Source organism: Sphingopyxis sp. 113P3 (assembly GCF_001278035.1).
Lineage (GTDB): Bacteria > Pseudomonadota > Alphaproteobacteria > Sphingomonadales > Sphingomonadaceae > Sphingopyxis.
The window spans coordinates 2,066,644-2,122,491 of sequence record NZ_CP009452.1; the positions used below are offsets into that span (position 1 = coordinate 2,066,644).

Annotated in this window: 55 protein-coding genes, 1 tRNA gene and 1 pseudogene (2 of these 57 cut by a window edge); 40 read left to right on the forward strand and 17 right to left on the reverse strand. The window is 64.2% G+C overall.

All coding sequences use genetic code 11. From position 1 onward, the window contains the following. From LH20_RS10025 to folP, 5 genes are all read left to right on the forward strand, one after another. Positions 1-57, forward strand: partial view of a ribonuclease HII gene (locus LH20_RS10025; protein WP_144423685.1) — the 3' portion only. Its footprint begins 498 nt before the window's first position; 57 of the gene's 555 nt are visible here — the last part of the coding sequence; the start codon falls outside the window, past its left edge; it ends in the stop codon at positions 55-57. 22 nt (positions 58-79) lie between these two features. Further along, on the forward strand, positions 80-976 hold the full coding sequence (locus LH20_RS10030; RefSeq protein ID WP_053554072.1) for an oxidoreductase: 897 nt from the start codon (positions 80-82) through the stop codon (positions 974-976). 37 nt (positions 977-1,013) lie between these two features. Beyond that, positions 1,014-2,021 carry a DUF2804 domain-containing protein gene (locus LH20_RS10035; protein WP_083455579.1) on the forward strand — a complete coding sequence of 336 codons (1,008 nt, stop codon included), beginning with the start codon at positions 1,014-1,016 and terminating at the stop codon, positions 2,019-2,021. Between the two features lie 217 nt (positions 2,022-2,238). Next, on the forward strand, positions 2,239-3,378 hold the full coding sequence (locus LH20_RS10040) for a site-specific DNA-methyltransferase (protein WP_053554074.1): 1,140 nt from the start codon (positions 2,239-2,241) through the stop codon (positions 3,376-3,378). Positions 3,379-3,492: 114 nt separating this feature from the next. After that, positions 3,493-4,623: a dihydropteroate synthase gene (gene folP / locus LH20_RS10045; protein WP_053554075.1), complete on the forward strand. Its 1,131-nt coding sequence runs from the start codon at positions 3,493-3,495 to the stop codon at positions 4,621-4,623. A 665-nt stretch (positions 4,624-5,288) separates the two neighbouring features. Here folP and LH20_RS10050 read toward each other — a convergent pair. Both LH20_RS10050 and LH20_RS10055 read right to left on the reverse strand, forming a co-directional pair. Then, positions 5,289-5,930 carry a hypothetical protein gene (locus LH20_RS10050; RefSeq protein ID WP_053554076.1) on the reverse strand — a complete coding sequence of 214 codons (642 nt, stop codon included), beginning with the start codon at positions 5,928-5,930 and terminating at the stop codon, positions 5,289-5,291. A 371-nt stretch (positions 5,931-6,301) separates the two neighbouring features. Beyond that, the gene (locus LH20_RS10055) at positions 6,302-7,735 is read right to left on the reverse strand and encodes a sigma-54-dependent transcriptional regulator (protein ID WP_053554077.1); all 1,434 of its coding nucleotides are present in this window, start codon (positions 7,733-7,735) and stop codon (positions 6,302-6,304) included. 214 nt (positions 7,736-7,949) lie between these two features. On the opposite strand from LH20_RS10055, the gene LH20_RS10060 reads away from it, so the two are divergent. The 13 genes from LH20_RS10060 (at position 7,950) to LH20_RS10120 (ending at position 19,523) form a co-directional block, all read left to right on the forward strand. Continuing rightward, a complete protein-coding gene (locus LH20_RS10060) occupies positions 7,950-8,075 on the forward strand; it encodes an aa3-type cytochrome c oxidase subunit IV (RefSeq protein WP_053554078.1) in 126 nt (41 codons plus the stop codon). 10 nt (positions 8,076-8,085) lie between these two features. Beyond that, the gene (locus LH20_RS10065; protein ID WP_053554079.1) at positions 8,086-9,207 is read left to right on the forward strand and encodes an NAD(P) transhydrogenase subunit alpha; all 1,122 of its coding nucleotides are present in this window, start codon (positions 8,086-8,088) and stop codon (positions 9,205-9,207) included. A gap of 21 nt (positions 9,208-9,228) precedes the next feature. After that, a complete protein-coding gene (locus tag LH20_RS10070) occupies positions 9,229-9,510 on the forward strand; it encodes an NAD(P) transhydrogenase subunit alpha (protein WP_053554080.1) in 282 nt (93 codons plus the stop codon). A gap of 64 nt (positions 9,511-9,574) precedes the next feature. Next, a complete protein-coding gene (locus LH20_RS10075) occupies positions 9,575-10,999 on the forward strand; it encodes an NAD(P)(+) transhydrogenase (Re/Si-specific) subunit beta (RefSeq protein ID WP_053554081.1) in 1,425 nt (474 codons plus the stop codon). A gap of 111 nt (positions 11,000-11,110) precedes the next feature. After that, positions 11,111-11,809 (forward strand): aspartate/glutamate racemase family protein, encoded by a 699-nt coding sequence (locus LH20_RS10080; RefSeq protein ID WP_053554082.1) that lies wholly within the window; start codon positions 11,111-11,113, stop codon positions 11,807-11,809. A 110-nt stretch (positions 11,810-11,919) separates the two neighbouring features. Next, a complete protein-coding gene (locus LH20_RS10085; protein WP_053554083.1) occupies positions 11,920-13,122 on the forward strand; it encodes a parallel beta-helix domain-containing protein in 1,203 nt (400 codons plus the stop codon). Further along, a complete protein-coding gene (locus LH20_RS10090; RefSeq protein ID WP_053554084.1) occupies positions 13,119-14,144 on the forward strand; it encodes an SO2930 family diheme c-type cytochrome in 1,026 nt (341 codons plus the stop codon). Before LH20_RS10085 ends, LH20_RS10090 begins: the two co-directional genes overlap by 4 nt. Before the next feature lie 7 nt (positions 14,145-14,151). Continuing rightward, positions 14,152-14,784, forward strand: coding sequence for a maleylacetoacetate isomerase (maiA, locus tag LH20_RS10095; RefSeq protein ID WP_083455374.1), 633 nt, complete (start codon positions 14,152-14,154; stop codon positions 14,782-14,784). Next, a complete protein-coding gene (locus LH20_RS10100) occupies positions 14,781-16,862 on the forward strand; it encodes a TonB-dependent receptor (RefSeq protein ID WP_235527175.1) in 2,082 nt (693 codons plus the stop codon). The genes maiA and LH20_RS10100 overlap by 4 nt, the downstream gene beginning before the upstream one ends. A gap of 58 nt (positions 16,863-16,920) precedes the next feature. Continuing rightward, positions 16,921-17,367 carry a MarR family winged helix-turn-helix transcriptional regulator gene (locus LH20_RS10105; RefSeq protein WP_053554085.1) on the forward strand — a complete coding sequence of 149 codons (447 nt, stop codon included), beginning with the start codon at positions 16,921-16,923 and terminating at the stop codon, positions 17,365-17,367. Then, complete coding sequence (locus LH20_RS10110) at positions 17,360-17,641, forward strand: HPr-rel-A system PqqD family peptide chaperone (RefSeq protein ID WP_053554086.1); 282 nt, start codon at positions 17,360-17,362, stop codon at positions 17,639-17,641. Before LH20_RS10105 ends, LH20_RS10110 begins: the two co-directional genes overlap by 8 nt. After that, complete coding sequence (locus LH20_RS10115; RefSeq protein WP_053554087.1) at positions 17,638-18,504, forward strand: HprK-related kinase A; 867 nt, start codon at positions 17,638-17,640, stop codon at positions 18,502-18,504. The genes LH20_RS10110 and LH20_RS10115 overlap by 4 nt, the downstream gene beginning before the upstream one ends. Further along, positions 18,501-19,523, forward strand: a complete 1,023-nt coding sequence (locus LH20_RS10120) for a nucleotidyltransferase domain-containing protein (protein WP_053554088.1) — start codon at positions 18,501-18,503, stop codon at positions 19,521-19,523. Before LH20_RS10115 ends, LH20_RS10120 begins: the two co-directional genes overlap by 4 nt. A 27-nt stretch (positions 19,524-19,550) precedes the next feature. Here LH20_RS10120 and LH20_RS10125 read toward each other — a convergent pair whose 3' ends face one another. The 4 genes from LH20_RS10125 to LH20_RS10140 are packed head-to-tail and all read right to left on the reverse strand — an operon-like array spanning position 19,551 to position 22,292. Beyond that, positions 19,551-20,447 carry a TraB/GumN family protein gene (locus tag LH20_RS10125; RefSeq protein ID WP_053554089.1) on the reverse strand — a complete coding sequence of 299 codons (897 nt, stop codon included), beginning with the start codon at positions 20,445-20,447 and terminating at the stop codon, positions 19,551-19,553. Continuing rightward, positions 20,444-21,403 (reverse strand): TraB/GumN family protein, encoded by a 960-nt coding sequence (locus LH20_RS10130; RefSeq protein ID WP_053554090.1) that lies wholly within the window; start codon positions 21,401-21,403, stop codon positions 20,444-20,446. Before LH20_RS10130 ends, LH20_RS10125 begins: the two co-directional genes overlap by 4 nt. A gap of 57 nt (positions 21,404-21,460) precedes the next feature. Next, entirely contained in the window at positions 21,461-22,087 is a 627-nt protein-coding gene (locus LH20_RS10135; RefSeq protein WP_053554091.1) for a hypothetical protein, read from the reverse strand. Continuing rightward, positions 22,077-22,292 carry a helix-turn-helix transcriptional regulator gene (locus LH20_RS10140; RefSeq protein WP_053554092.1) on the reverse strand — a complete coding sequence of 72 codons (216 nt, stop codon included), beginning with the start codon at positions 22,290-22,292 and terminating at the stop codon, positions 22,077-22,079. Before LH20_RS10140 ends, LH20_RS10135 begins: the two co-directional genes overlap by 11 nt. A gap of 252 nt (positions 22,293-22,544) precedes the next feature. On the opposite strand from LH20_RS10140, the gene LH20_RS10145 reads away from it, so the two are divergent. From LH20_RS10145 to LH20_RS10160, 4 genes are all read left to right on the forward strand, one after another. Beyond that, positions 22,545-23,426, forward strand: a complete 882-nt coding sequence (locus tag LH20_RS10145; RefSeq protein WP_053556224.1) for a glycine--tRNA ligase subunit alpha — start codon at positions 22,545-22,547, stop codon at positions 23,424-23,426. Further along, positions 23,423-25,471 carry a glycine--tRNA ligase subunit beta gene (glyS, locus tag LH20_RS10150; RefSeq protein WP_053556225.1) on the forward strand — a complete coding sequence of 683 codons (2,049 nt, stop codon included), beginning with the start codon at positions 23,423-23,425 and terminating at the stop codon, positions 25,469-25,471. Before LH20_RS10145 ends, glyS begins: the two co-directional genes overlap by 4 nt. 110 nt (positions 25,472-25,581) lie before the next feature. Then, entirely contained in the window at positions 25,582-28,242 is a 2,661-nt protein-coding gene (gene ppdK, locus LH20_RS10155) for a pyruvate, phosphate dikinase (protein ID WP_053556226.1), read from the forward strand. A gap of 53 nt (positions 28,243-28,295) precedes the next feature. Beyond that, a tRNA-Arg gene (locus LH20_RS10160) sits at positions 28,296-28,372 on the forward strand. Positions 28,373-28,603: 231 nt separating this feature from the next. Here LH20_RS10160 and LH20_RS10165 read toward each other — a convergent pair. From LH20_RS10165 to groES, 4 genes are all read right to left on the reverse strand, one after another. After that, positions 28,604-30,814 carry an amylo-alpha-1,6-glucosidase gene (locus tag LH20_RS10165; RefSeq protein WP_053554093.1) on the reverse strand — a complete coding sequence of 737 codons (2,211 nt, stop codon included), beginning with the start codon at positions 30,812-30,814 and terminating at the stop codon, positions 28,604-28,606. A gap of 15 nt (positions 30,815-30,829) precedes the next feature. Continuing rightward, positions 30,830-31,924 (reverse strand): glycosyltransferase family 4 protein, encoded by a 1,095-nt coding sequence (locus LH20_RS10170; protein WP_053554094.1) that lies wholly within the window; start codon positions 31,922-31,924, stop codon positions 30,830-30,832. A gap of 112 nt (positions 31,925-32,036) precedes the next feature. Further along, entirely contained in the window at positions 32,037-33,659 is a 1,623-nt protein-coding gene (groL, locus tag LH20_RS10175; RefSeq protein WP_053554095.1) for a chaperonin GroEL, read from the reverse strand. Positions 33,660-33,714: 55 nt separating this feature from the next. Continuing rightward, the gene (gene groES, locus LH20_RS10180; protein WP_053554096.1) at positions 33,715-34,029 is read right to left on the reverse strand and encodes a co-chaperone GroES; all 315 of its coding nucleotides are present in this window, start codon (positions 34,027-34,029) and stop codon (positions 33,715-33,717) included. A 264-nt stretch (positions 34,030-34,293) separates the two neighbouring features. Here groES and LH20_RS23965 point away from each other — a divergent pair. Next, a pseudogene (locus LH20_RS23965) lies at positions 34,294-34,526 on the forward strand (hypothetical protein). Next, entirely contained in the window at positions 34,523-34,792 is a 270-nt protein-coding gene (locus LH20_RS10190; RefSeq protein ID WP_053554097.1) for an usg protein, read from the forward strand. Before LH20_RS23965 ends, LH20_RS10190 begins: the two are co-directional and overlap by 4 nt. Before the next feature lie 641 nt (positions 34,793-35,433). Here the strand turns inward: LH20_RS10190 and LH20_RS10195 are convergent. The 3 genes from LH20_RS10195 to LH20_RS10205 all read right to left on the reverse strand — a co-directional run bounded on the left by LH20_RS10195 (position 35,434) and on the right by LH20_RS10205 (position 38,442). Beyond that, positions 35,434-35,934: an Hsp20/alpha crystallin family protein gene (locus LH20_RS10195; protein ID WP_053554098.1), complete on the reverse strand. Its 501-nt coding sequence runs from the start codon at positions 35,932-35,934 to the stop codon at positions 35,434-35,436. A gap of 52 nt (positions 35,935-35,986) precedes the next feature. Beyond that, positions 35,987-36,463: an Hsp20 family protein gene (locus LH20_RS10200; RefSeq protein ID WP_200905463.1), complete on the reverse strand. Its 477-nt coding sequence runs from the start codon at positions 36,461-36,463 to the stop codon at positions 35,987-35,989. 623 nt (positions 36,464-37,086) lie between these two features. After that, positions 37,087-38,442 carry an MFS transporter gene (locus LH20_RS10205; protein ID WP_053554099.1) on the reverse strand — a complete coding sequence of 452 codons (1,356 nt, stop codon included), beginning with the start codon at positions 38,440-38,442 and terminating at the stop codon, positions 37,087-37,089. A gap of 170 nt (positions 38,443-38,612) precedes the next feature. Between LH20_RS10205 and LH20_RS10210 the strand changes: the two genes are divergently transcribed. The 3 genes from LH20_RS10210 to LH20_RS10220 all read left to right on the forward strand — a co-directional run bounded on the left by LH20_RS10210 (position 38,613) and on the right by LH20_RS10220 (position 41,967). Then, positions 38,613-39,584 carry a glucokinase gene (locus LH20_RS10210; RefSeq protein WP_053554100.1) on the forward strand — a complete coding sequence of 324 codons (972 nt, stop codon included), beginning with the start codon at positions 38,613-38,615 and terminating at the stop codon, positions 39,582-39,584. A gap of 107 nt (positions 39,585-39,691) precedes the next feature. Continuing rightward, positions 39,692-40,627, forward strand: a complete 936-nt coding sequence (locus tag LH20_RS10215; protein ID WP_053554101.1) for a DUF808 domain-containing protein — start codon at positions 39,692-39,694, stop codon at positions 40,625-40,627. A gap of 23 nt (positions 40,628-40,650) precedes the next feature. Further along, a complete protein-coding gene (locus tag LH20_RS10220) occupies positions 40,651-41,967 on the forward strand; it encodes an aspartate aminotransferase family protein (protein WP_053554102.1) in 1,317 nt (438 codons plus the stop codon). A 9-nt stretch (positions 41,968-41,976) separates the two neighbouring features. Here LH20_RS10220 and LH20_RS10225 read toward each other — a convergent pair whose 3' ends face one another. Further along, positions 41,977-42,645 carry an HAD-IA family hydrolase gene (locus LH20_RS10225; RefSeq protein ID WP_053554103.1) on the reverse strand — a complete coding sequence of 223 codons (669 nt, stop codon included), beginning with the start codon at positions 42,643-42,645 and terminating at the stop codon, positions 41,977-41,979. A 59-nt stretch (positions 42,646-42,704) separates the two neighbouring features. Here LH20_RS10225 and glmU point away from each other — a divergent pair, with 59 nt between their 5' ends. Then, positions 42,705-44,066, forward strand: coding sequence for a bifunctional UDP-N-acetylglucosamine diphosphorylase/glucosamine-1-phosphate N-acetyltransferase GlmU (glmU, locus tag LH20_RS10230; protein WP_235527176.1), 1,362 nt, complete (start codon positions 42,705-42,707; stop codon positions 44,064-44,066). Between the two features lie 48 nt (positions 44,067-44,114). Here glmU and LH20_RS10235 read toward each other — a convergent pair whose 3' ends face one another. Next, the gene (locus LH20_RS10235; protein WP_158501122.1) at positions 44,115-44,816 is read right to left on the reverse strand and encodes a hypothetical protein; all 702 of its coding nucleotides are present in this window, start codon (positions 44,814-44,816) and stop codon (positions 44,115-44,117) included. Positions 44,817-44,985: 169 nt separating this feature from the next. Here LH20_RS10235 and LH20_RS10240 point away from each other — a divergent pair, with 169 nt between their 5' ends. From LH20_RS10240 to LH20_RS10275, 8 genes are all read left to right on the forward strand, one after another. After that, the gene (locus tag LH20_RS10240) at positions 44,986-45,300 is read left to right on the forward strand and encodes a hypothetical protein (RefSeq protein ID WP_053556228.1); all 315 of its coding nucleotides are present in this window, start codon (positions 44,986-44,988) and stop codon (positions 45,298-45,300) included. 44 nt (positions 45,301-45,344) lie between these two features. Continuing rightward, complete coding sequence (locus LH20_RS10245; RefSeq protein WP_235527177.1) at positions 45,345-45,569, forward strand: ribbon-helix-helix protein, CopG family; 225 nt, start codon at positions 45,345-45,347, stop codon at positions 45,567-45,569. Next, the gene (locus tag LH20_RS10250; RefSeq protein ID WP_053554107.1) at positions 45,566-45,934 is read left to right on the forward strand and encodes a PIN domain-containing protein; all 369 of its coding nucleotides are present in this window, start codon (positions 45,566-45,568) and stop codon (positions 45,932-45,934) included. Before LH20_RS10245 ends, LH20_RS10250 begins: the two co-directional genes overlap by 4 nt. A gap of 17 nt (positions 45,935-45,951) precedes the next feature. After that, positions 45,952-47,775, forward strand: coding sequence for a glutamine--fructose-6-phosphate transaminase (isomerizing) (glmS, locus tag LH20_RS10255; RefSeq protein ID WP_053554108.1), 1,824 nt, complete (start codon positions 45,952-45,954; stop codon positions 47,773-47,775). Continuing rightward, positions 47,772-48,185: a GFA family protein gene (locus LH20_RS10260; RefSeq protein ID WP_053554109.1), complete on the forward strand. Its 414-nt coding sequence runs from the start codon at positions 47,772-47,774 to the stop codon at positions 48,183-48,185. Before glmS ends, LH20_RS10260 begins: the two co-directional genes overlap by 4 nt. Before the next feature lie 4 nt (positions 48,186-48,189). Continuing rightward, positions 48,190-48,852, forward strand: coding sequence for an HAD family hydrolase (locus tag LH20_RS10265; protein ID WP_053554110.1), 663 nt, complete (start codon positions 48,190-48,192; stop codon positions 48,850-48,852). 213 nt (positions 48,853-49,065) lie between these two features. Further along, positions 49,066-49,935, forward strand: a complete 870-nt coding sequence (locus LH20_RS10270; RefSeq protein ID WP_053554111.1) for a dienelactone hydrolase family protein — start codon at positions 49,066-49,068, stop codon at positions 49,933-49,935. A gap of 20 nt (positions 49,936-49,955) precedes the next feature. Next, positions 49,956-50,528 carry a hypothetical protein gene (locus tag LH20_RS10275; protein ID WP_053554112.1) on the forward strand — a complete coding sequence of 191 codons (573 nt, stop codon included), beginning with the start codon at positions 49,956-49,958 and terminating at the stop codon, positions 50,526-50,528. 1 nt (position 50,529) lies between these two features. Here LH20_RS10275 and LH20_RS10280 read toward each other — a convergent pair whose 3' ends face one another. Together LH20_RS10280 and LH20_RS10285 are read right to left on the reverse strand one after the other, a co-directional pair. Next, positions 50,530-51,546, reverse strand: a complete 1,017-nt coding sequence (locus LH20_RS10280) for an aldo/keto reductase (RefSeq protein WP_053554113.1) — start codon at positions 51,544-51,546, stop codon at positions 50,530-50,532. Between the two features lie 66 nt (positions 51,547-51,612). Then, the gene (locus LH20_RS10285) at positions 51,613-52,203 is read right to left on the reverse strand and encodes a LysE family translocator (RefSeq protein WP_053554114.1); all 591 of its coding nucleotides are present in this window, start codon (positions 52,201-52,203) and stop codon (positions 51,613-51,615) included. 73 nt (positions 52,204-52,276) lie between these two features. Between LH20_RS10285 and LH20_RS10290 the strand changes: the two genes are divergently transcribed. The 4 genes from LH20_RS10290 to argF form a co-directional block, all read left to right on the forward strand. Then, positions 52,277-52,729 (forward strand): Lrp/AsnC family transcriptional regulator, encoded by a 453-nt coding sequence (locus LH20_RS10290; protein WP_053554115.1) that lies wholly within the window; start codon positions 52,277-52,279, stop codon positions 52,727-52,729. Between the two features lie 84 nt (positions 52,730-52,813). Further along, complete coding sequence (locus LH20_RS10295; protein ID WP_053554116.1) at positions 52,814-53,800, forward strand: LLM class flavin-dependent oxidoreductase; 987 nt, start codon at positions 52,814-52,816, stop codon at positions 53,798-53,800. Between the two features lie 107 nt (positions 53,801-53,907). Continuing rightward, a complete protein-coding gene (locus LH20_RS10300; RefSeq protein WP_053554117.1) occupies positions 53,908-55,095 on the forward strand; it encodes an aspartate aminotransferase family protein in 1,188 nt (395 codons plus the stop codon). Next, a protein-coding gene (gene argF, locus LH20_RS10305) for an ornithine carbamoyltransferase (protein ID WP_053556229.1) crosses the window boundary here: on the forward strand, positions 55,092-55,848 show its 5' portion. 170 nt of this gene lie beyond the right edge of the window; the window shows 757 of its 927 coding nt (coding positions 1-757); the start codon lies at positions 55,092-55,094; its stop codon lies off the right edge, out of view. The genes LH20_RS10300 and argF overlap by 4 nt, the downstream gene beginning before the upstream one ends.

The window sequence follows — 55,848 nt, forward strand, 5'->3', positions numbered from 1 at the left end:
CCGACGCCGCTCCACCGGGCGAGCTTCGCGCCGGTCGCGCAATTGCAGTTGGTCTGACCGCCGGAGAAGGGGAGAGGCGATGCGCAGCGGATTTACCGCCGAGGATGTCGGCGTGCAGACCGGGCGGCGCTTTCTCGTCACCGGCGCCAATGCCGGTATCGGCTTCGAAACTGCGAAGGTCCTTGCCGTGCGCGGCGCCGATGTCGTGCTGGCGTGCCGCGCTGCGGCGCGCGCCGAGGCTGCGATGGATGCGATCCGCAGCGACGCGCCCACGGCTGAGCTCAGCTTTCTGAAGCTCGACCTTGCCGATCTCGACCAGGTCCGCGAGGCAGCCGCAGCGGTACTCGCCGGGCCCAGGATCGACGTGCTCATCAACAATGCCGGGGTGATGGTTCCGCCGCGGACGCTGACGCGGCAGGGCGTGGAACTGCAATTCGGGGTCAATCACCTCGGCCCCTTCGCCTTCACCGGTCTCATCCACCCCCATGTCGACGACCGCATCGTGATCACCGCCAGCCTCGCGCACAAGGGCGGGCACATGGACTACAGCGACCTCGACGCGAGTCGCAGCTATCATGTCTGGCAGCGCTATCAGACCAGCAAACTCGCCAATCTGCTGACGATGTACGAACTCGACCGGCGGCTCGGGAAGGCCGGCCGCGCGACGCAGGCGATCGGTTGTCACCCGGGCGTCGCGCTCACCGAGCTCACCCGGCACCTGCCGATGCCGCTTCGCTATATGACCCCGCTTGCGACCCCCTTTTTCAACAGCGCGGCGCGGGGCGCCTGGCCGACGCTGCAGGCGGCGACGGGCGCCAATGTGCAGGGCGGCGACTATTTGGGGCCCCAGGGGCTGGGCGAGGTCACCGGCCGCTCGGGCCCGGCGCGCGCGACGAGCATGGCGCGCGATCCCAAGCTCGCGCGCGAGCTTTGGGAGCGTTCGATCGACCTCACCGGGGTGGATCCGGGGATATAGGGGCAGAAGGGCGAGCAAAGCGATGGCGCAGCATGTCATGGGCGAGGGGCCCCTCCACGATGCGGCGGGGCATCTTACAGATCCCGGTTATGCGACGCGCGAAGTTCGCCGTTACGACCGCAGCCTGATCGCCGCCCATCCTGCCCGCATCAAGGAATGGGATTATTACTGCGTTCTCAACGCGGACTTCGGGCTCGCGCTGACGGTCGCGGACAATGGCTATATCGGCTATCTTGGCGTTTCGTGGATGGATCTGCGCGGGCGAAGCTTTGTAAACGACGGCGCGCTGATTGCCGAGCCGATGGGGAGGATGGCGCTGCCTGCCAGCGCCGATGCGGGCGATATCGTTCAGGCGCAGGACGGGCTCGAACTGGCCTTCCGGCACGAGCCGGGCGGACGGAGGCTGACGGTCCGCGCGCCCGGCTTCGACGGCGGCCGCGGGCTATCGGGTGAAATCCGGCTCGATCAGCCCCCGATGGAGCGGATGGTCATTGCCACTCCCTTCGCCGACGACCCGCACGCCTTTTACTATAATCAGAAAATCAATTGCATGCCGGCGCGGGGCGGTGTGAGGATCGGATCACAGGTCCATGATTTCACGCCGGAAACCTCCTTTGGGGTTCTCGATTGGGGCCGCGGCGTGTGGACCTATGACAATGTCTGGTACTGGGGCTCGGCGTCGGGCCTTGTCGAGGGGCGGCCCATTGGTTTCAACATCGGCTATGGCTTTGGCGAGACCTCCGCGGCGAGCGAGAATATGCTGTTCGTTGATGGCCGCGCGCACAAGCTTGATCAGATCGCCTTTCACATGCCCAGCGGCGCGCCCGACAGCGATCGGTGGCACTTCACAAGCAATGACGGGCGCTTCGAGATGCATTTTGTGCCCGCGGTCAACCGCTGGGCCAAGGTCGAAGCCGGCATGGTCAAGACCGAGCAGGATCAGGTCTTTGGCTATTTTTCCGGACAGGTGATCCTCGATGACGGCGCACTGCTCGCTGTACGCGGCCTGCCCGGGTTTGCCGAGAAGGTCTGGAACCGCTGGTAACGGGCACTGCAGGATTTTTTTGCCCAGTGAGTCCCCGCTGCCACACTACCAGTGGTTGAGTCTTGGCCGCGCGGCGGACTCCATATGTCGTGGCAGACTCCTTTCGTTCTCCTCCCCTTAACCATTTGGACACGCGGATTCCCTAGAATCCTGAGCTTGACGGCGGCTGTCGCCGGACTCATCAGGGCCTTCTTTGCAACAAACAGGGGCGAGCGGCATGGGAGTGATGGAGCGGGTCAAGGCGCCGGCAGGGAAAGAGCGGGCACCGAAAGCGGTCCCCGCGGATCTGCCGCTCGACAGCATTTTGCAGGGCGACTGCGTCGAGACGATGCGCGCGCTCCCCGCGGCCTCGATCGACATGATCTTCGCCGACCCGCCTTATAATCTCCAGCTCGGGGGCGATCTCACCCGTCCCGACGGCAGCCAGGTCGACGCTGTCGACGATGAATGGGACAAGTTCGACAGTCTGGCCGCCTACGACCGTTTCACCCATGCCTGGCTCAAGGAAGCAAAGCGCATCCTGAAGCCCGGCGGCAGCATCTGGGTGATCGGCAGCTATCACAATATCTTCCGCGTCGGCACAGCCTTGCAGGATCAGGGCTATTGGATCCTCAACGACATCGTCTGGCGAAAGGCGAACCCGATGCCCAACTTCAAGGGGACGCGCTTTACCAACGCGCATGAGACGCTGATCTGGGCATCGATGGGCGAAAAGGCGCGCTATACCTTCAACTATCGCGCGATGAAGACGCTGAACGACGAACTCCAGATGCGCAGCGACTGGCTGATCCCGATTTGCGGCGGGCAGGAGCGGCTCAAGAAGGGCGGACACAAGGTTCACCCGACGCAAAAACCCGAAGCGTTGCTTTATCGCATTCTGCTTGCTTGCTCGAACCCCGGCGACGTGATCCTCGATCCTTTTTTCGGAACCGGCACGACCGGCGCCGTCGCAAAGCGGCTCGGGCGCCATTTCATCGGGATCGAGCGTGAGGATGATTATATCGCCGCGGCTAACGAACGCATCGAAATGGCGCTGCCGCTCGACGAGAGCGCGGTGAAGACGATGATGGCGCCAAAGGCTGCGACGCGCGTTGCCTTTGGTACGCTCGTCGAGTGCGGCATGATCCCGCCGGGAACGATGCTGACTGACACCAAGCGTCGCTGGCGGGCTAAGGTGCGGGTCGACGGTAGCCTCGAGTGCGAGGGGCAGGCACCGGGGTCGATCCACAAAGTCGGTGCAAGCGTGCAGGGCGCGCCGAGCTGCAATGGCTGGACCTTCTGGCATGTCGATAATGGCAAGGTGCTGCGCGTCATTGACGCGGTGCGGCAGGACTGGCTGCTCGCCAACGAGGCGTAAGCCTCGATGCTCAAAAGGCCTCGCCCAAGCCTTTCGAAGGGCCGATGCTGGCCTGGGACCATGCGGGAGGAATAAAGTGCGCCGGCGAATCCAGCACGAACGGAGAGGGGGAGCATGTTTGCTGCGCTGACCAGACCCAGCCTCGGCAACGCCTCGGCGAGCGCGAAAATCTATCTCCGCCCGGCCTGCTTCGTGGACCGGCCGCACGAGCTCGATGAGGCCTGCCTACGCCTCGCCGATACGATGCTCTGGTTCGCTGCGTGGCAGATCAGCGTGCGCGATGGCGGCGCCCCCCGATCGGCGCTTGTGCCGGTGCCCGAGCTCGATGACTGGATCGCGGCCATGCCGGACGCGCTCGGGCAGGCGGCAATGGCGCAGCGCGCCGCGGTGCAGCGCCCGCGCAGCGCGCTCGTGCTCGGCGAAAGGACCGTGCGTCTTAATGAACCGCAGCTCATGGGCATATTAAACGTGACGCCCGACAGCTTCTCCGACGGCGGTAAGCATGTTGACGCGGTTGCAGCGGCCGAGGCGGGGTTCGCCATGGCGGCGGCGGGGGCTGCCATCATCGATGTCGGCGGCGAATCGACGCGCCCCGGAGCGCCCCTGGTCTGGGAAGGGGACGAGGTCGCGCGCGTCGAGGGCGTCGTCGCGGCGCTTGCGAAGGGCGGCGTCGCGGTATCGATCGATACGCGCAAGGCCGCGGTCATGGAGGCCGCCCTCGCTGCGGGAGCGGCGATCGTCAACGATATTTCGGCGCTGCGCTACGATGCGCGTGCGGTGGAGGTGGTCACGGGCGCTGGGTGCCCTGTTGTGCTGATGCACGCGCCGTCGGCAAAGAGCGACCCGCATGAGGGCAGCGGATATGATCATCCGCTCCTCGATGTCTACGATATGCTCGAAGCGCGCATAGCAGCCTGTATTGCGGCCGGAATCGACCCTGCGAAGATCATCGTCGATCCAGGTCTCGGCTTCGGCAAGGGGGTCGCCGACAATCTTGCGCTGGTAAACGGCCTGGCGCTGTTTCACACGCTCGGCTGTCCGATCCTGTTCGGGGCGAGCCGTAAGCGGATGGTCGGCGCGCTCGATAACGAGGCGCCTGCGGATCAGCGGTTGGGCGGGAGTGTCGCGCTCCATTATCAGGCCGCATCGCAGGGCGCGCAATTGCTGCGCGTGCACGACATAGCCGAGAATCGCCAGGCGCTGCGCGTGTGGCGCGGATTGAGGGACGCAGCGCTGACGGCCTGATTCGCGGGTCGCAGCCTCAACTCTCGATGGGGCGTCACTCTATATTTGCCATTCGGCCTTGCGGCAGGTCTCATGGAAGTTTGAATGTCACCATATCCTTATTGCCATAAGGCCGTCATTCTAAACGCAGGATTATGCCGCACCCTGTTGCCAAGTGGCGGATGCCTGCAGTCAGCCATTAGTGGCTCGGCATCGTCAGCGATGAAAACGGGCTGCGCAATATGGAGGATACCACCGCAATCGGTGCGGATCGATTAGCTCATCGGCATCCTCGGTCGCTTCAAGCATTCCTCGCCATCTTCGCGGTAATCTCGTGGAGATGGGCGTGGAGCGCGCCGCTCAATTCATCGAACTCGGGCCATAGCGTTGTCTGGACGAAGCTGGCCGGGGGCACGGATTATCGCGGTCTGACGGTGCATCCGCGAGTAGCGGAACGGCTTGATGCCATATCGTCGGCATAGGGCGATGAAAAGCTGACGAGACCAAGGATCAGGAATTGAGAATTTAAACTCCTCAGCCCGCGCCTGCTTGCTCGCTGTCTCGAATCTAAGGCGGATACGCTCCGCAGCGCCGCCCGCGGCCGACGTCTCACCCTCCGCCCCGGCGCCAGCATAGAGGGCTTCAATCTTCCGCAGTTTCGCGGAGCTGCTCTTCCGGCACGGCCATCAATGCACCGTCGGCTTCTCGGTGAAGACGCTCTCCATCATCCCGAGGCGAGCGCGGGTGCAGGATAATACAGCTTCATGAATCTCGGCCTCCATGACCCGCGTCATCTGACGCAAGAGCCTGACGCTTGTTTCAATCTTTGGTCGAGCGCCCAGATGCGGGTTCTGCGAAAAGAGTTCGCAGATCCCCGCCATCATGGCGCGCATCTCGGCAAGCCGCTCAACGGCCTCGTGCGCCCGCTCGGGCAGTTCGATGACATCCTCCCCATTGAAAAGTCCCTCGATGAACCCGTCCAGTTCCTGGAGACGAACAAGGCCATATCGTCCCAGATCTTCGGCAGTTTCCACAGTCATACGGGTCAATCGAAATGGCTGACTGCGTTTCTGATGCCGGGTGAGGTCGTTCCACAAGCCGCGCAGCAGGATGCCAAGCAGCTCGTTGACGGCATCGATATTATCGAAGGTCGGCAATTCGCCGTCCCACAGATCCTCGACGATCTGTACCGGCGAGACCCATACAACGGGGGTCGCGATACTGCCCAGGAACCGCGTGCGCACCTCGTGGAATGGCACCGGGCACGCATGTTTTTCCAGCAATACCTGCACGGTCTTGGCGCTCGGCCTCTTGGTCGCTTGTTTCATATACCACCCCCGCGAAGAAATGATGACCGCTTGTACGGTGACCGGACGGCGACAGCCTATCAATAATAGTGAAGCAGGGACGGCGGCAAGGGGCAGGCCCGAATCGCCGTGGCAACGAGTATGAAAATTGCCGTGCGATCGTCTTCAGCCGCCGAAATACATATGCGACAAACGATAATGGCCCCAAGGGTGGGGGACAATCCGGACCGCGATCGCGGGACAGCCTGATTTGTGTCGGATTCTGGTCTGCCTCGCCGCCGCTGGATCATATTGCCGCGGCGAGCGATCAGGGCGGCGGCTTTTACGCCGGATGCTCCTTATGAGGCCAGCGCAGCTCGACTTCTCCGCTTGCGGCGCAAAGCCTTGCGATTTCAAGCCGCAGTATCGATGCCCAGATCGCTCAATTTGCGATAGAGGGTCGAGCGGCCGATGCCGAGGCGCCGTGCAACCTCGCTCATGCGACCGCGGTAATGGCCAATGGCGAGGCGGATCACGTCGGCCTCAATCTCTTCGAGCGGGCGCAGATTTCCGTCGGGAAGATAGAGAGTGACGCCGATCGCTTCGCCGTTGATCGCGATTTCTCCCTGTCCGTTTGCTCCGCTCCCGCCGAGCGCCGCCTCGATTGCGGCAAAATCGGCGCTCGTGAGCACATCGGTCTTGCTCGCGACCGCGGCGCGGAACAGCACGTCTTGAAGCTGGCGGACATTGCCCGGCCAGGCGTAAGCTGCAAGCAGGCGGAGCGCATCGTCGGTGACGCCGATCGGCCCCATCCCCGGGAGGCCGCTGATCCGCGCGAGCAAGTGACGGGTGAGCGGACCGACGTCGCCGCGGCGTTCGCTCAACGAAGGCAGGGTAAGCTGGGCGCTCGACAGCGCGTAGAACAGGTCCTCGCGAAAATGCCCGGCCTCGATCAGCTTGTCGAGCGGACTCGCGCTGGTCGAGATGATCCGCACATCGACGCTCTGGCGGATCGTGCCGCCGATCATCTGCACCTCGCCGGTATTGAGGAATTCGACAAGCTTGGCCTGCGTCTCAAGCGGGATGCATTCGACATGGTCGATGATGATGCTTCCGCCATCGGCCTGGACAAGGCGGCCGATCTGGCGGTCGAAGGCGCCTGGAAAAGCGCCGCGCTCGTGGCCGAAGAGGCCCGATCCGATGAGCCCCGGCGACACTGCCGAGCAGTCGACCATGACAAGCTGCCCGCGCGCCCGCGGGCTCGCGCTGTGGATGGCGCGCGCGAAGACTTCCTTGCCGGTGCCGGGCTTGCCGTTGATCATCACGGGCACGCGCGCGCGGGCCGCCTTGGCGGCGATCGCAAGCGCGCTGCGGAAACTCGGGCTCGATCCGATGATTTCCTCAAAGGCGAGCGGCGCGCGCAGCTTTTCGGTGAGCGGACGAAGCTCGCCCTGCGGACCGGCGGTCGAGGCGACGCGATCGAGGGCGCCGAGCAAGCGATCGGGAGCTATGGGCTTCTGGACGAAATCGCTCGCGCCGGCGCGCATGGCGCTGACGGCAACCTCGACCCCGTTGCGCATGGTGATGACAATGAGCGGCAGGGCGGGGCGCCAGCGCCGGAGCTCCGCGACGAATTCGGGAATGGCAATGCCCGGCGCGCCCTGGTCGACGAGGACGGCGTCGAGCGCCAGGCCCTCCTGCGTGCCGAGCTTGGCAAGAGCCGTGTCGGTGTCGGCCGCGACCGTGCTGCGCCAGCCGCCGCGCGAAACCAGCGCCGACAAGAAGCGCTGCTGCGCCGGTTCGCTGTCGACGATCATCACCGTTCGTGTGTCGCGCGCGCTTGCCATCGCTCTTGCTTTCCGCCCCTTCGTTGGCCTGGTCAGGCCGTTGTTCCGCTCTCTTCGCCTGCTTTAGGCAAGAGGGGTAAAAGGGCGATTAAGGCCTCGCTGCTTTCGTGGCGGGGCTTGAGGATAGCAGAAGGCGTAGCTAAGACCTGCGCGAATCCAGAATCGACCCGCGCGTGCGGCGTGCGCGAAGCGAGCAATATAAGGGGAAGAGCCAATGTCGTCCGAACAGGATATCAAAGCAGCACAGGAAACCTATTCGGGCTTCCTCAGCCTGTTCAAGGTAGGGGCGATCATCACGGTGCTCGTGACCGCCTTCGTCGTTCTTCTGCTCGCGTCCTGACCGGCCCGGCATGCGCATCGCCGTCCTGAAGGAACTCGCCGCTGGCGAGACCCGTGTCGCTGCGACCCCCGAAACCGTCAAGAAGTTCATTGGCCTTGGCGCCAATGTTGCCGTCGAGGCAGGCGCGGGCGAGCAAGCCTCGATCTCAGATGCCGACTATGCAGCCGCGGGCGCCAGCGTCGGCAGCCGCGCCGAGACGCTGAAGGGGGCAAACATCATCCTCGGCGTGCAGGGGCCGGATCCTGCGACACTGTCGGGCTTCGCCGAGGGCGCGTGGCTCGCTGCCGGGCTCAATCCCTTTGGTGAGCGCGCGCGCGTCGATGATTATGCAAGGCTCGGGATCGAGGCGCTGGCGATGGAGTTCATGCCGCGTATCACCCGCGCGCAGTCGATGGACATCCTCTCGAGTCAGGCGAATCTCGCGGGCTACAAGGCGGTGCTGATCGCCGCGAATGCCTATGGCCGCGCCTTTCCGATGATGATGACCGCGGCGGGCACGGTGAGCGCCGCCAAGGCCTTCATCATGGGTGTGGGCGTGGCTGGCCTGCAGGCGATTGCCACGGCGCGCCGCCTCGGGGCGCAGGTCAGCGCGACCGACGTGCGCGCCGCGACCAAGGAACAGATCCTCAGCCTCGGTGCCAAGCCGATCTTCGTCGAGAGCGTCGCCGGGATCGAGGGCGAGGGCGCGGGCGGCTACGCCACCGAAATGTCCGACGAATATAAGGCGGCGCAGGCTGAACTTGTGTCTTCGCATATCGCCAAGCAGGACATCGTCATCACCACCGCGCTCATCCCCGGACGTCCGGCGCCGCGGCTGATTTCGGACGCGCAGATTGCGACCATGCGCTCGGGCAGCGTGATTGTCGACATGGCCGCCGAGAGCGGCGGCAACGTCGAGGGATCGGCCCCGGGTGAGACGAAGCGCATTCACGGCGTCACCGTGATTGGGGCCAAGAATATTGCGGCGCTCATGCCTGCCGATACAAGCGCGCTGTTCAGCCGCAACCTCTTCAATTTCCTGTCCGCCTTCTGGGACAAGGAAGCAGGAAGGCCTCTCCTCGACGAGGAAATAGGAAATGCGGTCCGCCTCACCCAGGGCGGCAAGGTCGTCAACGAGCGATTGCTCGGATAGGCAGAAATCGGGAGATATATCATGGATTTTATTGCGATTTTCTCGATTTTTGTCCTCGCCTGCTTCGTCGGCTATTTCGTCGTCTGGTCAGTGACGCCGGCGCTGCACACGCCGCTGATGAGCGTGACCAATGCGATATCCTCGGTGATTATCGTGGGCGCGCTGATCGCGAGCGCTGCGGCGGGATCGCCGCTCTCGAAATGGCTCGGCCTCGCCGCCGTCGTGATGGCAAGCGTCAATATTTTCGGCGGCTTCGCAGTCACCGAACGCATGCTCGCCATGTACAAGAAAAAAGAGCGCTAAGGCGCTGATAATCTGAAAATTTTGACGAGCTGCTGAGGCGCGCTCTACAGGGGAAGAGTTTCACATGCACGACGTCGCACCGATCAATCCCTGGGTGGCTCTGGCCTATCTTGTCGCCGGGGTTTTCTTCATCCTTGCGCTGCGCGGCCTGTCGTCGCCCGCATCGTCGCGCCGCGGCAACCGTTTCGGCATGGCGGGCATGGCGATCGCGGTCGTCACCACGCTGCTGACCCACGAGCTCGCCAACCCCATCGAGGTGATCGGTGCGATCGGCATCGGCGCGGTCATCGGTATCGTGATGGCGCGCCGCATCGCGATGACGGCGATGCCGCAGCTTGTCGCAGCTTTCCACAGCCTCGTCGGCCTCGCCGCGGTTGCCGTGGCAGCCGCCGCCTATCTCAACCCCGGTGCTTTCGGCATCGCTGATGAAGCGGGGCAGATCTTCACCGTCAGCCGCATCGAGATGGGGCTCGGTATCGCGATCGGCGCGATCACCTTTTCAGGCTCGGTGATCGCCTTCCTGAAACTCAACGGCAATATGTCGGGCGCGCCGATCCTCCTGCCGCTGCGCCACGTCATCAACCTCGGAACGCTCGCTGCAATCCTGGGTCTCATCGGCTATTTCCTCACCGATCAGTCGCCCGCTGTCTTCTGGACGATTACCGCGCTCAGCTTCCTGATCGGCTTCCTGCTCATCATCCCCATTGGCGGCGCTGACATGCCGGTTGTCGTCTCGATGCTCAACAGCTATTCGGGCTGGGCCGCCGCGGCGATGGGCTTCACGCTTCACAACACTGCGATGATCATCACCGGCGCGCTCGTCGGCTCGTCGGGTGCGATCCTCTCCTACATCATGTGCCGCGCGATGAACCGCAGCTTCCTCAGCGTCATCGCGGGCGGCTTCGGCGCCGACGCGAGCGCCGGGGCAGCCGGGGCGAAGGAGCAGCGGCCGTGGAAGCCGGGGAGCGCTGACGATGCCGCCTTCCTCATGAGCCAGGCGGAAAATGTCATCATCGTGCCAGGCTATGGCATGGCGGTTGCGCAGGCCCAGCACGCGCTGCGCGAGATGGCGGATATTCTCAAGAAGGAAGGCGTCAACGTCAAATATGCGATCCACCCGGTTGCAGGGCGGATGCCCGGCCATATGAACGTGCTGCTTGCCGAGGCGAATGTCCCCTATGACGAGGTTTTCGAACTGGAGGACATCAATGGCGAGTTTGCGCAGGCCGACGTCGCCTTTGTCATCGGCGCGAATGACGTGACCAATCCGGCCGCCAAGACCGATAAATCATCGCCGATCTACGGTATGCCCGTGCTTGATGTCGAAAAGGCGAAGACCGTCTTGTTCGTCAAGCGCTCGATGGGGGGGGTCGGCTATGCCGGGGTCGACAACGATGTCTTTTACATGGACCAGACGATGATGCTCCTTGGCGATGCGAAGAAAATGGCCGACGACATCGTCAAGGCGCTGAACGGCGGCGGGCACTGAGAGGTCATCGGCGAACCGGTCGCCCGGGCATGTCAAAGCGACGTTCGTGCCACTGAGGCAAGGTAATTGGAAAGCTCGACAAGGCCCGGGCGAACGGAGTTTGGGAACGAAATGCGCAAGATCGGCCTCATCGGCGGCATCAGCTGGGCCTCGACCGAGATTTATTATCGCCACCTCAACAAGGGGGTGCAGAAGCGGATCGGGACAGGATGCTCGGCCCCGATCCTGCTTGAAAGCCTCAATTATTGCGACCTGTCGCGGCTGAACACGCCCGAAGAGTGGGCGCATGCCAGGAATGCGCTGATCCAATCGGCAAAGCGGCTCGAGGATGCGGGCGCGACGGCGCTGATGATCGCAGCGAACTCGATGCACAAGGTGGCGGAAGATGTCGCGGCAGCCATCTCGATCCCGCTCCTCCACATCGTCGACGAAACCGGCGAGAAGATGCGCGCAGACGGCGTCAAGTCAGCCGCGGTCATCGGCACGCGCAATGTGATGACCGAAGCCTGGTATCGCCAGCGCCTCGTGCGTTACGGGCTGACGCTTGCTCCTTATGACGGGAGCCGCGCGGAGGACGTCGATCGCATCGTCTACGACGAGCTGATGCAGGGCAAGGTGACCGAGGATTCGCGCCGCACCATGCGCACCTTCATCACCGATATCGCCAAGCAGGATGTCGAGGCGCTGGTGCTTGCCTGCACCGAACTCGTCATGCTCGTCGATCCCGATGCCAATGTGCTGCCCATCTATGACACAGCGCGGATCCACGTCGCCGCCGGGGTCGACTGGATCTTGGGCGACGCGCCCTAGGCGCTTCTCCCCGCGCATTCCCCGGGCGAGCTGATCTACATCGCTGTAAGCAAGGCCTTGGCATCTCTCGCGGCTTGCCGCATGCTGCGAAAAAAGCAGGGAGAGATTAGATGCAAGTCCACTGGGTTTCATTCATCGCCGCGCTCGCCGTTGCGGCCAGCCCCGCCGCTGCGAAGACGATCAGCGTCGCCGCGGGCGCCCCCGATGCGAACGAGAAACTGCAAGAAGCGTTGATCCTCGCCGAGCCTGGCGACGTCGTCGAACTGGGCGCAGGCACCTGGACGCTCACCGACGGCCTCTCGCTCGATGTCGACAATGTCACATTGCGCGGCGCAGGCACCAAGGATGGCGAGGGCACGATCCTTGATTTTTCGGGCCAGCAGGGTGCGGGCGAGGGGCTGCTCGTCACGTCGGACGACGTCTATCTCACCAATTTCGCGGTCCTCAACACCAAAGGCGATGGCATCAAGTCGAAGGGTGCCGACCGTATCGTCTACCATCAACTGCGCGTCGAATGGACCGCGGGGCCGAAGCAGACCAACGGCGCCTACGGCATCTATCCGGTCGAGAGTAGCGACGTTCTGATCGACAGCGTCTATGTTCGCGGCGCGTCCGACGCGGGCATCTATGTCGGCCAGTCAAGGAATATCGTCGTGCGCGATTCGATCGCGATGGAGAATGTCGCGGGGATCGAGATCGAGAATTGCTACGACGCCGACGTCCACGACAATATCGCGACGAAGAATACGGGCGGGATCCTGGTTTTCGATCTGCCGAGCCTGCCGCAGCAGGGCGGCCATAATGTCCGCGTCTTCGACAATGTGGTGAGCGACAACAGCACGCCGAACTTTGCGCCCAAGGGCAATATCGTCGCGAGCGTGCCGACCGGAACTGGCGTGCTGGTCATGGCGAACAGCCGCGTCGAGGTTTTCGGCAATCTGCTTGCCGACAATGGCACGGCGAATGTGATGATCGTCGGCTACCGCTATCCTTATGAGGACGAAAAATATCAGCCGCTGCCGAAAGATATCGCGGTCTGGGGCAATCAGCACGGAAATGCGGGCTTTGCGCCGGCCTTTCCGGGCGGGGCCGAGATCGCCTCCGCCATGGGCGGCCATATACCGCCGGTGCTGTGGGACGGCGCCGGGAGCGCGATTGTCAATGATGAGGTCGCCGTGCTGTCGCTCAACCTTCCCGACGTCGGCACGCCGCAGAGCGAAGCGAAGCCGTCGCCTGCCGACCTCAAGGGCGAAACGTCCGAGCCGCTCGCTGGCGTCACCTTGCCCGCGACCATGGAGGCGCGCGTCCAGTGAAGCGTATCGCGGCAGCGGCCGCCGCGGCTCTTATGTGCGCCAGCATGGCTGCCGCGCTGCCAGAGCCCGCGCCGAACCAGGCGGTGATCGACGGCAGAGATTTGCCCGCGAAGCTTTCGGCCTTCGGCATTTTTCGGCCCGGGACCAGCGAGCCCATCGACGCGCTGCTTCCTTACACGCTGCGTACGCCGCTCTTTAGCGACTATGCCGACAAGCAGCGGCTGATCTGGGTGCCGCCGGGCGAGAAGGCGCGCGTCGCAGAGGACGGGCATATCGATTTTCCTCTCGGCAGCATGATCGTCAAAAACTTCGCTTGGCCCGACCATAACGGCGGACGGCCGGTCGAGACGCGGCTCCTGCTTCACCGCGCGAGCGGCTGGACGGCGCTCCCCTATATCTGGGACGCCGACGGCAAGGATGCGACGCTCGCCCTGGCGGGGCGCCGGGTGCCGGTAAGCTTCAAGAGCCCGGGCGGCGATGCGCACAGCATCCGTTATGCCGTGCCCAACAAGAATCAGTGCAAGGAATGCCACAGCAAGCGAGGCGCGATCGTGCCGATCGGGCCCAAGGCGTCCAATATCGATTTCGCCGCCGCGCTCAGCCGCCCCGAATTTGCGCGCTTCTTTGCCGAGGCGCCCGCGACCGCCATGCCGATGCCGCGCTGGGACGATCCCGCCACCGGCTCGATCGCAGAGCGCGCCCGCGCCTATCTCGACGTCAACTGCGCCCATTGCCACAATCCCGAAGGAAGCGCATCGAACAGCGGGCTCTTCCTGCGCTGGAGCGATCCCGTCGGCGTCAACTATGGTATCCGCAAGCGTCCGACCGCGGCGGGACGCGGCAGCGGCGGGATGGAATTTGCTATTTGGCCCGGCGATCCCGATCAGAGTTTCCTCATCTACCGCCTCGAAAGTCTCGAGGCGGGGATCGCAATGCCCGAGGTCGGCCGCTCGACCGTTCACAAGGAAGGCGCGGCGCTGCTTCGGCAATGGATTGACGAGATGCCGAAGGCCGGGCATTAGGCAGGACATGACCTTGCTCGTTCTTCACGATTATTTCCGTTCCTCGGCAAGCTTCCGCGTCCGCATCGCGCTGAACCTCAAGGGTCTCGCCTATGAACGCGTCGAGGTCAGCCTGATCGCAGGCGAGCAGAAGAGCGAGGCTTATCTCGCCCAGAATGCGCAAGGGTTCGTGCCGATGCTCGTCGCCGACGGCGAAACGATCATCCAGAGCCTTGCGATCATCGACTGGCTCGACCGCGCCCATCCCGAGCCGCGGCTCATCCCCGATGCGCCGATGCCGCGCGCCGTCGCGCTGGCGCAGGCGCATGTCGTCGCGTGCGACATCCACCCGCTCAACAATCTGCGCGTGCTCAAATATCTGAAGCGCGACCTCGGGCTTAACGAACAGACCAAGGATCATTGGTACCGCCACTGGATCCTCGAAGGGTTCGACGCGCTCGAGGCCATGGCGGGGGAGGGGCACTATCTCGGCGGCGACACGCCGGGGATCGCCGATTGCTGCCTCGTGCCCCAGATGTACAATGCGCGCCGCTTCGAAGTGCCGCTCGATGCCTTTCCACGCCTTGTCGCGATCGACGCTGCCTGCATGGAGCTTGAGGCGTTTCAAAAGGCGCACCCCGACGCGGTGAAGGCGGCGTGATCCTCCGGCTCGCGGGGGCGGCCGCGCTGGCGCTGCCGGCGGCGGCGATGGCGCAGGACAAGGGCGAGCCGATCTTCATCCCGGCGCGCTATGTCCCGGCCGAGGAGATTGTCGTCGTCGGGGGCGGATCGCTGAAGCCGACCGATAGCAATTCGGTCCAGTCCGCCGCGATCCTGCGCGACCTCGATCCCGGGCTCGGCACGCGCATCGAGAATCGCCTGCGCGACGAGGGCGGCCTCGCCCAGTTTCGGCGCTCCGACGGGCGGAGCGCGCATCCGACAAGTCAGGGCGTGACGCTGCGCGGGCTGGGCGGAAATGCGTCGAGCCGCGCGCTGATCACGCTCGATGGGGTGCCGCAGGCCGATCCTTTCGGCGGCTGGGTCGCGTGGAGCGCCTATGATTCGATCAGGCTCGGCGGCATCATTGTCGCGCGCGGCGGGGGGAGCGGGGTCGATGGACCCGGCGCTCTGGCGGGGACGATCGGCCTCTATTCAAACATGACGGACGGGGTCGAGGCGAGCGCCGCCTATGGCAGCCGCGACAGCATCGACCTGTCCGGGAGCGCCGGGACGCGGCTGGGCGATGGGCAAGTTGCCATCGACGGTCGCTACAGCCGCGGCGAAGGCTTTGTTCCGGTCGTCGTGGGCCAGCGCGGCGCGGTCGATCGCGCGGCGCCTTATGAGCAGGGCGGGCTCGGCGTGCGGCTGCGCTTCGATGCAGGCGCCGACAGCCGCATCGAGGCAAGCCTGCGCGGCTTTTCTGACCGGCGCGACCGCGGCACCGATTTCAGCGAAAGCCGCGTCGATGGCGTCGACGCCAGCCTGCGCTTTCTCCACCAGCCCGGCGCGGGCGTGCAGTGGCTCGCGCTCGCCTATCTCCAGCTTCGCGATTTCGACAGCGGCTTCGCGAGCGTCGCGGCGGATCGCAGCAGCCTCGCCCCCGCGCTTCGCCAGCGGGTGCCCGCGACCGGCCTTGGCGCGCGGCTCGAACTGCGCCCGGCGGTCGGCGGCGCCTTTCCGCTGCGGCTCGGCGTCGACTGGCGGCGGACGGCCGGGCGGACGCAGGAGGATTATATGTTCGCCGGGCTCGTCCCCGGCCGCCACCGCATAGCGGGGGGCAGCAGCGACACGGTGGGCGCCTTCGCCGAATGGACCTCGGGCGATGCGCGCGACGGGCTGTTGTGGACCGCGAGCGCGCGCGTCGACCGCTGGTGGCTCGGCGCGGGCTATCGCTTCGAGGCCAATGTCGCCGGGCCGGTGATCACCGACGCGCATTTTGCCGCGCGGCAGGGATGGGAGGCGAGCGGGCGCGCCGGGCTGCGGTGGACCGCGGGGCCGGTCGCGGTGCGCGCGGCCCTGTATCGCGGTTGGCGCCTGCCGACGCTCAACGAACTCTACCGGCCCTTCCGCGTCGGCCCCGACGCGACGGCCGCGAACGAGCTGCTCCGCCCCGAGCGCCTGTGGGGCGGCGAGGTGGGCGCCGACGTGACGCTCGGCGACGTGCGCCTCGCCGTCACATTCTTCCGCAATCGCCTCGAAAATGCGATCGCCAACGTGACGCTCGGCACCGGGCCCGGTACTTTCCCCGGCGTCGGCTTCGTCGCAGCGGGGGCGACCTACAGCCAGCGGCAGAATCTCGACGCAATCGACAGCAAGGGGATCGAACTCAGCGCCGACGCGCCGCTCGGCCCGCTGACGCTGCGCGCAAGCTACGCCTTCACCGACGCGCGCGTCGATGCTGCGGGCGCCGCGTCGGTGCTCGACGGGCTGCGGCCGGCACAGGTCGCGAAGCACAGCGGCAGCGTCTCGCTGAGCAATCGCGGCGCCGGTCCGCTCGGCGGCTTTGCGACGCTTCGCTATATCGGCCGGCAGAATGAGGACGACCTTGGGCTGCAGCGCCTCGGCGATGCACTGACGCTCGATGCCGGTTTGTCATGCCGCGTTTCCGATGCGATCAGCCTCGAGGCGCGCGGCGAAAATCTCTTCAACGCACTGGTCGGGGCGGCGATTTCCTCGGCGGGTATCGTTGAGCGCGCGACGCCCCGGACGCTCTGGGTCGGCGCGCGCCTCTCCTTTTAGGCGGATTTAATCGCCAGCCTGTCTTCACAGACGCCAAACAGACGATAATAGGTGTGCCATGGCCGCCAAGACGCTGAACCTCGATCAGTTCCTGCCCTATCGCCTGTCGATAGCCTCCAACGCCTTGTCGGAAAGGATCGCTGCTGACTATCAGAACCGCTTCGGACTGAAGATTCCCGAATGGCGGCTGATGGCGGTTCTGGGCGAGGGCAAGCCGATGACCCAGCGCGAGCTGGTGCAGGCGACGCGGATGGACAAGGTGACGGTCAATCGCGCGGCCAAGGCGCTCGCCGAGCGCCAGCTCATCGCCCGCCAGGCGCATGAGGCCGATGGCCGCTCGCATCACCTCGACCTCACCGAAACCGGCCGATCGCTCTACGACGCCATCGTCCCCGCAGCGCTTGCGACCGAGGAGCGACTTGAGTCGCATATCAGCGCGTCCGAGCGCACCGCTCTGATGGCGATCCTCGCAAAGCTCATTGCTGCCGCTGAAGATTATGGCTGATCCGACCTTTCGCGCCGCGCCCGCCGAGGCGCTGCGCGTCGAGCCGTTGGGCGAGGTGACCGCCATCTTCGACCGCCGGTCCACGCAGACGCATCTCGTCGTCTCGCCGCTGCCCGAGATATTGGCGGCTATGGGCGGCGAGGCCTGCAATGCGTCACTGCTCGCAGCGCGCCTCGCGGCGAGCTTCGACCTTCCCGAGGGCGCCGAGACGCGCAGGCTTATTGGCGAACGTCTGCGCGAACTTGCCGCCCTTGGCCTTGTGGAACCCGCGTGAGGCACAGCACGCGCATCACCGTGGGACCCGTCCGGTTCCGCATCGGGAGCGACTGGCGCGCGCCGATCGCAGCGCTCGAGACGCTCTATGCGGCCTACCCTGACGATCCCGCGCGCCCCGCCGATGCCACGGTACGGCTGTTCGCGGCGCGGCCATGGCGACGCTGGCTGCGCCCCTCGGTGCACATCGGCGGCGATTTCGTCGTGCCCGACGCGCTGCCGCTGCCGCTCTCGATGGGATTGCTCGCCGCTGAAATGGGGATGAATCTCCAGGTCGCGCTCGGCTGGCGGCGGCATCTCCTGCTTCACGCGAGCGCCGCCGAGCGCGAAGGCAAGAGCGTCCTGATGTCGGGGATCTCGGGATCGGGAAAGTCGACGCTCGCGGCCTTGCTGGGCGAGGGCGGCTGGCGGCTGATGGGCGACGAATTCACGATGATCGACCCTGGAAGCGGAGACGCACTCGCCTTTCCGCGCGCCGTGAGCCTCAAGAATGAGGCGATTGGCGAAATGGCGGCGCGTGTCGACGCCGCACGGCTTGGCCCGCTCCTTTCGGGTACGCCCAAGGGCGATATCCGCCACCTGATTCCGCGCCCGGAGGCAGTCGCGGCGATGCACGAGCCCGCGCGCCCGGCGCTGCTGCTCTTCCCGCGTTTTGGCGACGCGGCAGCGATCGAGCGCATCGGCGAGGGTGAGGCCTTTGTTCGCCTGACCGAGGCGTCGACCAACTACACCGCGCTCGGCGAGGCGGGCTTCGAGGCGTTGACGCGGCTCGTGCGCACGGTCCCTGCCTTTGGCATTTCCTATCCCGACAGCGCGGCGGGTCTTGCGCTCGTCGAACAGCTCTGGGCCGAGGCGGCATCATGAGCGCGGTGCAACATCTCACCGACCTCCTTGCGGGCAGATGCGAGGCGGCGACGCTGACCGCGGGCGAATGGGAGGGAGTGATCGGGGCTGCGCGCGCCGAGGCGATGCTCGCGGCACTGGCGCACCGGCTCGAGGATGCGCCGCTCCCTGGTCCGGTGGCGGCACTTTTTTGCGACGAGCGCGCCGCGGCTGCGGTTGCGACGAAGCAGGCGCTGTGGGAGGCCGAGATGGCGCGCCGCGCGCTTGCGAGCGAGCACATCGAATTCGTCTTGCTGAAAGGAACGGCCTATGCTGCAGCCGAGCTGTCCTGCGCTGCGGGGCGGCAGATCGGCGACCTCGACATTCTCGTCCCCGTGCACGACATCGGCCGCGCCGAAAATGAGCTGCTCGAGGCGGGCTGGGAATGGGTGAAGTCCGATCCTTATGACGATGCCTATTACCGCGAGCATATGCACGAACTGCCGCCGCTGATCCACAAGGCGCGCGACCGGATGATCGACGTCCACCACACGATCCTGCCGCAAACGCATCGCACGACGCCCGACCCCCTCGCGCTCGTGACCGATGCGGTGATGACCAAGAGCGGCTTTGCGGTGCTCTCGCCCGCCGACATGGCCTGCCACTCGGCCGCACATCTGCTCGCCGATGGCGATTTGCAGGGGGGGCTGCGCAATCTTTGGGATTTTCACTGCCTGACGCGCGATTTTGCCGCGTCTGACCCCGGCTTCTGGGGCCGACTTGACGCGCGCGCCGACAAACACGGCCTGCGCGCCGTGGTCCACCGCGCCGCCCGCCTCGCGCGCGACGTCTTCGGCGCGGCGCTTCCCGAGGGCTGGGACCGGCGCGACCCGCGCGACCGCTGGTTCAAGCGGCGCCTCCTTGCGCGCGACGATTGGGGCAGGGCGAGCAATTTTGCGCTGCGGCAGGCTTTCTACATCCGCTCGCACTGGCTTCGCATGCCCCCGCGGCTCCTCGCGCGGCATTTGTGGACCAAATGGCGCAGGCGCGCGGCAAGGTAATCAAGGGAGGGGCGCGCCTTGCCGCCCCTACTGGACGCGCTGTACCATGAGACCATCCGCGGCAAGCATGGCCGGTACGCCCTCGCTGCCGACCAGATGGCCGGCGCCCACCGCGACCAACACCGTGCCCGGCTTTGCCATGCGGCGCTTGATCCAGCCGCTCCAGGCGCGGTTGCGCCCCGTGATGATGGCCTCGCGCGCACGGGGCACCGCATCGATATCCTCGTTGATCACTTTTTCGAGCGCTGTGACATCACCGCGCGACCAGGCGGCAGTCAGCGCGCGAACATCGGCGACCGCGTCGACGGCGCCGTCGGCAGCGCGCGTGAGCAGCGCGCGCTGCGTCTCCAGATCGAGGGATTCGAACAGCATGAGCTGGCTTCGCGCGGTTTCGAGGCCGCCAATCGGCTTTCCAGCCGCGCGAAAATCGTCAGTCAACCGCGCCTCGACGCCATTGTCAGGCGTGAGCGCGGCCCGCTGTGCCACGCGCTGACCCATCAAGACCATCACCGCCCAATCGTCGAGCGCATCAGCCTCAAAGGCTGGTCCGCCCGCCTCGAGCGCGCGGTACTGCGCAAGGGCGGCCGGGGTCAGCCGCTTCTCGATCGGGAGCGGCACCGGGCGCGGCGCGAGGCGCGCAAACTCCTCGCCCGCCGCTGCGAGTTCGTCGGGCGAGAGCTCCATGATGAGCTCGCCTGCCGCCGCCACGGCCTCGGCGACCTTGCCGCCGTCCCAGTCGATGTGTTGGGGAAGCGCATGCATCGTACCGAGCAGATAGATGCGCGTATCTTCGTCTTCGGCGAGCCACATTGCGGGATGCGCCTCGAGGGTCTCCTTGTTCGGCGAGCAGGCGGCAAGCAGGCAGGCGACAAGGGCGGCCGCTATGCGGCCGCCCGGTAGGGCAGGGCGGCGCTCGCCCGTCAATAGTCGACCCGCGTCACGGTCAGGCCGCGTTCCTTCAGATAATCCTGCACGCTGCGCTTGCCCGCCAGATGTCCTGCGCCGACGGCGATGAAGACCGTTCCAGGCTCCTCCATGCGTGCCTTGATCTGGTCGGCCCAATTGGCATTTCGGCGATAAAGCAGCGCTTCGGCGAGCCCAGGCGTCGCCTCCAGGCTTTCGTTCATCGTCGCGGCCAGCGCTTCAGGATCGCCCTTGCTCCACTGCTCGACCAGCGTGTCGAGGGTCGCTCCGACATTGTCGATATCCTTCACGACCGCGTTGAGGAAGGCGACTTGTTCGTCTTCGGGCAGGGTATCGAAAACGGCGAGCTGCTGCTCGACCGTCTCAAGCCCAGCGACCGGTTTGCTCGCCCCCTTGGCAAAGCTCGTCAGCTGCTTTTCCGCGCCCTGTTCGGGGGCGTAGCCAAGCTTGATGAGCGGAAGCATCGTGAGCGTGACTCCTGCGAACCAGGGCTCGAACATGTCGAACTGCGCGGGCGGCACGCCGACCTTGGTCATCGCCGCCTGATAGGCCGCAAGGTCTTCCGGTGCGAGGCGCGACGACAGCGTCCTGCCGCTCTGGTCGATGGCCACTGGCAGCATGATCTTTGCCATTTCGGCTTGGTCCTCGGGGACCACGATCTCGAGCATCAGTTCGTCAGACTTGTCGAAGGCATCCTTCACCGCCTCGTCGAACCAGCTGAGGCCCGGTTTCAAGACATGGATCGTGCCGAACAGGTAAATGGTTGTGTCCTCGTCCTTCACCACCCACAAGGCGGGGTCGGCGTCGATTGTCTCGGCGGGCTGCGTTCCTGCCGGTGCAACCGGGGCGACCTGCGCCGCCGGTTCGAAGGCATGGCTGTTGACGGGGATCAATGCGCACTGCGCGAGCGGAATGATCGCGCAGGTGGTGGCGAATTTCTTGAACCATTTTTTCATCGGGGGAGGCCTTTCTGGAGAGAGGTTGTAGCGGTTGGGCGAGAAGTGAAAAGAGGCTCAGCGAAACTTCAGCCAGAGATAGACAGCGCCGTTCACCAGCAAGGAGAAGAGGAAGAGCGGCATCACGTCGACGGGCGGGACGAGCGCTGCGCGATGGAGGGCCCACCAAATGGGCGCCGGGAAAATGAATGCATACCAGCCTGCCAGCCCCGCCCACAGCCACGCGCGCTCTTCATGGTCGTCGATGGCGCAGTGATAGAGGATCATGCCGGCCGCGAGGCCGCCGGCCCACAGCAGCGAGGCACCCACGGCGAAGTTGGGGCTCAGTGCGCCGCTGCCGAAAAGGTCCGCGGCACCGCGGCCCGTTTCCTGGTCGAGCACCATCCACCCCCCGATAATGCCGCCGATAATGCCCGAGAGACCGAGCGCTGACCAATAGCGACGCTGCCGCGGCGAAAGCGCGCGAAACCAGCTGGCGTGACGGCGAAAATAGAGGGCGAGGCCGCCGAGCCCGACCGCCGCGGCGATGAGCGGGCCGACCCATGGGGCAGGCGGCGTGCGCCCGGCTTCGACGGCGGCGTCATGATAGCCCGCGAAGACGCCGGCGAGCATGACCGCGCCAAGCGAGATCACGACAGGCCAGACGATCCCCGGCGCGCGGGCTTCCTTGGGTTCAGCAGGCATCGTCTTGTCCCTTGAAACCATCGTCGAAAATCTCCTCGATCGGCATGCCGAACAATCGTGCGAGCTTGAAGGCGAGGGGGAGCGACGGGTCGTATTTGCCCGTTTCGATCGCGTTCACGGCCTGGCGCGACACATCGAGCCGCTGGGCCAATTCGGCTTGGCTCCAATTTCGCATGGCGCGCAGCACTTTTAGTTGATTGTTCACGCGGGATTTCCACCCAATCGTCACGCAACCCTGACTGAATGTCAGGTGTTATTGACTAAATGGCAGGGTTGGCTGACCTTGTCAACCGTTGCTCGCAAGATCACGCTACGCGGCCCTTTTGCGATCATCGGCTCCGCCCGACCCTTGACCCTGCGCCCGCGCTGCGCCAAGGGCTGCGGCAATTGTTGCACCTGCGAAAGAAGGCGAAACGTGGCCGACGCGGCGGATAAGACACCCCTTAGTTTTCAGGACATGATCCTGACGCTTCACGCCTATTGGTCCGCCCGCGGCTGCGCGATTCTCCAGCCTTATGACATGCGCGTCGGCGCAGGGACCTTTCATCCCGCAACGACGCTGCGCAGCCTCGGTCCCGAGCCCTGGAATGTCGCCTATGTCCAGCCGAGCCGTCGTCCGACCGACGGTCGCTACGGCGAGAATCCGAACCGCCTCCAGCATTATTACCAATATCAGGTTATCCTGAAACCATCGCCCGCGGACCTCCAGGAACAATATCTCGGCAGCCTCGCAGCGATCGGCATCGATCCCTTGCTTCACGACATCCGTTTCGTCGAGGATGACTGGGAGTCGCCGACGCTTGGCGCATGGGGTCTTGGCTGGGAGGTCTGGTGCGACGGTATGGAAGTCACCCAGTTCACCTATTTCCAGCAGATGGGCGGCTTCGACTGCAAGCCCGTCGCAGGCGAGCTCACCTACGGGCTCGAGCGCCTCGCCATGTATATCCAGAATGTCGACAATGTGTACGACTTGCGCTTCTCCGACCCCGTCGGCGACGTGCCGGGGGTGAGCTATGGCGACGTGTTCCTCGAAAATGAGCGCCAATTTTCCAAGTGGAATTTCGAGGTCGCCGACACCGATACGCTCTTCGCAGGCTTCAAGGCGGCCGAGGAAGAGTGCACTCGGGCGATCGCTGCGGGCGTCCCGCTCGCCGCCTATGACCAGGCGATCGAGGCGAGCCACCTCTTCAACCTCCTCCAGGCGCGCGGCGTGATCAGCGTCCAGGAACGCGCCAATTACATGGCGCGCGTGCGCGATCTTGCGAAGGGCAGCTGCAAGGCATGGATCGACAGCCAGTCCGAACGCTGGACCGCGCAATATCCGGGGTGGACGCTGTGACCGACTTTCTCCTCGAACTGCGCAGCGAAGAAATCCCGGCGCGCATGCAGGCGGGCGCGCGCGCCGAACTGGAAAAGCTGTTCCGAGCCCAGCTGAGCGCGGCCGGCCTTGATGCGGTGGAACTCGATGTCTGGTCGACCCCGCGCCGCCTTGCACTCATCGCCAAAGGCCTTCCCGAGGCGACCGCAGCGGTGAGTGAAGAATTGAAGGGGCCGCGCACAAATGCACCGCCGCAGGCGCTCGAAGGCTTCCTGCGCAAGACCGGACTGACAAAGGACCAGCTTGAAGATCGGGAGGGCGTCTATTTCGCCGTGATCGACAAACCCGGCCGCGCGACCAGGGATGTCCTCGCCGAGGCGATCCCTGCGATCATCCGCGGCTTTGCCTGGCCGAAATCGATGCGTTGGGGCCGCGAAAGCGCGAGCAGCGAAAGCCTGCGCTGGGTGCGCCCGCTCTCGGGCATCGTTGCGATCTTCGGCGAGGAGCTGGTGACGTGCGAAATCGGCGGTATCGCCTCAGGTTTTGCAACGCGCGGCCATCGCTTCCACTGTCCAGGCGAGATCACGATCGGGTCGGCGGCCGACTATGCCGAGAAGCTTCGCGCCTGCCATGTCATTGTCGACCATGAAGAACGCGCGGCGATCATCCGCGGCGGCGCTGCTAAGGCCGCAGCCGATGCTGGCCTTGCCCTTGTCGAGGATGAGGGGCTGGTGATCGAGAATGCGGGCCTCACCGAGTGGCCAGTACCGCTTCTCGGCCGCTTCGACGAGGCCTTTCTGGAAGTGCCGCCGGAGGTCATCCAGCTCACCGCGCGCGTGAACCAAAAATATTTTGTCGTGAACGGATCGGGCGGCAAGCTTGCCAACGGCTTTATCTGCACCGCGAATATCGATGCGAGCGATAGCGGTGCCGAAATCGTCGCGGGCAACCGCAAGGTGCTCGCGGCGCGGCTCTCCGATGCGCGCTTCTTCTGGGAACAGGATCGCAAGACCAGGCTCGCCGATCACGCGAAAAAGCTCGACCGCATCACCTTCCATGAGAAGCTCGGTACCGTCGCAGACAAGGTTGAGCGCGTTGCAAAACTTGCCGAATGGCTCGCGAGCGAAGCTATCGTCCCCGCCTGCAATCCCGCGTTTGCGCGCCAGGCGGCGGAGCTTTCAAAGGCCGACCTCGTCACCGAAATGGTCGGCGAGTTCCCCGAGCTTCAGGGGCTGATGGGCGGTTACTATGCCCGCGCAGAGGGTCTGCCCGATGCTGTGGCCGACGCAATCCGCGACCATTACAAGCCGGTCGGGCAGGGCGATGCAGTGCCCACGGCGCCGGTGACGGTGGCCGTGGCGCTGGCTGACAAACTCGACACGCTTTCGAACTTTTTCGCCGAGGACATGAAGCCGACGGGTTCCAAAGATCCATTCGCGCTTCGCCGGGCGGCGCTCGGAATTCTCGAGCTGCTGAATGCAAATGCAATTCGGGCGCGGCTCTTTGGCGTTGTGAACCAGGCCGTAAGCCTGCGGAAACGGCATAATCTGACGATCGCCGACGATGTGCTCCAGTTTCTTATCGACCGCCTCAAGGTCCAGCAACGCGAAGCTGGCGTTCGCCACGACCTCATCGACGCGGTATTCGCGCTCGGCGGAGAGGATGATCTCGTCCGTCTGCTTGCTCGGGTGAAGGCGCTTCAGGCGTTTATAGGAACCGCGGACGGCTCCAACCTGCTCGCGGGCTACAAGCGCGCTGCGAACATATTGAAGCAGGCAGGTGAGGTAAGAGACGTGGCCGCCTCGCAGCCGCCGACGGCGGCCGACGCGGCGCTGCTTGCTGCACTTGACGTAGCCGAACCCGCGGCCGCCGCCGCGGTTGCGGAAGAGCGTTTCACCGATGCGATGGCGGCGCTCGCGAGTCTTCGCGCGCCGATCGACGCCTTTTTTGAAGGTGTGATGGTCAATGACCCCGACCTTTCGGTTCGCGCCTATAGGCTTGGCCTCCTCGCGCGATTTACCGGCGCCGTGCACGGCGTTGCCGATTTTTCGAAAATCGAGGGCTGACGCTGCGGTGTTTTCTCAATTTATAACGAACGAAGTAAAACTGAATCGACCAACCCGGATTGCATACCTATCCAGCCGCAACCTCCTCCCCGGGGCAGCAGGAGCATATGATGACGAAGATGGTGCATTTGTTCGGCGGCGCGGCCACCACGGCCGAGCGTTCGAAGGAATTGCTGGGCGGCAAGGGGGCTAACCTCGCCGAAATGGCCTCGATTGGCCTGCCGGTGCCTCCAGGCTTTACGATCACCACCGAGGTATGCACCGCCTATTATGCGAATGGCGAGCAGTTTCCTGCAGGGCTCGCCGCGGACGTCGAAAACGGCATCGCGCATATCGAGGGCATCACCGGCAAGCGCTTCGGCGATCCTGCCAATCCGCTGCTCGTCTCGGTCCGCTCGGGCGCGCGCGTCTCGATGCCGGGTATGATGGACACCGTCCTCAACCTCGGGCTCAACGACAAGACGGTCGTCGGCCTCGTCGAGGCGTCGGGCGACCCGCGCTTTGCCTGGGACAGCTATCGCCGCTTCATCCAGATGTATGCCGACGTCGTCATGGGGCTTGATCATGCAGCCTTCGAGGAAGCGCTGGAAATCGCCAAGGAAGACAAAGGCTTCTATCTCGATACCGAAATGACCGCCGAAGATTGGCAGGCGCTGGTTCTCGAATATCTCGCGATCGTCGAGCGCGAGACAGGCGCGCCTTTCCCGCAGGATCCCAAGGACCAGCTTTGGGGCGCGATCGGAGCCGTCTTCGCGAGCTGGGAAAGCGACCGCGCCAAAGTCTATCGCCGGCTTAATTCGATCCCCGGCGAATGGGGCACCGCGGTCAATGTCCAGGCGATGGTGTTCGGCAATATGGGCGACACCTCGGCCACGGGCGTTGCCTTCACGCGCGATCCCGCAACCGGCGAGCGCGCCTGGTACGGCGAGTGGCTGATCAACGCGCAGGGCGAGGACGTCGTCGCGGGTATCCGCACGCCGCAATATCTGACAAGACTAGCGCGCGAAAAGGCGGGGGCCAAGCCGCTGTCGATGGAAGAGGCGATGCCCGAGACCTTTGCCGAACTCGGCCGGGTCTTCGACACGCTCGAGACGCACTACCGTGACATGCAGGATATCGAGTTCACCGTGGAGCGCGGAAAACTCTGGATGCTCCAGACACGCTCGGGCAAGCGCACCGCCAAGGCAGCGCTCAAGATCGCGGTCGACATGGCGGCTGAGGGACTGATTTCCGAAGAGGAGGCCGTGCAGCGCGTCGACCCGGGCGCGCTTGATCAGTTGCTCCACCCGACCCTCGACCCCAAGGCGCCGCGCGACGTGCTGACCAAGGGACTTCCCGCAAGTCCAGGCGCTGCATCGGGCAAGATCATGTTCGACGCCGACAGCGCCGAAAAGGCGGCCGGCATGGGCGAGGCGGTGATTCTCGTGCGGGTCGAGACCAGCCCTGAGGATATCCATGGCATGCACGCCGCCAAGGGCATTCTGACGGCGCGCGGCGGAATGACCAGTCACGCTGCCGTCGTTGCGCGCGGCATGGGCCGTCCGTGCGTCTCGGGAGCCGGCGGCCTCGCGATCGATGGTGCGGCGCGCGTGCTGCGCGTCGCGGGGCGAGAGCTGCGCGAAGGCGACGTGATCACGCTCGACGGGTCGACCGGCGAGGTGATGGCGGGCGAGGTGCCGACTCTGCTTCCCGAACTGGTCGGGGATTTTGCGACGCTGATGGCATGGGCGGACAAGGTGCGCCGCATGAAGGTGCGCACCAACGCCGAAACGCCCCAGGATGCGCAGGTCGCGCGCGATTTTGGCGCCGAAGGCATCGGGCTCTGCCGCACCGAGCATATGTTCTTCGACGCCGCGCGCATCACCGCGGTGCGCGAGATGATTCTCGCCGACAGCGAAGATGGCCGCCGCGCGGCCCTTGCCAAGCTGCTTCCTGAACAGCGCAGCGATTTTGCCGCGATCTTTGGCGTGATGGCGGGTCTGCCCGTGACGATCCGCCTGCTCGACCCGCCGCTTCACGAGTTCCTGCCAACGCGCGAGGAGGATTTCGCCGAGGTCGCTGCTGCCGCGGGCGTCGGAGTCGAGGCGCTCAAGGCCCGCGCCAATGAACTTCACGAGTTCAACCCGATGCTCGGCCATCGCGGCTGCCGTTTGGGCGTGACCTATCCCGAGATATACGAGATGCAGGCGCGCGCGATCTTCGAGGCGGCGTGCGACGTCGCCGCCGAAACCGGCGCCGCGCCGGTGCCCGAGGTGATGATCCCGCTCGTTGCCACCCGGCGCGAGTTCGACCTGATGAAGGCCGTCGTCGATGCAGCGGCGAAAGCCGTGTTCGCTGAAAAAGGACGCGAGATCGAATATCTCGTCGGCACGATGATCGAGTTGCCGCGTGCCGCGCTGATGGCGGGCGAGATCGCCCAGTCGGCTGAGTTCTTCAGCTTCGGTACGAACGACCTTACCCAGACGACGATCGGCATCAGCCGCGACGATGCGGGGCGTTTCCTCACGCAATATGTCGACAAGGGCATATTCGTCACCGATCCGTTCGTCAGCCTCGATGTCGAGGGCGTCGGTCAGCTGATCGAACTTGCGGCGGAGCGCGGGCGCGGGACGCGCGCGGGCATCAAGCTCGGCATCTGCGGTGAGCATGGCGGCGACGCGCCGAGCATCCATTTTTGCGAAAAAACGGGGCTCGATTACGTGAGCGCCTCGCCGTATCGCGTGCCGATCGCGCGGCTCGCGGCGGCGCAGGCGGCGCTCAAGTCGAAATAGAGGAAAAAGGGGGTTGCGCACCTGCGCGACCCGCCTTAAAGGCGCCTCTCCACGCACCCGTAGCTCAGCTGGATAGAGCACCAGACTACGAATCTGGGGGTCGGACGTTCGAATCGTTCCGGGTGCGCCATCCTCTAAAAAAGAGAGAATTGTGGGCGTGGTTTTGTCCACGCCCCTCCAGCGCGTCGGGCCATCACGGCTCTGGAGCCGCGGATGCGGATTCCATGGGCTGAACACTGACCTCGCAGAGCAGCAGCCGGGCATGAGTTTGGCGGAGATCGGGTTCGCCGTGATGCACCTTGGCACCCAAATGAGCCATATGCCTATTTCTCGCATAGGCGCCGGTAGTCTTGCCTTTCAATCAGGCGGCGGAGAGAATCCGCACGTCGCCGGTGCGATCCAGCACATCGACCAGCACCTTGCAACCGGACCGGCGCAGCATGATGTCGGCTCGTCCTTTTCCGACCTCAAGGCGGCGGATGAGCAGTTCGTTTAGGAAATCCGGCAGGACTGGCTCATTGAACAGAATTTGCTCCGCCTTCGCGTCGAACGACAGTCCCAGGCTCGACTGGATGAGGAAGAGCGGCGCGGCGGCCGACCATGCCTGCGGGATGCAGGCGACGGGATAGAAGGTCGGTCCCTGCGCGGGCCGCCGCGGAAAACCGCAGAATAATTCCGGCAGCCGGCGAAGATCGACATAGGTAGAGGCTGCGAGCAACGCCGCGAAAATCTTCGAGGCTTCGGCCCGAAAACCGTAGCGGGCAAAACCGGCGGCGATCAGTGCATTGTCGTGCGGCCAGATGGACCCGTTATGATAGCTCATCGGATTATATCGCGCTTCAGTTGTGGCGACGGTGCGGATGCCCCAACCCGAAAAGGATGAGGGGGCCATCAGCGTTTCCACCACCCTTGCCGCGCGTTCCGGCAGAGCAAGGCCTGTAAACAGCACATGTCCGGCATTGGACGTCCGCACGCGACATGGCCGCTTGGCACCGTCCAGCGCAAGGACGTAAGTGCCCAGCGCTTCGTCATAGAAATCTCGGTCGAACCGTTGACGCATATCCTGCGCCTTCGCGCGCAAGACGATGGCGCGGGTCGGCTCTCCAAGCCGGTCGAGCATCCAGGCCGCCGCTTCCCAGGCGCCGTAAACATAGGCCTGCACTTCAGCAAGCGCGATCGGTCCCTGCGCCAGGGCGCCGTCGGCATGGAAAACGGAATCATGGCTGTCTTTCCAGCCCTGATTGACCAATCCCTGTTCATTGTGGCGGCTATATTCGACATAGCCGTCGCCATCGCGGTCGCCATGATCGTCTATCCACTGCAAGGCGGCTTCGATGTTCGGCCACATCGCGCGAATGAAATCGACATCCCCCGTGCGGTCGAGATAGGCGCCCGCCAGCATGATGAATAATGGCGTTGAATCGATGCTGCCGTAGTAGCTGCGGAACGGCACTTCTTCCAGCACGGCCATCTCGCCCTGGCGGACCTCGTGCAATATCTTGCCCGGTTCTGCATCGGAGCGCGGCTCATGGTTGTTCGCTTGCCGCGCTGCGAGATAGGAAAGGACGCCGCGCGCGATCTGCGGGTCGAGCCACAGCGTTTCCATGGCGGTGATAATTGCGTCCCGGCCAAAGACGGTGCTATACCAGGGAATGCCCGCATAGGGATATGGGCCATGCTCGGTATCGGTGACAAGCATGTAGATATCCGCGACGCAACGCCGTAGCCCTTCGTTGAATATCTCGTCGGAAGATATTACAGACGCGGCGCGGGATGAGGCAGAGCGCAGCGCGCGGCGCGCGCTGCGAAGGGCGCGAACGAATGTCTGGCGCAGGTCCCCGTCGCAATTCGCCTCGCCGCAATGGACTTCCATAAGGATGGTCCGGCGCTCGCCCGGCGCGAGATCGTGGGTGAAGATGGCCCGGTCCGCGGTCAAGCTTTCTGGCTGCGGGCTGAAGCGCAGCGTCGTGCGGCGAACCACCTCGTCGCGCCCGCGATAGTTCAAGATGACATGGTCGCTTCCCACCAGGGGCGGACGGTTTTCGCCTCTGCGATACCTGGTCGCGCCGCGCACTTCGAACAGGTCGGCGAAATCCCCGCCGAAACCGATCTCGATTGAAATTTTCTGCGGCCGGTCATCGTAGTTGGAGAGGACAAGCCGTTCATAGGCGGCGCCTTCCCACAGGAACCGTGTCCTGCGGATATGGATCAGGTCGTGCTTCAGGAAGTGCCTGCCCTGGTCATCGAACAGGTCGGGATTGGTCAGGTCGCATGTCAGGGTGGCATTGTCGTCGCGCAGCGCCGAACTTAGCAGGATCGGGCGCACCCCGCCATTCATCGTCAGGTGAAAATGGGAGAGATGGCGCGTGTCCTTGTGGTAAATCCCCTCAGGGCTTCCCGGACCTCTTATGGCGTCGCCGCTATGGTCGAACACGGCGAAGGTGTCGCCATGTTTGAGCGTGCGCGGCTTCCGGTCGTGTAGGGAAGCCCCTGCTGGCACGGAGATTTGCGCAGGCGTCCCCGCCCCGCCGTCCGATGGGTCCATGGAGGATTGTCGAGGCAGTGCATCCATGTCTCGCCGCTCCTTTCACCCGACGGCCCGCAAGGCGGCGCTTTCCCCGCGTGTCCGGCGGATTCGGGCCGCGTCGGCCCGGGCGCCGGGCAGGTTGCGATAAAGGTCGAGATAGTCGGCGGTCATCCGCTCCACGGAGAAGCGTCGTTCGAAGGTTTCACGGACCCGCCGCCGATCCAGCCGGTCGAGGTGGGACAGGGCCGCCACGGCCTCCTCCACCGTATCGACAATCATGCCGCTGACACCATGGTCGATGACTTCCGGCACCGATCCGCAGCGGAAGGCGATGACCGGCGTGCCGCAGGCCATCGCCTCGATCATTACCAGACCGAAAGGTTCGGGCCAATCGATCGGGAACAACAGGGCGCGGGCATTGCCCAGGAAATCGGCCTTTTCCTTTTCCGTGATCTCCCCGACATATTCGATGCCGGGATAGGTCCGGATCATGGGCCCGATGACGCCGTCCCAATAGGCTTGGTCCGCCTTGTCCACCTTGGCTGCGATTTTGAGCTTCATGTTCGCAGCGGCGGCGATGGCGATGGCCCGGTCTGGTCGCTTTTCGGGGGAAATGCGCCCCAGGAAGGCGAGGTAATCGTTGCTGGGCGCACGGGCCGGCTCCAGCAGGTCGCGCGGCAGACCGTGATGCACAGTGCCCGCCCAGTTCACCGGCGGCATGGGACGCCGCTGGTCGTTAGAAATCGACACCAACGGCAAATCCGGGAACGCGCGGTAAAAGGGCTGGAGATCCGGCAGGTCCAGCCGTCCATGGAGCGTGGTCAGGGTGCGGCCGGCGATATCGCGCATCATCGGTGTATGCAGAAGGTCGATGTGGAAATGGAGGACGTCGAATTCATCTACCCGGCGCCGCACCTCGTCCAGCAGGATCATATGATAAGGCACTGAATCCCTTACGCCTTCGTCAAGTCGCAGCGCGGTTTTGCAAACAGGCACCAGCCGGGCTGTCGTGTGGGAATCGCCGCTGGCGAACAGAGTCACGTCATGGCCCTGGCGAACCAGTTCTTCGGTCAGATAGGATACGATGCGCTCGGTTCCCCCATAGAGTTTCGGCGGAACGCTTTCCGCCAGGGGAGCGATCTGGGCGATTTTCATGATTCCGTTCTCCCTGAAGTTCGGCAAGCAGGGAAAATCGACCAGAACCCCCGCCTGTCGACCGATACAGAAAGAGACGGTCCCGGCAGGATGGCCGGGACCGCTGAGGGTGTCAGCTGTCCATTGCGGGCACGGGGGTAGCGGCGGCTTCCTCCTTGGGAAGCTCCGCGACCAGAGCCTCAGTTGTGATGACCAGCGAGGCGACCGAAGCCGCATCCTGCAAGGCAGTGCGCACGACCTTGGCGGGATCGATCACGCCGGCCTGCGCCAGATCCTGATACAGGCCGGTCGCGGCATTGTAGCCCCAATTATAGTCGTCGCTTTCCAGCAGCTTGCCAACCACCAGCGAACCGTCGTCTCCCGCATTGTCGGCAATCTGCCGGGCGGGTGCGCGCAGGGCGCGGCGAACGATGTCAATACCGGACTGCTGGTCGTCATTCGCGGCCTTGATGCCGTCCAGCACCTTGATCGCGCGGAGCAGCGGCACGCCGCCGCCGGGCAGGATGCCTTCCTCGAGAGCCGCCCGGGTCGCGTGCAGCGCGTCGTCGACCCGGTCCTTCTTTTCCTTGACCTCCACCTCGGTCGCGCCGCCGACGCGGATGACCGCCACGCCGCCCGCCAGCTTGGCGAGACGCTCCTGCAATTTCTCGCGGTCATAGTCGGACGTGGTCGTCTCGATCTGCTGACGGATTTGCGCGACGCGCCCGTCAATGTCCGCCTTGGTTCCGGCGCCGTCGACGATGGTCGTATTATCCTTGTCGATGACCACCTTCTTCGCGCGGCCGAGCATGGAGACGGTTACATTCTCGAGCTTGGTGCCCAGTTCCTCGCTGATCACGTTGCCGCCGGTCAGGACGGCGATATCCTCCAGCATCGCCTTGCGCCGGTCGCCGAAGCCGGGCGCCTTGACCGCCGCAACCTTCAGGCCGCCGCGCAGCTTGTTGACAACCAGCGTCGCGAGCGCTTCGCCCTCCACATCCTCCGCGACGATGAGCAGCGGCTTGCCCGACTGCACGACCTTTTCGAGCAGCGGTACCAGCGCCTGGAGGTTGGAAAGCTTCTTTTCGTGCAGAAGGATATAGGGATCGTCCAGTTCGACCTTCAGCTTCTCCGCATTGGTGATGAAATATGGGGAAAGATAGCCGCGATCGAACTGCATGCCTTCCACCACTTCCAGCTCGGTGGCTAGGCTCTTGGCTTCTTCTACGGTGATGACCCCCTCGTTGCCGACCTTATCCATCGCTTCCGCCAGAATCTTGCCGACTTCCCGATCGCCATTGGCCGAAATGGTAGCCACCTGCACAATCTCGCTATTGGCGCTGACCGTCTTCGCGTGGCTTTCTAGATTCTTGACTACAGCGTCCACCGCCAAGTCGATGCCGCGCTTCAGGTCCATTGGGTTCATGCCCGCGGCCACCGCCTTCGCGCCTTCGCGCACGATGGCCTGGGCTAGAACCGTGGCGGTGGTCGTACCGTCCCCGGCGGTGTCGTTCGCCTTGGAAGCGACTTCGCGGATCATCCGCGCGCCCATGTTTTCGAACTTGTCCTTCAGTTCGATTTCCTTGGCAACGGTGACGCCGTCCTTGGTGATACGCGGGGCACCGAAGCTCTTGTCGATCACGACGTTGCGGCCCTTGGGGCCCAGCGTCACCTTGACCGCGTTGGCAAGCATATCCACGCCGCGCAGCATCCGATCACGCGCGTCCGACGCAAACCTGACTTCCTTTGCAGCCATCTTAACCAGTCTCCTTCCTAAAGATTCCTTATTGAAATGGACGGGACAGCCACGATCAGGCGGCCTTCTTCAGAGGTTCAGCCGCCTCGATCACGCCAAGAATATCGCTCTCCTTCAGAATGAGCAGATCCTCGCCGTCGATCTTGACCTCCGTGCCCGACCATTTGCCGAACAACACGCGGTCACCGGCCTTGACGGCACACTCGACAAGCTTGCCATTGTCGTCGCGCGCGCCGGGACCAACGGCAACAACTTCACCTTCCTGCGGTTTTTCCTTGGCGGTGTCGGGGATAATGATGCCGCCAGAGGTTTTTTCCTCAGCCTCAATGCGGCGGACGACCACGCGGTCGTGCAAGGGACGGAAATGCATGGCACTACCTCCAATTGCAATAGCATGATACAGTGATCCCGTCGTTCGCCGGGACGACGGGCGCTGATGAGCTAGGAAAGGGAATTTCCTCGTTCAAGAGGGGAATGAAATTTTTTGGCACTCTCTATGGAGGAGTGCCAATTGCCGGATTTTCAAGGGGGTTGGAGGCCTCTTGACGAGACCGGCTCGCACGCCAAATTCGTCCTGATGATTTCACTGCGAACAAGAAAATCGAGCCACGCCGGAAGGAAAGGAGGCCATGCCATGTCGCAGCCATTTTCCCGGGTTCTTCATCCCTTTGATGTCGTGCGCCACCCGGACCTGGAACCGGAAGTCAAGCGCGCTATCCTTGCATCCTGGGCGTCGAACCGGTCGTCTGTCAAAAACAAGCCCGCCCTCGCAAGCCGCCCGGCGCCTGCCGCGCCGTTCGGGTGGACGATGTCGGCGCGGCGCTCAGCACGTTCGAGATGAATGAGGAGAGGTGCGCGCTCCAATGAACGATCGAGCCTTTACCGCCCAGTTGCAGGGCTATGGTCTGACAACGGCGGAAATTCATTATTACCGACCCGATGCTCCGTCTCTGCTGCAGCTGTTCGTCTGGCAGGAATATGACGTTGCGCCCGACTTTCCGGAATTGCGCCGCTTTCTCGACCATTGGCGCCGTGAGATCGAGGCCGCGCTACACTCGATACGTGTCGCTCACCGGAATCTGATCGGCCCGGCGGAGTGGCGCGCGGTCGACGGAGTCATCTCCATTCAATGAAACAGGGAGCCGATATGGTCTCCTCGCATGTTACTTGAATGTCCGGCGGGTCAGATAGTGTGCGGGGGGGGGGCGTCCGGGCTTGCCGTAAAGGCTGGGACTTGCCGCCGAGAGGCGCGGTTTCCGGGGTGCAGTCACCCGATCTTTGGGACACCATCGTCGGTTTTCGTATCGGACCCGCTGAACTTGATTCGTATCGATTTACTGCAATAATTCTTGCCCTTACCCATCGGGACATAGCTGCCGCGCGCCGTGCCGCTGGCAGCGCGGCATCATGGGGTCGAAGCTTCGATCCATCTCGCGCGAAATAAGGCCCATCATCGCGAAGGGAGCGATGGGAAAAAGGCCGAACCAGACGCGGCGGCTCCGTACTTCCGGCATAATGCGCACTTTGGGAGCGATGTCGCCGCTCTAGAAATTCGGACGACCGATCGTCCGTCAGGACGCGGCTGTCGTGGGACGCCCGCATGCCGCGCTTGTGGCAAGACATGCCGCAAGGCCCGCCAAGGCGACTGAACGAAGCTTTTTTGCATCGATCTTTCCCCCCTTCGATTGGAACGGGAAAGCGGAATTTTTCTCGCCATGCTGAACGCCAGATGAGCGGGACAGGCAGCCGGAGGGTTCCGGCTGCCTGTTTTCCATCAATGCGCATTGATGGGGATCGTCCTGCGGCTTTTTATGGACGCGGCAGATTTGGGCAAGGCGATCGCCAGCACGCCGTTCTTCAAGCTGGCTTTGCCTTTGTCCTGCTCGATGCCGCGCGGCAGGCTGATATGCCGTTCGAACCGGCCATAGCTGCGCTCCGAATAGCCGCGCGCCATGTCGGACGTCTCGAACTTCCTTTCGCCTCGGATCGACAGGACATTATCGTCGATGCTTACCTCCACGTCCTTTTCGTCGAGGCCGGGCAGTTCCGCCGTAACGCGAACCTCCTTGTCCGTTTCCGAAAGTTCGACGTTGGGCCAGTCGCCGCCGCGCCAAGTTCGCTTGGACGCGGGAAAGCCGAAGCCGTGGAAGACATCGTCGACCAGGCGGTTCACTTCGCGATGGAGCGAAAAGAGGGGATGATCGCCAGCGTCGCTCAACCGGACGGGCAAGCGGGTTTCCTGGCGGTTCCACGGGATCAGATCTTTCAGTGCCATAGCTTACCTCCAATCCTACGGGGCGAGCATTTGAGTCCGGGCTTCGCCGGGATCAGGCCGCCCGGTTACTTGTCAGTTGCGGGGCGCCCCCGCCTTGCGCGGAGGCGTGGCTGTTGATCACGATCTTTCGAGGCTTCATCTCCTCTGGAAACACCTGTTGCAGGTGAATACTGAGCAGGCCATTCTCGAAATCCGCCCCGCGAACCTCGACGAAATCAGCGAGCTGGAAACGCCGTTCGAAGGAGCGGGTTGCAATGCCGCGATAGACATAGGTGTCATCGTCCTGTCTTTCGGCCTTGCGCCCGGCAATGACAAGCTGGTCCTGACGAGCCGTGATCTCGACCTCATCGGGCCTGAACCCGGCAAGCGCCAGGGTGATCCTGTAGCGGTCCTCTTCCTCCTTCACGATGTCGAAGGGCGGATAGCCATCCGCCGCCTCTCCAAGAAGGCCGGATTCCAGCATTTCGAACAGGCGGTCGAATCCGACTGTCGTACGGCGGTAAGGTGTAAAGTCGAAATTGGTTCTCATTTCCAAATCCTCCATGTGAAGCAATCTGGGCATGAGAAGCGTCGGAGAGAGCCGACGCCCTCTGTGTCCACCGGACCCGGAATGGCGTCCGGCATCCAAAAGATAGGAAGCGATCTCCGGTTGAAAAGGGGGCAACTTTCCCATTAGCGCCATGCGCGAGCAAGAAGGAGGGAACCCGTTCTCATTTGGGTGCAGGTGGAGGAAAGGCTGGACATCGCGCCCTCTTCATCCTTGGAGACCGCGATTTTCGCTGGCCCCCCCCGCGCAAGCCCGCCCTTCGCCGATGCCAATGGTATCCTCGGGCGCAAATCACCTAGCGTTGCATATTCCGCAAGGGTTCTGGCAACGCCGACTTGTCCCGTGAGGAACTCGGCTCGCGAGGGCCGCGATTTCAGCTATTTGCGCTGAGGGTCGACAAGTCGCGCGGAACGTCTGTCCTGGCCAAAAATAGCGGCCTGAAGGTGAAACCAGTAGCCTCGCCATCGGTGATGACCTGACCGGACCCGCCCGCTATGGATATAGAAGCGGCAATCGCCGGGAGCATAGGCAGACGCCTCGGAGCGGCCGGCTAACCCTGCGGCAGATTCCATTTTAGGGCCGACGGCTAAGTGTATTTGTCAGGTTTACCCTGAGACGACGCCAATTCCTCTCGCTGACTGCTTCGCATCAGCTTCGTCGATCGCGAGCAGCGACGCGCCGCGCGTTTCGCGCATCAGGAGTGCTGCGATCAGGCTGACGGCTCCAGCGAACAGGATATAGATGGCGATCGGCGTCGAACTGTCATATTTGCGCAGCAAGGCGGTGCCGATCAGCGGCGCCCACGATCCGGCGACGATGGCCGTCACCTGATAGCCCAGCGAAACACCCGAGTAACGCATCCGCGTCGGGAACATCTCCGCCATGATCGCGGGCTGCGGTGCATACATGAAGGCGTGGATTGCAAGGCCGAGCATGATTGCGGCGAGGATCATCGCGGTGCCGCCAGTGTCGAACATCGGAAAGGCGGCAAAGGGCCACGCCATGGTGAGCGCAGCGCCCGCCATATAGACAGGGCGCCTCCCGATCCGGTCGGCGAGCGCACCGACGAGCGGAATCACGATGACGTGGAGGACATGCGCCGCGAACAGCAGCGCGAGGATGCGGGTCGTGTCGATCGCGCGGTGATGGAGATAGGTGATCGAGAAGGTGACGATCATATAATAGACGATATTCTCGCCGAAGCGCAGCGCCATCGCGGTGAAAACGCCGCGCGGATAACGTTTGAACACCTCGACGAGGCCGTAGCTGGCTTCGGCCGCGCGCTCGGCCTTTGCCTTTGCCGCCTCGAAGATTGGCGAATCGCTGACCTGGGTGCGGATGTAATAGCCGATTCCAACGATGACGACCGACAGCCAGAAGCCGACGCGCCAACCCCAGGAAAGGAAAGCCGCCTCAGAGAGCGTTGCGGAGAGAACGAGGAGAACAACGGTTGCGAGGAGATTGCCGAGCGGCACGCCTGCCTGGGGAAAACTTCCCCAAAATGCGCGGCTCCGGTTGGGGCTATGCTCGGTCACGAGCAGCACCGCGCCGCCCCATTCGCCGCCGAGCGCGAAGCCCTGGATGAAGCGCAGGAGGACGAGGAGTCCCGGTGCCCAATAGCCGATGCTCTCGAAACTAGGCAGGCAGCCCATGAGGAAGGTCGAGGCGCCGATCAGGACGAGACTGAACTGGAGGAGCGACTTGCGGCCGATCCGGTCGCCGACATGGCCGAACACAACGCCTCCAAGCGGCCGCGCGATGAAGCCGACCGCATAGGTTGCAAAGGCCGCGATGATACCGTCGAGCTCGTTCCCCGTTTCGGGGAAGAACAGCTGGCCAAACACCAGCGTTGCCGCCGTGCCATAAAGAAAGAATTCGTACCACTCGACGACCGTGCCCGCCATCGAGGCTCCGACGACCTTCTTCAGATAAGGAAGATCAGCCTCTTGTTCATGGTTCATCACTCGCTCCCGCAACGCTCCTCGCCCCTTCTATGGAACGCTCGCGAGCCAATTTGAAGGGTAGGACTTGCCGCGCGCCGGTGCGCGCGCATAGCTATGCCCTGTTGCGCCGCCTGAACCAGGGCGTCAATCTGAGACCCGGGCGGCACGAGGCCGCGTGAGGGAGAGTCATGAGCCAGTCCATTGTCACCGTCGACATCGGCGGCACGCACGCGCGCTTTGCGATTGCCACGGTCGAGGGCGGACGCTGTATCGCACTCGGCGAGGCGACCACCCTCCATACCGAGGATCACGCAAGCTTCCAGACGGCATGGCAAGAGTTCCAGCGCCGCCAGGGCGGCAGTCTGCCGCGCGCGGTCGCCATTGCCATCGCGGGGCCGACGCGAGGCGACATCATCCGATTTACCAACAACCCGTGGATTATCCGCCCGGCGCTGATCCGCGAAAAGCTGGACGTCGATGATTATGTGCTCGTGAACGACTTTGAAGCCGTGGGTCACGCCGTGGCGCAGGCCGATGCGCGCTATTTCGAGCGGCTGAGCGGCCCCGATGAGCCCTTGCCGGCGAAGGGGACGATCAGCGTCATCGGCCCCGGCACCGGTCTCGGGGTCGCGCACGTCTGGCGTGATGGCGATACCTATCGCGTCCAGGCAACCGAGGGCGGGCATATCGATTTTGCGCCGCTCGACAGCATCGAGGATGCGATCCTGGCGCGGCTGAGAAAGCGCCATCGCCGCGTGTCAGTCGAACGCATCGTGTCGGGCCCCGGCATCGTCGATATTTTCGAAACGCTTGCCGCGATGGAAGGGCGCCCAGTCACCCAGGAGGAAGACGTTGCCATTTGGACCCGCGGCATGGCGCAGGAGGACAGCCTCGCCGCTGCCGCGGTCGATCGCTTCTGCCTGTCGCTCGGCAGCGTCGCGGGCGACCTTGCGCTCGCGCAAGGCGCGAGCGGGGTGGTGATCGCGGGCGGGCTGGGTTTGAGGATTCGCGATCATCTCGTGCGCTCGGGCTTTCCTGAACGCTTCGTCGCCAAGGGGCGGTTTGAAAACTTCATGGCGGCGATCCCGGTCAAGCTCATCACTCATCCGCAGCCTGGCCTTTTCGGTGCGGCCGCGGCATTCGCGCGCGCGCACTGCTAGCGCGCTTCCAAAAGCCATTTCAGGCCTTTCGCCTGATCAATGATGTAGGCAAGGTCGTGCAGCGCGCCCGCGCGATTCTCTTTGGCCGAACGAAAGCTCCACGCCTCATGCCTTCAGGTCTTTTTGCCCTGCTCGACGATGTCGCGACCATCGCCAAGGTTGCCGCGGCGAGCATCGACGATATCGGCGCTGCGGCATCGAAGGCGGGGGTGAAGGCGGCGGGCGTCGTCGTCGACGATACCGCGGTGACGCCGCGTTATGTCACCGGCTTTACGCCCGACCGCGAATTGCCGATCATCTGGCGCATCACCAAGGGGTCGCTGTTCAACAAGCTCATTCTCATCCTGCCCGCGCTGCTACTTCTCTCCTCGCTTGCCGAGTGGGCGATCACGCCGCTGCTGATGCTCGGCGGCACCTATCTCTGCTTTGAAGGCGCGGAGAAGGTGCTGCACTCGCTCCAGGAGGACAAGACGAGCCTCGAGGAGGACGCCGCGATCGTTGCCGACACATCGCACGAGGAGACGATGGTGAAGGGTGCGGTGCGCACCGATCTTATCCTTTCGGGAGAAATCATGGTGATCGCGCTCAACGAAGTGCTCGACGAACCCTTGCTGATGCGCGGCGCGACGCTGGCGCTCGTGGCGGTCGCGATCACCATTGCCGTCTACGGCGTCGTCGGGCTCATTGTGAAGATGGATGATATCGGGCTGCACATGGCCGGGCGCGGCACGCGCGCGCAGCGCAGCATCGGGCGCGGACTGGTGCATCTGATGCCCGGGCTGCTCGCGGCGCTCGCGACGATCGGGACGGCTGCGATGCTGTGGGTCGGCGGCCAGATTGTGCTTCACGGGCTCGACGAATATCATATCGGCGGTCTCGGACATGCCCTTCACGATTTTGCTCATGGGTCCGTCGGCAGCCTGCCACTCGGCGGCGTCTGGGCGTGGCTCATCGGCGCAGCAGGGGCAGGTCTGTTCGGCCTCTTGCTCGGCGGATTGATCGCGGGGTTCATCCATTTCATGCCGGGCAAGAAGGCTCACTGAACAAGGCGAAGGAGGCTTGGTGAATGAAGGGCGAAAATGATCCGTTGGCGGCCTTCTGGATGCCCTTTACCGCCAATCGCGCGTTCAAGGCGCACCCACGCCAGCTCGTCTCGGCGAGCGGCATGTACTATCAGGGCGCCGACGGACGCCCGATCCTCGACGGCACGTCGGGGCTCTGGTGTAGCAATGCCGGCCATTGCCGAACAGAGATTGTCGAGGCGATCACCAGGGCCGCCGCCGCTCTTGATTTCGCGCCGACCTTCCAGCTTGGACACCCCCAGGCGTTCGAACTTGCGCATCGGCTCGCCGCGCTGATGCCCGAAGGGCTCGACCGCATCTTCTTCACCAATAGCGGATCTGAATCGGTCGACACGGCGCTCAAGATCGCGCTCGCGATCCAGCGCGCGCGGGGGCAGGGGACGCGCACGCGGCTGATCGGACGCGAGCGCGGTTATCACGGCGTCGGCTTCGGAGGGATCAGCGTCGGCGGCATTGTGAGCAATCGCCGAACCTTCGGGGGCGGCCTTCCGGGTACCGATCATCTCCGCCACACGCACGACCTTGCGCGCAACGCCTTTTCGCGCGGATTTCCGCAGCATGGCGCCGAGCTTGCTGATGATCTGGAACGGCTTGTCGACCTTCACGGCGCAGAAACGATCGCAGCGGTGATCGTCGAGCCGATGGCGGGATCAACCGGCGTCTTGCTGCCGCCCGTCGGGTATCTTGAGCGGCTGCGCAAGATCTGCGACCGGCACGGCATTCTCCTCATCTTCGACGAAGTGATTACCGCCTTCGGGCGCGTCGGGGGCGCGACCGCGGCGGGCAGTTGGGGCGTGACGCCCGATATCATCACCATGGCCAAGGGCCTCACCAATGCCGCGGTGCCGATGGGAGCGGTCGCGGTGAAGCGTGAATGGCACGATGCGGTGATCGAGGGTGCCCCCGGCGGCATCGAACTGTTCCACGGCTATACCTATTCGGGGCATCCGCTTGCCTGCGCCGCCGGCCTTGCTGCGCTTGACCTTTATGCCCGCGAGGGACTCTTCGAGCGCGCTGATGCGCTCGCGCGCTATTGGGAGGAGGCGGCGCACGGCCTGAAGGGCCGGCGCCACGTCATCGACATCCGCACGACCGGACTCGTCGCGGGTATCGAACTTGAGCCCAGGCCCGGGGCGCCGACGGCGCGCGCGATGGAGCTCTTCCACTCCTGTTTCGACAAGGGCCTCCTCGTTCGCGCGACCGGCGACATTATCGCGCTGTCGCCGCCGCTGATCGTCGAGAAGGACGAGATCGACACGATGTTTGGAACGATCGGCGAGCTTCTCGAGACGATTGCCTGACTGCGTTCCTCATAATCTTTCGAGGAGCGGCACCAGTTCGGCATAGTCTCCGATGACATGATCGGCGCCCAGTTCCTCGACCGGCTGGTGGAGAAAGCCGAAGCTGACTGCGATGCTCGTCGCTCCGGCGCCGCGCGCCGCCATGACGTCAAAAATGCTGTCGCCGACAAAGGCGGTTCGCCCGCCGCCGCAGGCCTCGATCATCGCGCGGATCGGCTCGGGCGAGGGTTTCGCCTTACCCGGCCCAAGCGTATCGCCGCCGATGATCGCCGCCATCCGGTCCGCAAGGCCGAGCTCGCCGAGCAAAAGGCGCGCGAGCACCTCGAGCTTGTTCGTCATGACCGCTGTGCGCACTCCCAGCGCATCGAGCCGGTCGAGCGCTTCGGCGAGACCCGGGAAAGTTCGGCTATGGACCGCGATATTCGCCTCATAAAAGTCAAGCAGCGCTTCATAGAGTCGCGGCGACTCGCCCTCGGGAATGCCGCCCGTCGCACTCAGCCCCTGTTCGAGCAGGTGCTGCGTGCCGAGCCCGATCATCGGCCGGACCTCGGCCTCGCTCAGCGGCGTCCGGCCCGCGAGGCCGAGCGCGTGGTTGAGCGCCGCGGTGATGTCGCCCGCGGTGTCGACGAGCGTGCCGTCGAGGTCAAAACCGACGATCGCAAAAGGAAAATCACTCATCGCCCGCGCATGCCGCGACACTCTGGAAACCGCAATGATTTGCTGGCATGGAGCCGCGCATGAGCAACCGACCGATCGCCGCTGTCATCCTTGCCGCGGGCAAGGGCACGCGCATGAAATCCGACCTGCACAAGGTGCTTCACCCCATCGCCGGCCGAGCGATGCTGATGCACCTCATGGCAAGCGTCGACGAACTCGATCCCGCGAGGAAGGTCGTGATCGTGGGCGACAAGGCGGACCAGATCGAAGCAGCGCTCGGCGGCAGTGCCAGCCTTGCCCTCCAGGAACCGCAGCGGGGCACCGGCCATGCGGTCCAGCAGGCCGAAGCCGCGCTCAAGGGCTTTAAGGGAGATGTGCTGATCCTTTATGGCGACGTGCCCTTCGTGCCGACGGCAACGATGGAGGCGATGATCGACCGGCTCAATGCCCCCGACGCGCCGGCAGTGGTCGTGCTCGCCTTCGAGCCTGCCGACGCGCAGCATTATGGCCGCGTGATCACAAGGGGGGACCGCATCACCAAGATGGTCGAATATAAGGATGCAAGCGAGGCCGAGCGGGCGGTCACGCTCTGCAACTCGGGGCTGATGGCCGTAAGGGCAGCGGACCTCTTTGCGCTCCTCGCGCGCGTCACCGATGAGAATGCAGCGAAGGAATTCTATCTCGTCGATATCGTCAACATCGCCAACGCGGACGGACGGACCTGCGCGGTGGTGACGACCGATCCCTTTGACGTAGCGGGGATCAACTCCCGCGCCGAGCTCGCGGCGATGGAAGGCGCGTGGCAGGCGCGGCGGCGCGCGCAGGCGATGGCGGAGGGCGCGAGCCTCCTCGCACCCGAAACCGTCTGGTTCGCCTGGGATACGCAGATAGGCCGTGACGTCTTGATCGAGCCCAACGTCTTCTTCGGCCCCGGGGTCAGCGTCGCCGATGGCGTGCGGATCCGCGCGAACAGCCATATAGAGGGGGCAGTGATCGGTTGCGGCTGCGAGGTCGGCCCCTTTGCCCGCCTCCGCCCCGGCACGGTGCTGGGCGAAAAGGCAAAGATCGGCAATTTCGTCGAAACGAAGAAAGCCGTCCTTGGCGAGGGCGCGAAGGCCAATCACCTGACCTATCTGGGTGATGCCACCGTTGGCGCCGGCGCGAACATCGGCGCGGGCACGATCACCTGCAATTATGACGGCTATTTCAAATATCAGACCGTGATCGGCGAGAACGCCTTCATCGGCTCGAACAGTGCGCTCGTCGCGCCGGTGAAGATTGGCCGCGACGCGATCGTCGGTGCCGGCAGTGCGGTGACGCGCGACGTTGCTGACGGGGAGCTTCGGCTCGTGCGCGGCGAGCAGTTGGTCAAGCCCGGTTGGGCCGATCGCTTTCACGACGCGATGCGCAAGAAGAAGGCTGCGGAAAAGGCCGTAGAATAGCGCGCCGATGCGATCCGGGCGCACCGCCTTGCCGCATCGCGGTGCGTGTCACCGGTCCCTTGCGCTCTGCTCGTTGATGTAATTCAATTCCTTCTGCGAGCCTTCGTCGCCGGGTATGATCGCAAAGCATTTGTCGAGCGCGGCACGGGCCTTGTCCCACTGGCGCAGTTCGGCGTGATTGAAAGCGATCCCGCGATAGGAGCGGCAGCGACGCGCGTTGCGGATGCTCTGAACTTCGGCCTTGTCCTCGATCACCAGATCAAGCGAGCGATCGTTCAACTGGCTCGCGCGCGTGAAGATTTCGAGCGACTTTTCCCATTGGCGCTGCGTCTTGTACCATTCGCCAAGTTCGGCCGCGAACTGGTCGTTGTCGGGATCCATGGCGGCTGCCGCTTCAAGATCAGACCCGGCTTCATCGTGGCGGCCGATGTCGACGAGGGCATATCCCCTGAGGAAATAGGCTGTGCAAATCAGGGGCAATATTGGGATAATGGTTGCGCCTTCAACGGCCGCTGGCGGGTCACCCGGACCGGCGGAGCAGCCATATTGGGCGTTCGCACGGCGTTCAGCCTCGAAACGGGTGATGATCTCGCCCGTCTTGGCGATGGCCGGTTCATACTCCTTGGCGCTCAGGGCCTCGAACGCTTCCTCAAGGACGCGGGCGTCGGCCTCGTCCCGCGTCTCGGCCCACGTGGGAGCCGCAACCAGGCCGAGGGTTCCAGCAAGGAACAGACGAACCAGTCGCAACATCATTCTCCCCATGAACCACGCGGGACCCTGTGCGCTGGAGCGGGCTTTTTACAAGCCAGAAAATTATTGGTTCTTCTTGCCTTCGACCGCTGGGCATTGCCCAAAGGGTGATGCCATGCGATGCGCCAGGGCAGGATCGGCCAAAGGCCATGACGCCGGAGAAAATGATTTGAGCGACCGTTACACCGACAAGCCCTTCCTGCGGTTCGTTGACGCCTATGTGCTGCGTGCGATCGGGCATCTCGACGAGGCCACCGACACTTATTGCAAGGCGATGGTTCCCAACCTCGAAAGAAGCTTCGGTATCAAGGGCACATGGCCCGAAATCGTCGAGAAGCAAATGAAGTTTCCGCCGGATCTGTCCGCGCAAATCCGCCGGATCTGGGAGGAAGGCAAGGCCCGCTTCGAGGCGGGCAATGGCGAAGCGGCCGATCCGGTGCAATTTGCGATGATCTTCGTCGACCGGAATTTTGGCCGCGCCTGACACTGCATGCTTGCATTGATATCATGATATGATATCAAGATATGATGCGCTTTCTTGCGGACATTCCAGACTGCGATGTCGAATGGCTCGACGCGCTTGCAGAGGAACAGGGTGTGTCGCGCGCCGAGCTCGTGCGACGGGCCGTCGCCTCCTTCCGCGCCGAGGTTTCGGGCGACGCGATCGACAACGCGTTCGGCATCTGGCGTGACCGCGCCGATATTAGCGATGGTCTTGCATATCAACGGCGTTTGCGCGGCGAGGCCGAATGATCGACGCGCAATTTGACAGCGATATCCTCATCGACGCGCTCAAAGGCGTCGAGGCCGCGCGCAGCGAGATCCGCCGCGCGGGGCGCAAGAGCATTAGCCGCGTCAGCTGGGCGGAGGTGATGTCGGCCGCCGACGCGCCGACGCTGAAGGCCGTGGAGGCCTTTCTTGCCTGCTTCCAGATCGAGGAAATCGGCGACGCGGTCGCGCGGCGCGCCGCCGCGCTCCGCGCCGAGCGCAAGGGGCTGACGATGGCCGATGCCTTCGTCCTCGCGACGGCGCAGCTGAGCGGACGCATTCTCGTTACACGCAATATCAAGGTGTTTCCGGCAACGATGCCGGGTATTCGCATCCCCTACACACTCTAGAAGAAAGCATCGGCACCATGTGCGGAATCATCGGAATCATCGGCAGGGATCAGGTGGCAGACCGGCTGGTCGATGGCCTCAAGCGCATGGAGTATCGCGGCTATGATTCGGCGGGCGTGTGTACCGTCGAAGGCGGGCAGCTGGTCCGCCGGCGCGCCGAGGGCAAACTCGCTAATCTGGTCAGGGAACTTGGCGGCAACCCCGCGCCCGGCACGGTCGGCATCGCGCACACACGCTGGGCGACGCACGGCGCGCCCACGACCAGCAACGCCCACCCCCATGCCACAGGCGAGGTCGCGCTCGTTCACAACGGTATCATCGAGAATTTCAAGCCGCTGCGCGAAGGGCTCCAGGCGCGCGGCCATCGTTTCGAGAGCGAGACCGATACCGAGGTCGTCGCGCACCTTGTGAGCGAACAGGTGGAAGCAGGCCTGTCGCCGCAGGATGCCGTCAAAGCGGTGCTGCCGCAGCTGCGCGGCGCTTTTGCGCTCGCCATCGCCTTTCGTCAGCACCCGGACCTCTTGATCGGCGCGCGGCTCGGCTCGCCGCTGGTCGTCGGCTATGGCGAGGGCGAGACCTATTTGGGCTCGGACGCGCTCGCGCTCGCGCCGCTCACCCAAAGAATTGCCTATCTCGAGGAAGGCGACTGGGTCATCATCAGCCGTGAAGGCGCGCAGATTTTCGACAGCGAAAACAATCCCGTGGCACGCGAAATTACCACGAGCGGCGTGTCGGCAGCGACAATCGAGAAGGGCAATTACCGTCACTATATGCAAAAGGAGATTTTCGAGCAGCCGGTCGTGGTCGCACAGACGCTCTCCTCCTACATCCGCCCGCTCGAGCAGACGGTCGCGCTGCCGCAGATGGATTTCGATCTCTCGGCGATCGACCGCATCACGATTGTCGCGTGCGGCACCAGCTACTATGCCGGGATGGTCGCCAAATATTGGTTCGAAACCTTCGCGCGCGTCCCTGTCGACATCGACGTCGCCTCCGAGTTTCGCTACCGCGACCCGGTGCTTCAGCCCGGCGGCCTTGCGCTTTTCATCTCGCAGTCGGGTGAGACCGCGGACACGCTCGCGGCCTTGCGCCACTGCAAGGCGCAGGGGCAGACGATCGCGGTCGTCGTCAACGTGCCAACGAGCAGCATGGCGCGCGAGGCCGATCTGCTGCTTCCCACCCATGCAGGCCCCGAGATCGGTGTCGCCTCGACCAAGGCCTTCACCTGCCAGCTCGCTGTCCTTGCCGCGCTCGCCGCGCACCTTGCGCTTCGCAAGGGCAAGCTCAGCGCCGAAGAGGAGCGCGAAATCGTCCGCCACCTGATCGAGGCGCCCGCAGCGCTCAATGCCGCGCTCGCGCACGACGAGGACATATCCGCGATGGCGCATCTCGTCGCCCCGGCGCGCGATGTCCTCTACCTGGGGCGCGGGCCCGACTATCCGCTGGCGCTGGAGGGCGCCCTCAAACTGAAGGAAATCAGCTATATCCATGCTGAAGGCTACGCGTCGGGAGAAATGAAGCACGGCCCCATTGCGCTCATCGACGAGGCCGTGCCGGTCGTCGTTCTCGCGCCTTCAGGCCCGCTCTTTGAAAAGACGGTGAGCAACATGCAGGAGGTCCGCGCGCGCGGCGGCAAGGTCGTGCTCATCAGCGATGCAGAAGGTCTCGCTGAGGCCGGCGAAGGCTGCCTTGCAACGATCGAGATGCCCAAGGTCCACCCGCTCATCGCACCGCTCGTCTACGCGGTACCCGTCCAGCTTCTCGCCTATCACGTCGCGGTCGCAAAGGGCACCGATGTCGACCAGCCGCGCAATCTTGCAAAATCGGTGACGGTTGAATGAGCTGGGAGGCGCATTGCCATTGTGGCGGCGTGTCGGTGCGCCTCGCCCGCGCGCCCGAAGAAATCGCCGAATGCAACTGCTCGCTCTGCTTTTCGCACGGAATCCTCTGGGCCTATTATTCGCCGCGTGATGTCGTGATCGCGGGCGAGACGCGGACCTACAATCGCGCCGATCGCGAAAATCCGAACTCGGACCTCCATTTCTGCCCGGCCTGCGGCTGCACGAGCCACTGGTCGGCAACCGAGGGTCTCAAGCAGCGCATGGGCGGGGAGGTGGATTTCATGGGGGTCAATATGCGCCTCTTTGCGCCTGCGCAGCTTAGCGGGTTGAAGCTGATCTTTCCCGATGGCCTCAGCTGGTCGGGCGAGGGGCCCTGGGACCATGCGCGGGCGCCGGGGGTGATGCCTTGATCCCATGCCATTTGCTGCGATCATTTTCGACTTCGACGGCGTCATCGCCGACAGCGAGGTACGCGCGAACCAGACGCTTGCCGAGAGCCTGACGGCAATCGGCCTGCCGACCAGCTACGAGGATTGTCTGCGCGACTATTATGGTCACAACTGGCAGGAAACGCAGCGGCGGATCGAGGCGCGGCTCGGCCGCGCGCTTCCTGCCGACTTTCGTGAGCAGCACCGCGAACGCGCACGAGCGCGCTTCGCCGATGGCTTCGCCCCAGTTCCCGGTGCGCCCGAGTTTCTGGCGTCGCTTGCAGGTCCGCGCGCGGTCGCCTCGTCGAGCAGCCCCGCCTATATCGCGGCGTCGCTCGATCGCTTCGGGCTCGCGCATCATTTCGGGGCCCATGTCTATAGCGCCGACGGCTGGGAGCGGGGCAAACCCTATCCCGACATCTATCTTGCCGCCGCGAAAGGCCTGAAGGTCGATCCCGCCGCCTGCCTTGCGATCGAGGATTCGCCGACCGGAGCGCTCGCAGCGCTCGCGGCGGGGATGCAGGTGGTGGGCTTTTGCGGCGCCGGGCATATCTCCGACCGCGCAGCGCATGGTGCGCGGCTGCGCGAGCTTGGCGTGCATCATGTCGCGCACAGCTTCGATGAGATACGGGTCGCGGCGGTCCCCTGAGGCGATACCTTGCCGCTCCAGCCGCGACCCACCTTGACGAGAGGGCGGGGCGCGCAGGCAAGAAAATCCTGTCTTCTAAAAGAGGTGTCGGTTAGCTTGCCCCAGGGCAGGCCCGCCCCGCCGATGCGCGGCTGCGCGCGCGCGGGAGATCGCGCGGGCAGCCCCCTGAGAATTTTTTGCGCCTTTCCCCCAAAGGCTTGAAGGAGAGACACGATGTGCAACGAGATCACCCAGGCCGACCTTGACCGAGCCGGGCTCCCGGTACGGCGGCGTGCCTTCGGCGCGCTGGTGGGCGCGGGGACGCTTGCCTCGATACTTCCAGCGGCCGCCTGCGCCGCTGTCGGCGTAGTGGGACGCGATGTGTCGATCACCACGGCGGACGGCACCGTTGACGCCTATTTTGCAGCGCCAGGGGAAGGCAAACATCCCGCCGTTCTGATCTGGCCCGATATCCGCGGCTTGCGCCCCGCATTCCGCCAGATGGCGGACAGGCTGGCGGGCGAGGGTTATGCCGTCTTGTGCGTGAACCCCTTTTATCGCTGGGCGAAGTCACCGGTGGTCTATGCGGGCCATGATTTCGACGACCCCGAGGTCCGCGAGACGCTGTTCGGCTATCTGAGACAGCTCGACAAGGCGGCGGTTACGACCGACGCGGCAGCGCATCTTGCGTTTCTCGATGCGCAAAAGGAGGTCGATACCGCGAAAGGGATCGGCACCGCAGGCTATTGCATGGGCGGGCCGATGGTCATCTACACCGCCGCGCTCAGCCCCGAGCGAGTGAAGGCCGCTGCGAGTTTCCACGGCGCGAGCGTCGGAACGGACCAGCCTGACAGCCCGCACCTGCTGATACCCGGCACACAGGCAGGGTTCCTCTTTGCGATCGCAGAGAATGACGATGAGCAGAATCCCGAGGAAAAAACGCGCCTCAAGGCCGTGCTCGACCAGCGTCCGCAATGGCATGAGGTCGAGGTTTACGAGGGCGCGCTCCATGGCTGGTGCCCGCCGGACGGGCGAGCCTATAATGAAGCGGCCGCGGAGAAGGCGTGGAGCCGGATGCTCACGCTGTTCAAGGCTGCGCTCTGACGCCTTCGTCTTTGGACGCGATGCAGGTCGATTTCATCAAGACGGGCGATCGCCGCTACAGCGTGCGGATCCGCCGCAATGGCGCGCCGGCGCTGATCATGGATCCCGCGCCCGGGTTCGACCCTGACCTGCCGCATGACATGGTACACTTCGTCGCCGAAGGGGTCCTGGGGCTGAAAGGGGGCGTCTTCGGCCAGATCGCGGCCGGGGGCAATGCCGGCGGCTTTCGCATCGAGACGCCGGACGGCGGGCGCGACGCAAAGGCGCATCGCCGTGCGGTCCGCAAGCAGGCTGCCCGAGGGGAAAAGCTGGTAAAGGAGCAAGGCCGCGACGGCGTGCTCTCCGAACTCGCCGCCTTCCTGTTCGACGTCGCATGGCGCTGCCGCTCGCGTCCTGATAGCGCAGCGCAGCAGGCCGCGCTCGGCGAGGCAGAGCGTGTGCGCGCATCGCTCGGCGCCGAGGAAAGGGCACGCCTCGACGCGGCCGCCCCGCGCGTGTTTCGTCACTTCGACAGGCTGTCCGCGGCGTGGCGGGCGCTGCCGTCCGGTGAGGCGCTCGCGCTCGAATGGCCGAGCCTCGAGCAGGTCGGCTAGCTCATCCCATCGGGTATCGGATATCCTTGCCGACCTGGTTCAGCGCCTTCATCACATCCTCGCCAAGCTCGAGGTCGATCGCATCGAGGATCGGATCGAGCTGGTCTTCCGCGCTTACCCCCACGATCGTCGAGGCGACGAAGTCGTGCTGCTTCGACCAGGCGGTTGCCATCGTCACCGGGTGCAGCCCCGCCTCAGCGGCGATAGCGAGATAGCGCTCGGTTGCGGCGAGCGATCTTTCGTTGACGAAGCGGCGGGCCATCGCGGCCTGCCGTCCCGGCATTTCAAGGTAGCGTGAGAAGCGCGCGCCCTCGGGCATCGCGCCATCCTGATATTTTCCCGAGAGTACGCCGCCGGCAAGCGGCGAATAGGGGATGAGGCTTACCCCTTCCTGGCGGCTCGCCTGTGCCAGTTCATCCTCGAAGCGGCGGTTGTTGAGGCTGAAATTATTCTGGATCGTCTCGTAGCGAGCAAGACCCAGCCTTTCGGACGCGCCGAGCGCCTTCATCAGTCCCCAGCTCGTCTCGTTCGAACAGCCAAGGATGCGGACCTTGCCCTCGCGGACCAGCTCGTCGAGCGCCTCCATCACCGCATCGTAAGGCGCGTGATGGTCGGGCCAGTGGGTCTGGTAAAGGTCGATATAGTCGGTCTGGAGGCGCATGAGGCTCCCCTCGACGGCGCTTCGGATATGATGACGGTCGAGTGCGGTCGTGCCGCCCCGGCAGGGCGACTTGAACCAGACGTGGCTCGGACCTGAGACCTTGGTCGCGAGGATGATCGCGTCGCGGCTTTTTGTTTTCAGCCAGCGCCCGACAATCTCTTCGGTGCGTCCGACCCACTTGGTATCGGGGGGCACCGGATAACCCTCGGCGGTGTCAAAGAAGTTGATTCCCACCTCGAAACTGCGATCGAGAACGCGCATCGCGACCCCTTCGTCGGCCTGGCTGCCGAAGGTCATCGTTCCCATGCAGATGTCGGACACATGGATGGCGCTTCGGCCAAGGCGGCGGCTTTTCATCGGCTCTCGTCTCCGTTCGGCGGCAAGGGAGCGCCGTGCATAGGTTGCAGGCAGCAACCTTGCAAATCAGATCAGCAGCGCAAGCGATCCGACCAGCAGGGCCGCCATGGTCCAGTTGAAACTGCGCAGGCGCGCCGGGCTGGAAAGCCAGCGGCGCAGCGCCTGCCCCATCACCGCCCAGAGACTGGTCGAGGGAAGGTTGATGAGGCCGAAGATTGCAGCGACGAAGAGGGTGGCAGCGAGATCGCGGTCGGGGGCGTAGAGAGCAATCGCGGTCAGCGCCATCGACCAAGCCTTGGGGTTTACCCACTGGAAGAGCATTGCCTCGAGAAAGCGCATCGGCTTGCCGCGCGCCTTTCCTCCAGTTTCGGGCGCGGCGGCATGCGCCATTTTCCAGGCGAGCCACAGGAGATAGGCGATGCTCACCCCTTTCAAGACCAGGTTCAATAGCGGGAAAAGGTCGAAGAGCTGCATCAGCCCGACGCCCACAAGAATGATCATCAGCGTGAATCCGGCGCCGACGCCGAGCGCGTGCGGCAGGGTGCGGCGAAGGCCGAAATTGGCGCCCGACGCCATGAGCATCATATTGTTCGGACCTGGCGTGATCGAGGTGACGAGCGCGAACGCTGCGAGCGCGGCGAGGGAGGCTTGTTCCATGCGGGCAATATAATTCGGTTCCGACGAAGAATGGTTGCAAACTTGCCTTCGTGTTGACTAAAATGTGCAATCAATGACCGACATCGATGCCCTTGACCGAAAGATATTGCGCGAGCTCGCGCACGAAGGGCGAATCTCCAACCTCGATCTTGCGGGCCGGGTGGGATTATCGCCTTCGGCATGCCTGCGCCGCGTACAGGAGCTCGAGCGCAGCGGTGTCATCAAGGGCTATCGGGCTCGCATCGACCCCGCGCGGGTGGGGACCGGCTTTATCGCCTATGTGACGGTAGGTCTCTCGCGTCACACCAAGGATGCGCAAGCGGGGTTCGAAGCGGCCATCGCCGACGCGCCAGAAGTGCGCGAATGCCACAATGTCACCGGATCGATCGAATATCTGCTGCGCGTCGAGGCGGCGGACCTTGCCGCCTACAAGCATTTCCACACCGAGGTTCTGGGCGTGCTGCCGCAGGTGAATGCGATCACCACCTATGTGCTCATGGATTCGCCCAAGGATGAGCGCGGCTGATCGGGAGCGGAGGCAAAACGGCGCCCCGCAGCGCGATGGCCAGCAGAGGTTGAACCCGCGGCCGCGACACCGCATATCGGTTTCATGCCGAAACTTTCCTTTCTCGACCTCGTCCCCGTCACCGACAGCGGGACGGTTGCGCAGTCGCTCGCGAATGCCGCCGACCTTGCTCGCCACGCCGAGGCGCTCGGCTACCATCGCTACTGGGTCGCCGAGCATCACGGAATGGCGGGGATTGCGAGCGCAGCGACCGCGGTTGTGCTCGCACACATCGGTCATGCGACAGAGCATATTCGCATCGGCGCGGGCGGGATCATGCTTCCCAATCATGCGCCCATGGTCATTGCCGAACAGTTCGGAACGCTCGAGGCGCTCTTCCCCGGACGGGTCGACCTTGGCCTTGGGCGCGCGCCGGGATCCGACCAGCGCGTCGCGCAGGCGCTCAGGCGCAATCTCGCGAGCAACGAGCGGCAGTTTCCGCAGGATGTTCTGGAGTTGCAGGCCTTCCTCGCCGGCGACGAGCGGCTCGGCATCCGGGCTGTCCCGGGTGAGGGGAGCCGCGTTCCCCTGTGGATCCTGGGATCGAGCCTCTTTGGCGCGCAGCTCGCGGCGATGCTTGGCTTGCCCTACGCTTTCGCGAGCCATTTCGCGCCCGATGCGCTCGATGAAGCGCTCGATATCTATCGCCGCCAGTTCAAGCCATCGGCGCAGCTTTCCGAGCCTTACGCGGCTGCAGCGTTCAACATCTTCGCGGCCGATACGCGCGAAGAGGCCGAACGGCTCGCCTCCTCGCAGCAGCAGGCCTTCGTTGCGCTGCGAACGGGGCACCCTGGCAAGATGAAGCCGCCGGTCGAAGGCTATAAGGATAGCCTGCCGCCCAATGCGCGCGCCATTCTCGACCATGTGCTGCAATGTTCAGCGGTCGGGACGAGCAGCGACGTCGCGGACGGTCTTAAGGCCTTCATCGCGCGAACCGGCGTGAACGAGGTCATCGCCGTCTCGTCAATGTATGATCATGACGCGCGCAAACATTCGCTCGCGCTGGCGATGGAGGCGATGAGGACGCTCTGATCCCCTGTGTTGACGCGCCTCCGGGCGCGGCAGTATAGGGGCCGCGCCAATCGGGCGGCCCATGCGGGGTCGCCTTTTTGCTTTGCCTCTATGGAAAGGTGCTTGCCATGTCGATCACGCCGCTGATGCCCGTTTACCCCCGGTGCGCGGTGCGGCCGGTACGCGGCGAAGGCGCCTATCTGATCGGTGAACGCGGCGAGCGCTATCTGGATTTTGCAAGCGGTATCGCGGTCAATCTTCTCGGCCACGGTCATCCCCACCTCACCAAGGCCATCCAGGACCAGGCGGCGACGCTGATGCATGTGTCGAATCTTTACGGCAGCCCGCAGGGCGAAGCTTTCGCATCACGGCTCGTCGCGAATACATTCGCCGACACCGTCTTCTTCACCAACTCGGGCGCCGAGGCGGTCGAATGCGCGATCAAGACGGCGCGCTCCTATCATTCGAGCGCGGGCAACCCCGAGAAGAATGTTCTGATCACCTTCAACAACGCGTTCCACGGCCGCACGCTCGGCACGATTTCAGCCACCAACCAGGAAAAGCTGCGCAAGGGCTTCGACCCGCTCCTGCCCGGATTTGCCTACGCGCCGTTCGACGACATCAACGCTGCGCTCGACCTTGTCGACGACACAACCGCGGGCTTCCTGGTTGAGCCCATCCAGGGCGAGGGCGGTATTCGCCCGGCGTCGCAGCCCTTCCTCCAGGCGCTGCGCGACATTTGCGACAAACGCGACCTCATGCTGATCTTCGACGAGGTCCAGTGCGGCGTCGCGCGCACCGGCACACTCTATGCCCATGAGCAATATGGCGTCACGCCCGATATCATGGCGAGCGCGAAAGGCATCGGCGGCGGGTTCCCGCTCGGCGCGTGCCTCGCCACCGAAAAGGCCGCGCGCGGCATGGTGATCGGCACCCACGGATCGACCTACGGAGGCAATCCACTGGCGATGGCGGCGGGCCAGGCGGTATTCGACGTGATCCTCGAGGAAGGCTTCCTCGATCAGGTCAAGGCGACCGGCGAGCGTCTGCGCGGTGCGCTCGAGCAGCTCATCCCCAATCACGACGGATTGTTCGACAGCGTGCGCGGCATGGGGTTGATGCTGGGGATCAAGCTGAAATCCGACAGCCGTGCGTTCGTCGCGCATCTGCGCGACAACCATGGGCTGCTGACTGTCGCAGCGGGCGACAATGTCGTGCGCATCCTGCCGCCGCTCAACATCGAGCAGGCGCATATCGATGAGTGCATCACGAAGTTGTCGGCAGGCGCGGCGAGCTATACGCCGCCCGAAGCCTGATGCGGCACTTTCTCAATCTTTCGGACGCGGGCAGCGACGCCGTCGCTGCGATGCTTGCCGACGCGATCGACAGGAAGGCAGCGCGCGCGACCTGGCCCAAGGGCCGGGCTGACGCCGACAAGCCGCTCGCCGATCATGTGCTTGCGATGGTGTTTGAGAAGAATTCGACCCGGACCCGCGCTTCGTTCGACATGGCGATGCGCCAATTGGGCGGGAGCGCGATGATTCTCGACGCGGGGACGACCCAGCTCGGTCGCGGCGAGACAATCGCCGATACGGCGCGTGTCCTTTCGCGCTATGTCGATGCAATCATGATCCGCACCGACGATCACGCCAAGATCGAGGAGCTCGCCGCACACGCGAGCGTGCCCGTCATAAACGGCCTGACCGATCTCTCGCACCCCTGCCAGATCGTCGCGGACCTACTGACTCTCGTCGAGAGCGGCAAACCGCTGCCGGGTCTCGAACTTGCGTGGCTCGGCGATGGCAACAATGTTCTCGCCTCGCTCATCGAGGCGGCGGGCTTGTTCGGGTTCAACGTTCGCGCCGGGTGCCCGCAAGGCTATGAACCGCACCCAGCCTTCGTCGAGGCAGCGCGGGCGCGGGGCGCGCGGATCGATTTCGTGCGCGATGCGCACGAAGCGGCGGCGGGCGCCGACGTCATCGTCACCGATACCTGGGTCTCGATGGGTCAGGATCATGCGCACAACAAGCTTGCGGCGATGGCGCCTTTCCAGGTCGACGAGCGATTGA

What these genes read in the sequence shown, in the direction of transcription:
- LH20_RS10030 (WP_053554072.1), top strand. Translation starts at nt 80, where the DNA reads ATGCGCAGCGGATTTACCGCCGAGGATGTCGGCGTGCAGACCGGGCGG.
- LH20_RS10035 (WP_083455579.1), top strand. Translation starts at nt 1,014, where the DNA reads ATGGGCGAGGGGCCCCTCCACGATGCGGCGGGGCATCTTACAGATCCC.
- LH20_RS10040 (WP_053554074.1), top strand. Translation starts at nt 2,239, where the DNA reads ATGGGAGTGATGGAGCGGGTCAAGGCGCCGGCAGGGAAAGAGCGGGCA.
- folP (WP_053554075.1), top strand. Translation starts at nt 3,493, where the DNA reads ATGTTTGCTGCGCTGACCAGACCCAGCCTCGGCAACGCCTCGGCGAGC.
- LH20_RS10050 (WP_053554076.1), bottom strand. Translation starts at nt 5,930, where the DNA reads ATGAAACAAGCGACCAAGAGGCCGAGCGCCAAGACCGTGCAGGTATTG.
- LH20_RS10055 (WP_053554077.1), bottom strand. Translation starts at nt 7,735, where the DNA reads ATGGCAAGCGCGCGCGACACACGAACGGTGATGATCGTCGACAGCGAA.
- LH20_RS10060 (WP_053554078.1), top strand. Translation starts at nt 7,950, where the DNA reads ATGTCGTCCGAACAGGATATCAAAGCAGCACAGGAAACCTATTCGGGC.
- LH20_RS10065 (WP_053554079.1), top strand. Translation starts at nt 8,086, where the DNA reads ATGCGCATCGCCGTCCTGAAGGAACTCGCCGCTGGCGAGACCCGTGTC.
- LH20_RS10070 (WP_053554080.1), top strand. Translation starts at nt 9,229, where the DNA reads ATGGATTTTATTGCGATTTTCTCGATTTTTGTCCTCGCCTGCTTCGTC.
- LH20_RS10075 (WP_053554081.1), top strand. Translation starts at nt 9,575, where the DNA reads ATGCACGACGTCGCACCGATCAATCCCTGGGTGGCTCTGGCCTATCTT.
- LH20_RS10080 (WP_053554082.1), top strand. Translation starts at nt 11,111, where the DNA reads ATGCGCAAGATCGGCCTCATCGGCGGCATCAGCTGGGCCTCGACCGAG.
- LH20_RS10085 (WP_053554083.1), top strand. Translation starts at nt 11,920, where the DNA reads ATGCAAGTCCACTGGGTTTCATTCATCGCCGCGCTCGCCGTTGCGGCC.
- maiA (WP_083455374.1), top strand. Translation starts at nt 14,152, where the DNA reads ATGACCTTGCTCGTTCTTCACGATTATTTCCGTTCCTCGGCAAGCTTC.
- LH20_RS10105 (WP_053554085.1), top strand. Translation starts at nt 16,921, where the DNA reads ATGGCCGCCAAGACGCTGAACCTCGATCAGTTCCTGCCCTATCGCCTG.
- LH20_RS10110 (WP_053554086.1), top strand. Translation starts at nt 17,360, where the DNA reads ATGGCTGATCCGACCTTTCGCGCCGCGCCCGCCGAGGCGCTGCGCGTC.
- LH20_RS10120 (WP_053554088.1), top strand. Translation starts at nt 18,501, where the DNA reads ATGAGCGCGGTGCAACATCTCACCGACCTCCTTGCGGGCAGATGCGAG.
- LH20_RS10130 (WP_053554090.1), bottom strand. Translation starts at nt 21,403, where the DNA reads ATGAAAAAATGGTTCAAGAAATTCGCCACCACCTGCGCGATCATTCCG.
- LH20_RS10135 (WP_053554091.1), bottom strand. Translation starts at nt 22,087, where the DNA reads ATGCCTGCTGAACCCAAGGAAGCCCGCGCGCCGGGGATCGTCTGGCCT.
- LH20_RS10145 (WP_053556224.1), top strand. Translation starts at nt 22,545, where the DNA reads ATGATCCTGACGCTTCACGCCTATTGGTCCGCCCGCGGCTGCGCGATT.
- ppdK (WP_053556226.1), top strand. Translation starts at nt 25,582, where the DNA reads ATGACGAAGATGGTGCATTTGTTCGGCGGCGCGGCCACCACGGCCGAG.
- LH20_RS10165 (WP_053554093.1), bottom strand. Translation starts at nt 30,814, where the DNA reads ATGGATGCACTGCCTCGACAATCCTCCATGGACCCATCGGACGGCGGG.
- LH20_RS10170 (WP_053554094.1), bottom strand. Translation starts at nt 31,924, where the DNA reads ATGAAAATCGCCCAGATCGCTCCCCTGGCGGAAAGCGTTCCGCCGAAA.
- groL (WP_053554095.1), bottom strand. Translation starts at nt 33,659, where the DNA reads ATGGCTGCAAAGGAAGTCAGGTTTGCGTCGGACGCGCGTGATCGGATG.
- groES (WP_053554096.1), bottom strand. Translation starts at nt 34,029, where the DNA reads ATGCATTTCCGTCCCTTGCACGACCGCGTGGTCGTCCGCCGCATTGAG.
- LH20_RS10190 (WP_053554097.1), top strand. Translation starts at nt 34,523, where the DNA reads ATGAACGATCGAGCCTTTACCGCCCAGTTGCAGGGCTATGGTCTGACA.
- LH20_RS10195 (WP_053554098.1), bottom strand. Translation starts at nt 35,934, where the DNA reads ATGGCACTGAAAGATCTGATCCCGTGGAACCGCCAGGAAACCCGCTTG.
- LH20_RS10200 (WP_200905463.1), bottom strand. Translation starts at nt 36,463, where the DNA reads ATGAGAACCAATTTCGACTTTACACCTTACCGCCGTACGACAGTCGGA.
- LH20_RS10205 (WP_053554099.1), bottom strand. Translation starts at nt 38,442, where the DNA reads ATGAACCATGAACAAGAGGCTGATCTTCCTTATCTGAAGAAGGTCGTC.
- LH20_RS10210 (WP_053554100.1), top strand. Translation starts at nt 38,613, where the DNA reads ATGAGCCAGTCCATTGTCACCGTCGACATCGGCGGCACGCACGCGCGC.
- LH20_RS10215 (WP_053554101.1), top strand. Translation starts at nt 39,692, where the DNA reads ATGCCTTCAGGTCTTTTTGCCCTGCTCGACGATGTCGCGACCATCGCC.
- LH20_RS10220 (WP_053554102.1), top strand. Translation starts at nt 40,651, where the DNA reads ATGAAGGGCGAAAATGATCCGTTGGCGGCCTTCTGGATGCCCTTTACC.
- LH20_RS10225 (WP_053554103.1), bottom strand. Translation starts at nt 42,645, where the DNA reads ATGAGTGATTTTCCTTTTGCGATCGTCGGTTTTGACCTCGACGGCACG.
- glmU (WP_235527176.1), top strand. Translation starts at nt 42,705, where the DNA reads ATGAGCAACCGACCGATCGCCGCTGTCATCCTTGCCGCGGGCAAGGGC.
- LH20_RS10235 (WP_158501122.1), bottom strand. Translation starts at nt 44,816, where the DNA reads ATGTTGCGACTGGTTCGTCTGTTCCTTGCTGGAACCCTCGGCCTGGTT.
- LH20_RS10245 (WP_235527177.1), top strand. Translation starts at nt 45,345, where the DNA reads ATGCGCTTTCTTGCGGACATTCCAGACTGCGATGTCGAATGGCTCGAC.
- LH20_RS10250 (WP_053554107.1), top strand. Translation starts at nt 45,566, where the DNA reads ATGATCGACGCGCAATTTGACAGCGATATCCTCATCGACGCGCTCAAA.
- glmS (WP_053554108.1), top strand. Translation starts at nt 45,952, where the DNA reads ATGTGCGGAATCATCGGAATCATCGGCAGGGATCAGGTGGCAGACCGG.
- LH20_RS10260 (WP_053554109.1), top strand. Translation starts at nt 47,772, where the DNA reads ATGAGCTGGGAGGCGCATTGCCATTGTGGCGGCGTGTCGGTGCGCCTC.
- LH20_RS10265 (WP_053554110.1), top strand. Translation starts at nt 48,190, where the DNA reads ATGCCATTTGCTGCGATCATTTTCGACTTCGACGGCGTCATCGCCGAC.
- LH20_RS10270 (WP_053554111.1), top strand. Translation starts at nt 49,066, where the DNA reads ATGTGCAACGAGATCACCCAGGCCGACCTTGACCGAGCCGGGCTCCCG.
- LH20_RS10275 (WP_053554112.1), top strand. Translation starts at nt 49,956, where the DNA reads ATGCAGGTCGATTTCATCAAGACGGGCGATCGCCGCTACAGCGTGCGG.
- LH20_RS10280 (WP_053554113.1), bottom strand. Translation starts at nt 51,546, where the DNA reads ATGAAAAGCCGCCGCCTTGGCCGAAGCGCCATCCATGTGTCCGACATC.
- LH20_RS10285 (WP_053554114.1), bottom strand. Translation starts at nt 52,203, where the DNA reads ATGGAACAAGCCTCCCTCGCCGCGCTCGCAGCGTTCGCGCTCGTCACC.
- LH20_RS10290 (WP_053554115.1), top strand. Translation starts at nt 52,277, where the DNA reads ATGACCGACATCGATGCCCTTGACCGAAAGATATTGCGCGAGCTCGCG.
- LH20_RS10295 (WP_053554116.1), top strand. Translation starts at nt 52,814, where the DNA reads ATGCCGAAACTTTCCTTTCTCGACCTCGTCCCCGTCACCGACAGCGGG.
- LH20_RS10300 (WP_053554117.1), top strand. Translation starts at nt 53,908, where the DNA reads ATGTCGATCACGCCGCTGATGCCCGTTTACCCCCGGTGCGCGGTGCGG.